The 57,671-nt window shown below is 56.2% G+C and carries 52 protein-coding genes, 1 pseudogene and 1 other annotated feature (2 of these 54 running past the window's edge); of the genes and pseudogenes, 13 read left to right on the top strand and 40 right to left on the bottom strand.

Features of this window, described 5'->3' with window-relative positions:
• Positions 1-983: the 3' end of an autotransporter family protein gene (locus C3406_RS16365; RefSeq protein WP_103826481.1), read on the top strand. It extends 1,912 nt beyond the left edge of the window; the window shows 983 of its 2,895 coding nt (coding positions 1,913-2,895); its start codon lies beyond the left edge, outside the window; its stop codon occupies positions 981-983.
• Positions 984-1,034: 51 nt separating this feature from the next.
• On the opposite strand, the gene C3406_RS16360 is transcribed toward C3406_RS16365, so the two are convergent.
• From C3406_RS16360 to C3406_RS16340, 5 genes are all read right to left on the bottom strand, one after another.
• Complete coding sequence (locus tag C3406_RS16360) at positions 1,035-1,268, bottom strand: YgdI/YgdR family lipoprotein (protein ID WP_103823213.1); 234 nt, start codon at positions 1,266-1,268, stop codon at positions 1,035-1,037.
• Between the two features lie 188 nt (positions 1,269-1,456).
• On the bottom strand, positions 1,457-4,681 hold the full coding sequence (gene carB / locus C3406_RS16355; protein WP_103823212.1) for a carbamoyl-phosphate synthase large subunit: 3,225 nt from the start codon (positions 4,679-4,681) through the stop codon (positions 1,457-1,459).
• An 18-nt stretch (positions 4,682-4,699) separates the two neighbouring features.
• The gene (gene carA, locus C3406_RS16350; protein WP_103823211.1) at positions 4,700-5,848 is read right to left on the bottom strand and encodes a glutamine-hydrolyzing carbamoyl-phosphate synthase small subunit; all 1,149 of its coding nucleotides are present in this window, start codon (positions 5,846-5,848) and stop codon (positions 4,700-4,702) included.
• 455 nt (positions 5,849-6,303) lie between these two features.
• The gene (gene dapB, locus C3406_RS16345; RefSeq protein WP_103823210.1) at positions 6,304-7,125 is read right to left on the bottom strand and encodes a 4-hydroxy-tetrahydrodipicolinate reductase; all 822 of its coding nucleotides are present in this window, start codon (positions 7,123-7,125) and stop codon (positions 6,304-6,306) included.
• Positions 7,126-7,405: 280 nt separating this feature from the next.
• Positions 7,406-8,047, bottom strand: coding sequence for an alanyl-tRNA editing protein (locus C3406_RS16340; RefSeq protein ID WP_103823209.1), 642 nt, complete (start codon positions 8,045-8,047; stop codon positions 7,406-7,408).
• A gap of 92 nt (positions 8,048-8,139) precedes the next feature.
• Between C3406_RS16340 and C3406_RS16335 the strand changes: the two genes are divergently transcribed.
• The gene (locus tag C3406_RS16335; RefSeq protein WP_103823208.1) at positions 8,140-9,042 is read left to right on the top strand and encodes a LysR family transcriptional regulator; all 903 of its coding nucleotides are present in this window, start codon (positions 8,140-8,142) and stop codon (positions 9,040-9,042) included.
• Positions 9,043-9,061: 19 nt separating this feature from the next.
• On the opposite strand, the gene ispH is transcribed toward C3406_RS16335, so the two are convergent.
• The 6 genes and pseudogenes from ispH to C3406_RS26520 all read right to left on the bottom strand — a co-directional run bounded on the left by ispH (position 9,062) and on the right by C3406_RS26520 (position 15,020).
• A complete protein-coding gene (gene ispH / locus C3406_RS16330) occupies positions 9,062-10,012 on the bottom strand; it encodes a 4-hydroxy-3-methylbut-2-enyl diphosphate reductase (protein ID WP_028015471.1) in 951 nt (316 codons plus the stop codon).
• A gap of 1 nt (position 10,013) precedes the next feature.
• Positions 10,014-10,463, bottom strand: coding sequence for an FKBP-type peptidyl-prolyl cis-trans isomerase (gene fkpB / locus C3406_RS16325; protein ID WP_103823207.1), 450 nt, complete (start codon positions 10,461-10,463; stop codon positions 10,014-10,016).
• Between the two features lie 93 nt (positions 10,464-10,556).
• Positions 10,557-11,057, bottom strand: coding sequence for a signal peptidase II (gene lspA / locus C3406_RS16320; RefSeq protein WP_039030431.1), 501 nt, complete (start codon positions 11,055-11,057; stop codon positions 10,557-10,559).
• Entirely contained in the window at positions 11,057-13,873 is a 2,817-nt protein-coding gene (gene ileS, locus C3406_RS16315; RefSeq protein WP_103823206.1) for an isoleucine--tRNA ligase, read from the bottom strand. Before ileS ends, lspA begins: the two co-directional genes overlap by 1 nt.
• Before the next feature lie 33 nt (positions 13,874-13,906).
• Positions 13,907-14,845, bottom strand: a complete 939-nt coding sequence (gene ribF, locus C3406_RS16310; RefSeq protein ID WP_103823205.1) for a bifunctional riboflavin kinase/FAD synthetase — start codon at positions 14,843-14,845, stop codon at positions 13,907-13,909.
• 7 nt (positions 14,846-14,852) lie between these two features.
• A pseudogene (locus C3406_RS26520) lies at positions 14,853-15,020 on the bottom strand (DUF2575 domain-containing protein).
• Between the two features lie 154 nt (positions 15,021-15,174).
• Between C3406_RS26520 and rpsT the strand changes: the two are divergent.
• Complete coding sequence (gene rpsT, locus C3406_RS16300; RefSeq protein WP_008502037.1) at positions 15,175-15,438, top strand: 30S ribosomal protein S20; 264 nt, start codon at positions 15,175-15,177, stop codon at positions 15,436-15,438.
• A gap of 59 nt (positions 15,439-15,497) precedes the next feature.
• Here rpsT and nhaR read toward each other — a convergent pair whose 3' ends face one another.
• The 4 genes from nhaR to dnaK all read right to left on the bottom strand — a co-directional run bounded on the left by nhaR (position 15,498) and on the right by dnaK (position 20,944).
• The gene (nhaR, locus tag C3406_RS16295; protein WP_103178211.1) at positions 15,498-16,397 is read right to left on the bottom strand and encodes a transcriptional activator NhaR; all 900 of its coding nucleotides are present in this window, start codon (positions 16,395-16,397) and stop codon (positions 15,498-15,500) included.
• Positions 16,398-16,456: 59 nt separating this feature from the next.
• Positions 16,457-17,632 (bottom strand): Na+/H+ antiporter NhaA, encoded by a 1,176-nt coding sequence (nhaA, locus tag C3406_RS16290; protein ID WP_103823203.1) that lies wholly within the window; start codon positions 17,630-17,632, stop codon positions 16,457-16,459.
• A 172-nt stretch (positions 17,633-17,804) separates the two neighbouring features.
• Positions 17,805-18,938 (bottom strand): molecular chaperone DnaJ, encoded by a 1,134-nt coding sequence (dnaJ, locus tag C3406_RS16285; RefSeq protein ID WP_103178209.1) that lies wholly within the window; start codon positions 18,936-18,938, stop codon positions 17,805-17,807.
• 86 nt (positions 18,939-19,024) lie between these two features.
• Positions 19,025-20,944 (bottom strand): molecular chaperone DnaK, encoded by a 1,920-nt coding sequence (dnaK, locus tag C3406_RS16280; RefSeq protein WP_103823202.1) that lies wholly within the window; start codon positions 20,942-20,944, stop codon positions 19,025-19,027.
• 296 nt (positions 20,945-21,240) lie between these two features.
• Between dnaK and satP the strand changes: the two genes are divergently transcribed.
• Entirely contained in the window at positions 21,241-21,810 is a 570-nt protein-coding gene (gene satP, locus C3406_RS16275; RefSeq protein WP_103823201.1) for an acetate uptake transporter, read from the top strand.
• A gap of 43 nt (positions 21,811-21,853) precedes the next feature.
• Here satP and C3406_RS16270 read toward each other — a convergent pair whose 3' ends face one another.
• The 3 genes from C3406_RS16270 to tal all read right to left on the bottom strand — a co-directional run bounded on the left by C3406_RS16270 (position 21,854) and on the right by tal (position 24,937).
• A complete protein-coding gene (locus tag C3406_RS16270; protein WP_103823200.1) occupies positions 21,854-23,161 on the bottom strand; it encodes an MFS transporter in 1,308 nt (435 codons plus the stop codon).
• A 123-nt stretch (positions 23,162-23,284) separates the two neighbouring features.
• The gene (mog, locus tag C3406_RS16265; protein WP_103823199.1) at positions 23,285-23,872 is read right to left on the bottom strand and encodes a molybdopterin adenylyltransferase; all 588 of its coding nucleotides are present in this window, start codon (positions 23,870-23,872) and stop codon (positions 23,285-23,287) included.
• A 111-nt stretch (positions 23,873-23,983) separates the two neighbouring features.
• Positions 23,984-24,937, bottom strand: coding sequence for a transaldolase (tal, locus tag C3406_RS16260; protein WP_103823198.1), 954 nt, complete (start codon positions 24,935-24,937; stop codon positions 23,984-23,986).
• Positions 24,938-25,198: 261 nt separating this feature from the next.
• On the opposite strand from tal, the gene C3406_RS16255 reads away from it, so the two are divergent.
• Together C3406_RS16255 and yaaA are read left to right on the top strand one after the other, a co-directional pair.
• Entirely contained in the window at positions 25,199-26,629 is a 1,431-nt protein-coding gene (locus C3406_RS16255) for an alanine/glycine:cation symporter family protein (RefSeq protein ID WP_103823197.1), read from the top strand.
• 66 nt (positions 26,630-26,695) lie between these two features.
• The gene (yaaA, locus tag C3406_RS16250; RefSeq protein WP_103823196.1) at positions 26,696-27,469 is read left to right on the top strand and encodes a peroxide stress protein YaaA; all 774 of its coding nucleotides are present in this window, start codon (positions 26,696-26,698) and stop codon (positions 27,467-27,469) included.
• A 30-nt stretch (positions 27,470-27,499) separates the two neighbouring features.
• Here the strand turns inward: yaaA and C3406_RS16245 are convergent, their stop codons facing one another.
• From C3406_RS16245 to yjjY, 7 genes are all read right to left on the bottom strand, one after another.
• On the bottom strand, positions 27,500-27,787 hold the full coding sequence (locus C3406_RS16245) for a DUF2502 domain-containing protein (protein WP_103823195.1): 288 nt from the start codon (positions 27,785-27,787) through the stop codon (positions 27,500-27,502).
• Positions 27,788-28,076: 289 nt separating this feature from the next.
• Positions 28,077-29,363 (bottom strand): threonine synthase, encoded by a 1,287-nt coding sequence (thrC, locus tag C3406_RS16235; RefSeq protein WP_103823193.1) that lies wholly within the window; start codon positions 29,361-29,363, stop codon positions 28,077-28,079.
• Positions 29,364-29,366: 3 nt separating this feature from the next.
• Positions 29,367-30,296, bottom strand: coding sequence for a homoserine kinase (gene thrB / locus C3406_RS16230; RefSeq protein ID WP_103823192.1), 930 nt, complete (start codon positions 30,294-30,296; stop codon positions 29,367-29,369).
• Position 30,297: 1 nt separating this feature from the next.
• Positions 30,298-32,760 (bottom strand): bifunctional aspartate kinase/homoserine dehydrogenase I, encoded by a 2,463-nt coding sequence (gene thrA, locus C3406_RS16225; protein ID WP_103823191.1) that lies wholly within the window; start codon positions 32,758-32,760, stop codon positions 30,298-30,300.
• A 25-nt stretch (positions 32,761-32,785) separates the two neighbouring features.
• Positions 32,786-32,904 (bottom strand) — a sequence feature (Thr leader region).
• Positions 32,843-32,911 (bottom strand): thr operon leader peptide, encoded by a 69-nt coding sequence (gene thrL, locus C3406_RS16220; RefSeq protein WP_103181027.1) that lies wholly within the window; start codon positions 32,909-32,911, stop codon positions 32,843-32,845. (Overlaps the previous feature by 62 nt.)
• A 212-nt stretch (positions 32,912-33,123) precedes the next feature.
• Positions 33,124-33,810, bottom strand: a complete 687-nt coding sequence (locus C3406_RS16215; RefSeq protein ID WP_103823190.1) for a tRNA/rRNA methyltransferase — start codon at positions 33,808-33,810, stop codon at positions 33,124-33,126.
• 399 nt (positions 33,811-34,209) lie between these two features.
• Positions 34,210-34,350 carry a YjjY family protein gene (yjjY, locus tag C3406_RS16210; protein WP_001541509.1) on the bottom strand — a complete coding sequence of 47 codons (141 nt, stop codon included), beginning with the start codon at positions 34,348-34,350 and terminating at the stop codon, positions 34,210-34,212.
• A 95-nt stretch (positions 34,351-34,445) separates the two neighbouring features.
• Here yjjY and arcA point away from each other — a divergent pair, with 95 nt between their 5' ends.
• Positions 34,446-35,162, top strand: a complete 717-nt coding sequence (gene arcA / locus C3406_RS16205) for a two-component system response regulator ArcA (protein ID WP_039030451.1) — start codon at positions 34,446-34,448, stop codon at positions 35,160-35,162.
• 45 nt (positions 35,163-35,207) lie between these two features.
• Here arcA and creD read toward each other — a convergent pair whose 3' ends face one another.
• Genes creD through creA form a run of 4 tightly spaced genes read right to left on the bottom strand, consistent with a single transcriptional unit; the run spans position 35,208 to position 39,214 of the window.
• Entirely contained in the window at positions 35,208-36,557 is a 1,350-nt protein-coding gene (gene creD / locus C3406_RS16200) for a cell envelope integrity protein CreD (RefSeq protein ID WP_103823189.1), read from the bottom strand.
• A gap of 58 nt (positions 36,558-36,615) precedes the next feature.
• Positions 36,616-38,040, bottom strand: coding sequence for a two-component system sensor histidine kinase CreC (gene creC / locus C3406_RS16195; protein WP_103823188.1), 1,425 nt, complete (start codon positions 38,038-38,040; stop codon positions 36,616-36,618).
• Complete coding sequence (gene creB / locus C3406_RS16190) at positions 38,040-38,729, bottom strand: two-component system response regulator CreB (RefSeq protein ID WP_103178191.1); 690 nt, start codon at positions 38,727-38,729, stop codon at positions 38,040-38,042. Before creB ends, creC begins: the two co-directional genes overlap by 1 nt.
• A gap of 14 nt (positions 38,730-38,743) precedes the next feature.
• Positions 38,744-39,214 (bottom strand): protein CreA, encoded by a 471-nt coding sequence (gene creA, locus C3406_RS16185; RefSeq protein WP_103823187.1) that lies wholly within the window; start codon positions 39,212-39,214, stop codon positions 38,744-38,746.
• Positions 39,215-39,426: 212 nt separating this feature from the next.
• Here creA and robA point away from each other — a divergent pair, with 212 nt between their 5' ends.
• Positions 39,427-40,296, top strand: coding sequence for an MDR efflux pump AcrAB transcriptional activator RobA (gene robA, locus C3406_RS16180; RefSeq protein ID WP_103823186.1), 870 nt, complete (start codon positions 39,427-39,429; stop codon positions 40,294-40,296).
• Here robA and gpmB read toward each other — a convergent pair.
• Positions 40,293-40,940 (bottom strand): 2,3-diphosphoglycerate-dependent phosphoglycerate mutase GpmB, encoded by a 648-nt coding sequence (gene gpmB, locus C3406_RS16175; RefSeq protein WP_103823185.1) that lies wholly within the window; start codon positions 40,938-40,940, stop codon positions 40,293-40,295. The genes robA and gpmB overlap by 4 nt on opposite strands.
• A gap of 49 nt (positions 40,941-40,989) precedes the next feature.
• Here gpmB and yjjX point away from each other — a divergent pair, with 49 nt between their 5' ends.
• On the top strand, positions 40,990-41,505 hold the full coding sequence (gene yjjX, locus C3406_RS16170; RefSeq protein ID WP_103823322.1) for an inosine/xanthosine triphosphatase: 516 nt from the start codon (positions 40,990-40,992) through the stop codon (positions 41,503-41,505).
• Between the two features lie 60 nt (positions 41,506-41,565).
• Here the strand turns inward: yjjX and trpR are convergent, their stop codons facing one another.
• Both trpR and sltY read right to left on the bottom strand, forming a co-directional pair.
• Entirely contained in the window at positions 41,566-41,892 is a 327-nt protein-coding gene (gene trpR, locus C3406_RS16165; RefSeq protein WP_103178187.1) for a trp operon repressor, read from the bottom strand.
• A 55-nt stretch (positions 41,893-41,947) separates the two neighbouring features.
• The gene (gene sltY, locus C3406_RS16160; protein ID WP_103823184.1) at positions 41,948-43,885 is read right to left on the bottom strand and encodes a murein transglycosylase; all 1,938 of its coding nucleotides are present in this window, start codon (positions 43,883-43,885) and stop codon (positions 41,948-41,950) included.
• Between the two features lie 220 nt (positions 43,886-44,105).
• Here sltY and ettA point away from each other — a divergent pair, with 220 nt between their 5' ends.
• Positions 44,106-45,773: an energy-dependent translational throttle protein EttA gene (gene ettA / locus C3406_RS16150; protein ID WP_103178185.1), complete on the top strand. Its 1,668-nt coding sequence runs from the start codon at positions 44,106-44,108 to the stop codon at positions 45,771-45,773.
• Between the two features lie 107 nt (positions 45,774-45,880).
• On the opposite strand, the gene nadR is transcribed toward ettA, so the two are convergent.
• Genes nadR through serB form a run of 3 tightly spaced genes read right to left on the bottom strand, consistent with a single transcriptional unit; the run spans position 45,881 to position 49,514 of the window.
• Positions 45,881-47,113, bottom strand: a complete 1,233-nt coding sequence (gene nadR, locus C3406_RS16145; protein ID WP_103178184.1) for a multifunctional transcriptional regulator/nicotinamide-nucleotide adenylyltransferase/ribosylnicotinamide kinase NadR — start codon at positions 47,111-47,113, stop codon at positions 45,881-45,883.
• 35 nt (positions 47,114-47,148) lie between these two features.
• Positions 47,149-48,534 (bottom strand): DNA repair protein RadA, encoded by a 1,386-nt coding sequence (gene radA / locus C3406_RS16140; protein WP_103823183.1) that lies wholly within the window; start codon positions 48,532-48,534, stop codon positions 47,149-47,151.
• Between the two features lie 11 nt (positions 48,535-48,545).
• Positions 48,546-49,514, bottom strand: a complete 969-nt coding sequence (serB, locus tag C3406_RS16135) for a phosphoserine phosphatase (protein ID WP_103823182.1) — start codon at positions 49,512-49,514, stop codon at positions 48,546-48,548.
• A 122-nt stretch (positions 49,515-49,636) separates the two neighbouring features.
• Here serB and C3406_RS16125 point away from each other — a divergent pair, with 122 nt between their 5' ends.
• Both C3406_RS16125 and lplA read left to right on the top strand, forming a co-directional pair.
• A complete protein-coding gene (locus C3406_RS16125; protein ID WP_103178181.1) occupies positions 49,637-50,284 on the top strand; it encodes a YtjB family periplasmic protein in 648 nt (215 codons plus the stop codon).
• Between the two features lie 35 nt (positions 50,285-50,319).
• Positions 50,320-51,336: a lipoate--protein ligase gene (gene lplA, locus C3406_RS16120; protein ID WP_103823181.1), complete on the top strand. Its 1,017-nt coding sequence runs from the start codon at positions 50,320-50,322 to the stop codon at positions 51,334-51,336.
• Positions 51,337-51,405: 69 nt separating this feature from the next.
• Here lplA and yjjJ read toward each other — a convergent pair whose 3' ends face one another.
• From yjjJ to deoC, 5 genes are all read right to left on the bottom strand, one after another.
• Entirely contained in the window at positions 51,406-52,734 is a 1,329-nt protein-coding gene (gene yjjJ / locus C3406_RS16115; protein ID WP_103823180.1) for a type II toxin-antitoxin system HipA family toxin YjjJ, read from the bottom strand.
• Positions 52,735-52,868: 134 nt separating this feature from the next.
• Positions 52,869-53,591 (bottom strand): purine-nucleoside phosphorylase, encoded by a 723-nt coding sequence (gene deoD, locus C3406_RS16110; protein ID WP_103823179.1) that lies wholly within the window; start codon positions 53,589-53,591, stop codon positions 52,869-52,871.
• 105 nt (positions 53,592-53,696) lie between these two features.
• Entirely contained in the window at positions 53,697-54,920 is a 1,224-nt protein-coding gene (gene deoB, locus C3406_RS16100; RefSeq protein ID WP_103823178.1) for a phosphopentomutase, read from the bottom strand.
• 50 nt (positions 54,921-54,970) lie between these two features.
• A complete protein-coding gene (gene deoA / locus C3406_RS16095; protein ID WP_103823177.1) occupies positions 54,971-56,293 on the bottom strand; it encodes a thymidine phosphorylase in 1,323 nt (440 codons plus the stop codon).
• Positions 56,294-56,417: 124 nt separating this feature from the next.
• Positions 56,418-57,197, bottom strand: a complete 780-nt coding sequence (gene deoC / locus C3406_RS16090) for a deoxyribose-phosphate aldolase (protein ID WP_168192000.1) — start codon at positions 57,195-57,197, stop codon at positions 56,418-56,420.
• 261 nt (positions 57,198-57,458) lie between these two features.
• Here deoC and C3406_RS16085 point away from each other — a divergent pair, with 261 nt between their 5' ends.
• Positions 57,459-57,671, top strand: the 5' end (the start) of a protein-coding gene (locus tag C3406_RS16085) for a YjjI family glycine radical enzyme (RefSeq protein WP_103823176.1). The gene runs 1,338 nt beyond the window's last position; only the first 213 of its 1,551 coding nucleotides appear in the window; it begins with the start codon at positions 57,459-57,461; the stop codon falls past the right edge of the window.

Here is a 57,671-nt window from a genome sequence, read left to right as displayed (position 1 = left end):
ATGGCGGCAACAACGATAATGGCGGGGATAATACGCCTGACGTTCCAGAGGTGATGGCACCGGAAGTCGGTGCTTACCTGGGTAACTATCTTGCCGCTCAGAATATGTTCCTGCATAAACGTGACGACCGCGATCAGCTGACCCTGCGCAATGGCGAGGATCTGAATACCTGGATGTATGTCAAAGGCCGTTATCACGATAACGATATCGCTGGCGGCAAAGTGAACTACGACACGACCGAACTCGTTATGCAGGTCGGTAGTGATTTTATCAGTAAGCAGATGGATCAAGGGGTGCTGCACGCCGGGATGATGTTCGGTGCAGGTCAGGCGAAAACCGACTCCACAGCACGCTACAACTCCCGTAGCGCGCAGGGTAAAGTCGATGGTGTGAACGTCGGGCTGTACGCTACCTGGCAGGAAGATCCGGCATTACGCACAGGCAACTATATCGATACCTGGACCGCGTTTAGCTGGTATCACAATACGGTGAATGGCGATAAGCGCAGCAGCGAATCCTATGACAGCAACGGTTTCGCTGCGTCGATCGAAATGGGCCATGCCTGGGTGGTTGCCTCTGAGAACGAAAGAACCTGGAAAATCGAGCCGCAAATCCAGGCTATCTATAGCTATCTGGATCAGGAAAATCATAAGGATGCCGATGGCGTACGGATCTCCACCCTTGATAATGACGGCGTACTTGGCCGCGTAGGGGTGAAAACCAGCTACTTTGACCAGAAAGATGTGCAGGCGTGGCAGCCTTACGTCGCGGTCAACTGGCTGAAAGGCGCCGGACAGAACGACATCGCCTTTAACGGCGAAGCGTTCAGCAACGATACGCCGGACGATCGGGCGCAGCTGGAGCTGGGCGTAACAGGCAAGCTGAATGAAACCACTCTGATTTCACTGCGTGCCAGCGGCGAATGGGGTGAAAACAGCTACGACGCCTATGGCGGTCATATCCTGTTAAATCACCGCTGGTAATCCTGTTACCGCAATAACCGATGCAGTGGCGCAGGCCACTGCATTTTTTTATCAGTTATCCAGCTCACCCATGGATTTCACCTGATCGCGGTTAATCTGTTCCGTCTGACCGGTTTCGGCATTATCAATAGACATCATTCCAGTATCGTCATCTACCTGCGGTTTTCCATCGGTGACGATAGTTTTACCGTCAGTAGTTTTCACCGCCTGGTTAGACGAACAACCTGCAACGGTGAATAGTGCTGCGGCAGTAAAAATTGAAGTCAGAAAAAGATTCTTTCGCATGGTGTTCTCCCTGCTTTTCAGTTGGATTTAATTATCGACCTGATAATTTTAGGCTAACTGACTGATGGGAGATGAGAAAGCAGAAGGTTCTGAAGAGGGAGGCAGCCATCGTAGGGCGGGTAAGCGAAGCGCCACCCGCCGTTTGCCCGGCGTCGCTTTCGCTTACCGGGCCTACGATAACAGGCTTGTTACTTGCTAATCTGCGCGTGCATCTCTTGCACAGAAATAACCTTCTCGGTGGCATCCGCGTTCAGCGCCATCGCTGTCGCAAAACCGCCGTTCAGGGTAGTGTCGTAATGCACTTTGTACTGCAGCGCGCTGCGGCGAATCAGCTTGGAGTCTTCAATCGCCTGACGCCCTTCGGTGGTGTTGATGATGTAGGTATATTCGCCATTCTTGATACGGTCCTGAATGTGCGGACGACCTTCATGCACCTTGTTCACCAGACGCGGATTGATACCCGCTTCACCCAGCACAATCGCGGTGCCGTGGGTCGCATCCAGCTCAAAGCCATACTTCAGCAGCTTCGCCGCCAGGTCCACCACGCGCTCTTTGTCGCCTTCGCGCACGGAGAGCAGCGCACGGCCCTGTTTCTTCATGGTGGAGTTACTGCCCAACTGCGCCTTGGCGAACGCTTCCGCGAAGGTACGGCCCACGCCCATGACTTCACCGGTAGAGCGCATCTCTGGCCCTAACAGCGGGTCAACGCCCGGGAACTTGTTGAACGGCAGCACCACCTCTTTCACCGAGTAGTACGGCGGGATGATCTCTTTGGTTACGCCCTGCTGCGCCAGCGTCTGGCCAGCCATCACGCGCGCCGCCACTTTCGCCAGCGGGATGCCGGTGGCTTTGGAGACGAACGGGACGGTACGTGCCGCACGTGGGTTGACTTCAATCAGGTAGACTTCGTTGTCTTTCACCGCAAACTGCACGTTCATCAGACCGCGCACCTGCAGCTCGAAGGCCAGTTTCTGCACCTGCTCGCGCATTACGTCCTGAATCTCTTTGCTCAGCGTATAGGCTGGCAGAGAACATGCGGAGTCGCCGGAGTGCACGCCCGCCTGCTCGATGTGCTCCATGATGCCGCCAATCAGCACCCTTTCGCCGTCGCAGATGGCATCCACGTCCACTTCGACCGCATCGTCCAGGAAGCGGTCCAGCAGAACTGGCGCATCGTTAGAGACGCTGACTGCCGTCTGGAAGTAACGGCGCAGGTCGGCTTCGTCGTAGACGATTTCCATTGCGCGGCCACCCAGCACGTAGGAGGGACGCACCACCAGCGGGTAGGTGATCTCTTTAGCCTTCTCAACCGCCTGCTCAATGGTGGTGACGGTGGCGTTAGCCGGCTGTTTCAGTTTCAGACGGTCTACGGCGTGCTGGAAACGTTCGCGGTCTTCTGCACGGTCAATCGCATCCGGGCTGGTGCCGATGACCGGTACACCTGCCGCTTCCAGCGCACGGGCCAGCTTCAGCGGAGTCTGGCCGCCGTACTGCACGATAACGCCTTTTGGCTTCTCGATACGCACGATTTCCAGCACATCTTCCAGCGTTACCGGCTCGAAGTAGAGGCGGTCGGAGGTGTCATAGTCGGTCGAGACGGTTTCCGGGTTACAGTTGACCATGATGGTCTCGTAACCGTCTTCGCGCAGCGCCAGGGAGGCATGTACGCAACAGTAGTCGAACTCGATGCCCTGACCGATACGGTTTGGACCGCCGCCCAGCACCATGATTTTGTCGCGGTCAACGGACGGGTTCGCTTCACATTCGTCTTCATAGGTGGAGTACATGTAGGCGGTGTCGGTCGCAAACTCTGCCGCACAGGTATCCACGCGCTTGTAGACCGGGTGCAGGTCGTACTGGTCACGCAGCTTGCGGATCTCCGCTTCGCGTACGCCCGCCAGTTTAGCCAGACGCGCGTCGGCAAAGCCTTTACGCTTCAGCATGCGCAGGAAGTCAGCGTCGAGGCCGTTGATACCCAGCTCTGCCACCTTCTCTTCCAGACGCACCAGCTCTTCAATCTGCACCAGGAACCAACGGTCGATGTTGGTCAGGTTGAAGACGCCATCGACGGACATGCCCGCACGGAAAGCGTCGGCGATATACCAGATACGCTCAGCGCCCGCGTCTTTCAGCTCGCGACGGATTTTGGTCAGCGCTTCCGGGTCATCCAGGCTCACTTTCGGGTCGAAACCGGTGGCGCCCACTTCCAGGCCGCGCAGCGCTTTCTGCAGGGACTCCTGCTGGGTGCGGCCAATGGCCATCACTTCGCCGACAGATTTCATCTGGGTGGTCAGACGGTCGTTCGCACCAGCAAATTTCTCGAAGTTGAAGCGAGGAATTTTGGTCACAACGTAGTCGATAGACGGTTCGAACGAGGCCGGAGTACGCCCGCCGGTGATGTCGTTCATCAGCTCGTCGAGGGTGTAACCCACCGCCAGTTTCGCCGCCACTTTAGCAATCGGGAAGCCGGTGGCTTTCGATGCCAGCGCAGAGGAGCGGGACACGCGCGGGTTCATCTCAATAACAATCAGACGACCGTTCTTCGGGTTAACCGAGAACTGCACGTTAGAGCCGCCGGTTTCGACGCCAATCTCACGCAGTACCGCCATCGAGGCGTTACGCATGATTTGGTACTCTTTGTCGGTCAGGGTCTGGGCGGGCGCCACGGTGATGGAGTCACCGGTGTGGATGCCCATGGCATCGAAGTTTTCGATGGAGCAGACGATGATGCAGTTGTCGTTTTTATCACGCACCACTTCCATCTCGTACTCTTTCCAGCCGATCAGTGATTCATCAATCAGCAGCTCGTTGGTTGGAGAAAGATCCAGACCACGGGCGCAAATCTCTTCGAACTCTTCACGGTTGTAAGCGATACCGCCGCCGGTGCCGCCCATGGTGAAGGAAGGACGGATGATGCACGGATAACCCACGTCAGCGGCAACCGCCAGCGCCTCTTCCATATTGTGTGCAATGCCGGAACGTGCGGTGTCGAGGCCGATTTTTTTCATTGCCACGTCGAAGCGACGACGGTCTTCTGCTTTATCAATCGCGTCGGCGGTGGCGCCAATCATGGTCACGCCGAACTCAGCCAGCACGCCCTGACGCTCCAGCTCCAGCGCACAGTTCAGCGCCGTCTGTCCGCCCATGGTTGGCAGTACCGCATCCGGACGCTCTTTTTCGATGATTTTGCGTACCACTTCCCAGTGAATCGGCTCGATGTAGGTCGCATCGGCCATTTCCGGGTCGGTCATGATGGTGGCCGGGTTGGAGTTCACCAGGATAACGCGATAACCCTCTTCACGCAGGGCTTTACACGCCTGGGCGCCAGAGTAATCAAATTCACAGGCCTGGCCGATAACGATCGGGCCAGCGCCAAGGATCAGGATGCTTTTTATGTCTGTACGTTTTGGCATGGTCTTCTCGGCTCCTGATTATTTAGCGGTCTTACGGTATTGCTCGATAAGTTCGATGAAGTGATCGAACAGCGGCGCGGCATCGTGCGGGCCTGGGCTTGCCTCCGGGTGTCCCTGGAAGCTGAACGCCGGTTTGTCGGTACGATGAATGCCCTGCAGAGTGCCATCGAACAGCGACTTGTGCGTGACGCGCAGGTTGGCAGGCATGGAGGCTTCATCGACGGCAAAACCGTGGTTCTGTGCGGTAATCATTACCGTGTTGTTGTCGATATCTTTCACCGGGTGGTTACCACCGTGGTGACCGAACTTCATCTTCACGGTTTTCGCACCGCTCGCCAGCGCCAGCAGCTGATGGCCGAGGCAGATGCCGAATACCGGAATGTCGGTTTCAAGGAAAGCTTTAATCGCGTCGATAGCGTAGTCGCACGGCGCCGGGTCACCCGGGCCGTTAGAGAGGAAGATCCCGTCCGGGTTCATCTTCAGTACTTCGTCTGCCGGGGTTTTGGCCGGCACAACGGTCAGGCGGCAGCCGCGATCCACCAGCATACGCAGGATGTTGCGCTTGGCGCCGTAGTCGTAGGCCACCACGTGGAACGGCAGCTCTTCCTCTTTTTTCGCTTCCGGCAGTTCGCCAGCCAGCGTCCAGCTCCCCTGCGTCCAGCTGTAGGACTCAGCGGTGGTCACTTCTTTTGCCAGATCCATACCGTTCAGACCCGGGAAGGCTTTGGCTTTTTCCTGCGCCAGAGCCGCATCCAGATTGTCGCCAGCGATGATGCAGCCGTTCTGGGCACCTTTTTCACGCAGCAGACGCGTCAGCTTACGGGTATCGATATCGGCAATCGCCACGATGTTATGGCGTTTCAGGTAAGAAGAGAGGTCTTCGGTATTGCGGTAGTTGCTGGCAATCAGCGGCAGGTCACGAATGATCAGACCTTGTGCATGTACCTGGGAGGACTCTTCATCAGCGGCGTTAGAGCCGACATTACCAATATGGGGATAAGTTAAAGTGACGATTTGGCGGGAATAGGAAGGATCAGTGAGGATTTCTTGATAACCGGTCATTGAAGTATTGAAAACGACTTCCCCAACCGCCGAACCTGTTGCCCCAATGGCCCGACCGATAAACTGGGTTCCGTCTTCCAGAACCAATAGCGCTGACTTAATCAAAACACCCTCCAGAGAATATTCACTCACTTTATTTGCATATTAATTCATAACCAAGGTTCAAATCAATGCAAATCTGCTGCCAGTGGATTTTCGGCAAACGGCGGCATTCTGGAGATTTAGCAGGGGAAAGTCAACTTAAAAAGTAGGTTTTGTCTGTCGTTTTTATGCCACTGGTGGGAAAGAGAGTTGTTAACGGGCAAAAAGATCAACTAAATCACCTGGGAAAACGCTTGCGAACCCATTTTATTGTTAGAACTGCCGTTGCGGTCCAAAAAAGTGGACCATTTGGTCAAAATTCACAAGAATGAAACAAAAATAGAGGGGAAAAAGAAGAGTTATAGAGGTTTGACTTAGAAATGACGCTAAAAATCTTAAAATTAAAGGGCAATAAAATATTGCCCTCTGCAATCAAGTAATTACGACTGCAATAACCACATCACGAAGGGTAACTATGATTATAAATTGTTAAGATCGAGCACATCACGCATGTCAAAAAGACCATCTTTTTTGCCTTTCAACCAAACAGCAGAACGAACAGCCCCATTTGCAAAAGTCATACGACTGGAAGCCTTATGGGTGATTTCAACGCGCTCACCAATATCGGCAAACATCGCGGTATGTTCGCCTACAATGTCACCGGCACGCACCGTGGCAAAACCAATGGTGCCCGGGACGCGTTCACCGGTATGGCCTTCACGGGTGTAGACGGCACACGCTTTCAGATCCTTATCCATCGCCTGGGCAATCGCCTCGCCCATCGCCAGGGCCGTACCTGACGGTGCGTCCACTTTGTAGCGGTGGTGAGCTTCAACGATCTCGATATCGGTATAGTCACCCATCACCTTCGCCGCTTTCTCCAGCAGCTTGAGCATCACGTTCACGCCCACGCTGAAGTTGGCCGCAAATACGACGGGGATGACTTTCGCCGCATCCTGAATCGCCTGTTTGCCCGCGTCGTCAAAACCGGTGGTGCCGATCACCATGCCCTTGCCGTGCTGGCGGCAAAACGCCAGGTGATGCAGCGTGCCTTCCGGGCGCGTAAAATCGATAAACACGTCAAAGTCATCTTTTACTGCATCAAGGCTGCTCTGCACGGTGACGCCCGTCTTAGCCACGCCTGCCAGCTCACCGGCATCCGCGCCTAATAAAGAAGAGCCTTCGCGCTCCAGCGCGGCGCCAAGCGCAACGCCGTCCATCTGCAGCGTAGCCTGAATTAACTGACGGCCCATACGGCCACCCGCGCCCGCAATTGCGACACGGACCTGTGCATCATGCATAGTTATTCTCTTACGTTAAAATGATGTAAATCGCTTCCAGAGTAACCAGCCAGCAAGATTGCCGCCATCTGAAAACGCCGATAATTAGAATTTAATGATAAAACGGGTCAGATATCAGTAAAAAATATAGGCGTCAGCGAAAACCGCACGATTCATGCACCGCCAGCGTAGGGGGCAGGAGGTTATCTCCGGCCCGGGCAGGACAACATGGCAAGCTTACAAGATTAACAGCCCTACCTCCTTTCAAGCCTTGCGCCCTGTCGGATTAATCACACTCCAGTTAAGCCTGCTCGTGAAGGGCATAAGTGACCACCAGCTGCCCTTTTTTTATTTTCATCCCCAGGATCTCCATTTCACCTATTTCCGCCAGTTGGCTAGCATGCGTTCCGCCACACGAATAAGCCGGAAGATCGCCAAAGCGAACCTTGCGTCTGCCCGCTTCCATTTCTGTATGACGGGGCAGATTATCCGCTTTCCAGCCGTTGATAAGGGCGATTAGCGCGCTGGCATCAGGCATTGCGCTCTTAAGGTCCCGGGCCGTAAAGGTAATTCGTCCTTCACCGGGCCAGTGGTGGGCTTTTACCGGTTCCCAACCGCATCGCTCACCGGCATAACCGATCAAATGGCCTGCGCTGTGCCAGCGGGAATGTCGCACCCGCGCACTTTTATCCACCTGAATGTCCACCTCGCCTGGCACAAGCGGCCGGGCCAGAATGTGAATGACCTGCTCTCCACGCAGGTTCACGCTCTCCACCGCGATCCCGGCGATGTAGCCCCGATCTGCTGGTTGTCCGCCGCCCTGCGGATGGAAAAGGGTTTGATCCAGCTCGACGGCGTAACGGCCATCCGCCTCTTCAGTGCAACGGATGACTTTCGCGCGGCCTTCCGTCGCTTCACTGGTGTAATAAAGTCGTTCTGTCATGGTTGTTCTCCTCTGTATCCTGACAGTATATTCATCACTTAAGCATCGATAATTGGCCTTTCAAACAATGCACTCTTGCCTGGTACGCACAAATGAAACCTGCACTGCTTCCCGATCTCGCAACCTTCGTGACCATCGTTGAACACGGCAATTTTTCAACCGTAGCCCGTATTACGGGCGCGACCCCCTCGGCGATCAGCCGTTGTGTTTCACGCCTGGAGAAGGAGATGGGGTGTAAGTTACTGAACCGTACCACGCGCAAGCTGGCACTTACCGAAACCGGAAAATCGGTTTATGAACATGCCCTGGATATGCTGGACGCGGCCCAACAGGCAATGGATTCCGGCAGCAGTCTGCAAACCATTGCGCAGGGAAAGCTCACGATAAGCGTACCGAAAGCCGTGGGACGCTTCGTGATCCATCCGCTGATGCCTGCATTCCTGGCGCGCTATCCGCAAATAGATGTCTGCCTGCGCCTGGAAGATCGCTACATGGATCTGATCGATGACGGTGTCGATCTGGCATTACGGATCACCGATACCCCTTCGCCAGGCCTGTACGGAAAACCGCTGATGCCGGTAACCCATATTATTTGCGCGACGCCAGAATACCTTCGTCGCGCAGGCACGCCTCAGCATCCGCACGACCTCCGGGGGCATAGCTGTATTTCGCTCGGTGAAACCCCGGCCGATTCACGCTGGAAATTTACCTCGCAGGGAAAAACGGAGATTGTCCAGACGCACGGCCGCTACGCGGCCAACCACACGGGCGTGCGGCTGGATGCGGTCAAACATCATGTAGGCATCGGGAGTTTACCGCTGTTTACGGCACGTGAGGCGCTTGAAAAAGGGGAAATTGTACAGGTTCTGCCGGAGTGGACGTTTATCAGCAGCTATTCGGGCGATTTATGGCTGCTCTGGACGCGTAACAAGCATATGCCAGCCAGAATGCGAGCCATGATCAACTATCTGAATGAAAAAATGCCAGTCATCTGATGACTGGCATTTTTAAATCTTATTCTACTTCGCGGGCGTCGATACGCAGCTCTTTCGGGACTTCGAAGACGATGTTCTCTTCGCGCCCTTCCAGCGGAACGGCTTCACCTCCACCCAACTCCTGAAGGCGGGCAATCACGTTCTGCACCAGAATATCCGGCGCGGAAGCCCCTGCGGTGACACCGACACAGGCTGCGTTTTTAACCCACGCTTCCTGGATGTCCGTCGCGTCGTCGATCAGGAACGCCGCCTTGCCCATTCGCTGTGCCAGTTCGGCCAGGCGGTTGGAGTTAGAGGAGTTTTTCGAGCCGACCACCAGCACTACGTCCGCCTGTTCTGCCAGAGCGCGCACCGCTTCCTGACGGTTAGTGGTTGCGTAGCAGATATCATCTTTACGCGGCCCGACGATTTTCGGGAAGCGCTGGCGCAAGGCGTCAATCACATCCGACGTATCATCAACCGAAAGCGTGGTCTGCGTCATAAACGACAGACGGGCTTCGTTTTTCACGTTCAGCGTCAGGACATCTTCCGGGGACTCAACCAGATACATCCCCCCTTCCGGGTTGCTGTACTGTCCCATGGTGCCTTCGACTTCCGGGTGACCGGCGTGACCAATCAGGATCGATTCCTCACCACGGCGGCTGGCGCGGGCCACTTCCATATGCACTTTCGTTACCAGCGGACAGGTAGCGTCGAAGACGGTCAGATCGCGGCTTTTGGCTTCGTTACGCACGGCCTGGGAAACGCCGTGCGCGGAGAAGATCAGAATAGCGCCGTCCGGCACTTCGCTGATTTGCTCGATGAAGATCGCCCCACGCTCGCGCAGGCTATCCACCACGTAGCGGTTGTGTACCACTTCATGACGCACGTAAATCGGCGCGCCGTAGATCTCCAGCGCGTTTTCAACAATGCTGATAGCGCGGTCTACACCGGCGCAGAAGCCGCGCGGGTTAGCCAACAGGATCTGCATTTCAGGCCTCCAGTGCCGGATCGATTTCCAGCACTTCTACATCAAAATGAACGGTACGCCCGGCAAGCGGATGGTTGAAGTCAACGGTAATCGAGTCGCCGTTGATTTCACGGATCACACCTGGCATTTCGCTGCCATCCATAGCGGTAAAGAGCATAATCGCCCCGATCTCAGGCTCTCCTGCATCCATAAATTCACGACGCGAGAAGTACTGGATCAGGTCCGGGGACGGCACGCCAAACGCCGCATCCGGCTCCAGTGAAAAGCTTTTTTTATCCCCCTCTTTCAGCCCCAGCAACTGTTGCTCAAGACCTTCAGACAGAGAGGTGTCACCCATACGGAACAGCGCCGGTTTGCCGTTATTGCGGGTAGACTCCGCCGTGGAGCCATCATCGAGTTTCAGCGTGAAATGAACCAGCATCGCGCTGTTGGACTGTACGGATTTAGACATGCAGAGTGCTCACTCATTTTGCCCGGTAGCGCTGCGCTTACCGGGCCTACTCATCGTAGGCCGGTGCAAGCGTAGCGCCGCCCGGCGGGTTTGTTACGCCTGCTCTTTCGCTGCGGGCTTCGGCAAGAAGCCTTCCAGCACAATCAGCGCCGCACCGATACAAATCGCCGTATCGGCCAGATTGAAGGTGGCGAAGTGCCAGTTGCCGACATAGAAGTCGATCATATCGACCACAAAGCCGTGCCACAGACGGTCGAACAGGTTACCCAGCGCGCCGCCAATGATCAGCGCGTAGGCGATGTTGTTCAGCTTTTGCGTGGCTTTTCCGCGGTACATCAGCACGGCCAGCACTACGCAGATACCGAGAGCGATACCTGCAAAGAACCAGCGCTGCCAACCGCCGCTATCCGCCAGGAAGCTAAACGCTGCGCCATAGTTACGCGCATAGTGCAGATTAAGCGACGGGAACAGCGGAACCGTATCCCCCAGAGCAAAGTTCTGGAGGATCAGGTACTTGCTGCCCAAATCAATAATCAGCACGACTACCACCAGCCACAGCCAGCGCAGCCCTGTTGAAGAGAGTGATTTACTCATCAGGCAAACTTACGTTTTTCGCCATCACCGGCGACGTTGCTGACACAGCGTCCGCAGATCTCTGCGTGTTCCGCCACCTTGCCGATATCGGTCGTGTAGTGCCAGCAGCGCGGGCACTTCTCGCCGTCGGCTTTCGCCAGCGCCACTTTCAGCCCTTTGAGCAGTTCGCTCTGCTGGGCATCAGCGCTCGCATCGGCATAATCCGCAACTTTTGCACCGGAGGTCAACAGGACAAATCGTAATTCATCGCCCAGCGCCGTCAGCTTCGCTGCCAGTCCTGGTTCAGCGTACAGGGTTACTGCCGCTTCCAGAGAGCCGCCCACTTTCTTGTCAGTACGCGCCTGCTCGATGACCTTGTTCACTTCGCCGCGCACTTTCAGCAGCTCGTCCCAGAAGGCATCGTTCATGGCTTCGGTTTCGCCCAGGCCAAACAGACCTTCATACCACTCGCCAGTGAAGACATACTTCTCACGGTCGCCTGGCAGGTAGCCCCAGATCTCATCTGCGGTGAAGGACATGATCGGCGCCATCCAGCGCACCAGCGCTTCGGCGATGTGGTACAGCGCTGTCTGGCAGCTACGACGCGCCACGCTGTCCGCTTTGGCGGTGTACTGACGGTCTTTGATGATGTCGAGGTAGAACGAGCCCATCTCGATGGAGCAGAAGCGCATCAGGCGCTGCACCACTTCGTGGAAGTCGTAGGAGTCGTACGCCTTAACGATATCTTCCTGCGCCGCCTGGGCACAGCCTACCGCCCAGCGATCCAGCACTACCATCTCTTCCGGTTTCACCATGTCTTTTGCCGGATCGAAACCATTGAGGTTCGCCAGCAGGAAGCGCGCAGTGTTACGGATACGACGATAGCTGTCGGCTGCACGCTTCAGGATCTCGTCGGACACCGCCATTTCGCCGGTGTAGTCGGTGGATGCCACCCAGAGACGCAGAATATCCGCGCCCAGCTTGTTCATCACGTCCTGCGGAGAAACGGTGTTACCGATAGATTTGGACATCTTGCGGCCCTGACCATCTACGGTGAAACCGTGGGTCAGTACCTGACGGTAAGGCGCTTTGCCCTTCATGGCGGTGGAGATCATCAGAGATGACATGAACCAGCCGCGGTGTTGGTCAGAACCTTCCAGATACATGTCGGCAGCGTGACCGGCAAACTCAGGACGCACGTCAACCACGGAGGCGTGGGTGGATCCGGAGTCGAACCAGACGTCCAGCGTATCCGGCACTTTCTCGTAGTTATCCGCATCTGCGCCCAGGATGTCGCGGGAATCAAGATCCCACCACGCCTGAATGCCGTCCACTTCAACGCGCTTAGCGACTTCTTCCATCAGCTCAAGCGTGCGTGGGTGCAGCTCCTGGGTCTCTTTATGCACGAACAGAGACATCGGTACGCCCCAGGTACGCTGACGGGAGATACACCAGTCAGGACGGTTCGCCACCATGGACTCGATACGCGCCTGGCCCCAGTCCGGGATCCACTGCACACCTTTGATCTCTTTCAGTGACTGCGCGCGCAGCCCTTTCTGATCCATGCTCACAAACCACTGCGGGGTCGCACGGAAGATGATTGGCGTTTTGTGGCGCCAGCAGCATGGATAGCTGTGCTGCATTTTTTCAACGTGCAGCAGCGAGCCGTTGTCGCGCAGCATGTTGACGATGATATCGTTGGCTTTAAAGACGTTAACACCGTCCAGCGTCGGGTATGTGCCAGGCAGGTAAGCACCATCCGGGCCAACCGGGTTAGCGATTTCCAGCCCGTACTGCAGGCTGATGTTGTAGTCGTCCGGGCCGTGGCCACCGGCGGTATGTACCGCACCGGTACCCGCTTCCAGAGTAACGTGCTCGCCCAGGATCGCCGGCACATCGAAATCGAGGAAGGGATGCTTAAAGCGCATCAGCTCCAGCTCAGCGCCCTTCACGGTGCCGAGTACCTGGTAATCAGTGATGTTCGCGCGCTTCAGCACACTCTCAACCAGATCTTTCGCCAGGATCAGCGCACGGCCTTCAACCTGTACCAGCGCGTATTCGAACTCCGCAGAGAGGGAGATCGCGCGGTTGGCAGGCAGGGTCCACGGGGTGGTGGTCCAGATGACCAGCGAGATTGGGCCGTTGACGCCCGGCAGACCAAATTTGCCCTGCAGCGCATCCTGATCGACGCCTTCAAAGGCTACGTCGATGGACGGGGAGGTCTTGTCGTAATACTCAACTTCTGCCTCTGCCAGCGCTGAGCGGCAGTCCACGCACCAGTGCACCGGCTTGGCGCCTTTGTGCAGGTGGCCGTTGCCGATGATTTTACCCAGCGCACGGATGATGTTGGCTTCGGTTTTGAAGTCCATGGTCAGGTACGGATGCGACCAGTCGCCCAGTACGCCCAGACGGATAAAGTCTTTACGCTGACCATCAACCTGGGTGGCGGCGTATTCACGGCATTTAGCACGGAATTCAGCAGCGGTGAATTTCTCACCCGGCTTGCCAAACTCCTGCTCCACTTTCAGCTCGATCGGCAGACCGTGGCAGTCCCAGCCTGGAACGTAAGGCGAGTCATAGCCCATTAAGCCTTTGGACTTAACGATAATGTCTTTCAGAATCTTGTTTACAGAGTGACCAATATGAATGCTGCCATTCGCATAGGGAGGGCCATCATGCAGAATGAAAGTTTTTTTACCTTTTTTGGCTGCACGGATGATGCCGTACAGGTCATCATCGGTCCAACGCGCCAGCATTCCCGGTTCGCGCTTGGCGAGATCGCCGCGCATCGGGAACCCTGTTTCCGGCAAATTCAGGGTTGATTTATAGTCACTCATCAGATTCTCGGTTCCGTATTTATATCTCAGGCATTAAGCCGGGTTCGATAGCCCAAATATTTCGCGGGCTGTTAATTCATCTCTCGCGATTTGCGCTTTCAGCTCATCAAGCGAGGCGAATCGCTGCTCATTGCGTATTTTTTTACGCAGGATTACATCTATATGGCGACCGTAGAGGTCCATTACAACGTCCAGCAAATGCACTTCGAGCTGCTGGCGCACGCCAGCAACTGTCGGACGGGTACCAATATTGGCAACACCCGGTAAAGGCTTATCACCCAGTCCCGTCACTTCTACCGCATAAACCCCTTTGACCGGGGAAACCTGACGGCGCAGCGGTACATTCGCCGTAGGGAAACCAATGGTGCGACCCAGTTCATCGCCATGCACGACCCGTCCGGAAATGGAGAACGGGCGGCCGAGCAGTTTTGCGGCGGTATCCAGATCGTCATCGGCTAGAGCCTGGCGAACCGCCGTGCTGCTGATGCGCACGCCGCCTTCGCAAAAGGTCTGGGTGCTGGTGACGTCAAAGCCATACTCCAGACCAGCCTTCTGTAATAGCAAGAAATCCCCCTGACGACCAGCGCCAAAGCGGAAATCATCACCCACCGCCAAAAACTGTACCCCGAGGCGATCGACCAGCAGGTCGCCAACAAAATTTTGTGCCGTCAGGGCGGCAAAGCGTCGGTCGAACCGGACGCACAGGACATAGTCCACGCCACACTGCGCCAGATAGCGTAATTTTTCACGCAGACGGGTCAGTCGCGCAGGCGCCTTTTCGCTGGCGAAGAGCTCCAGCGGCTGCGGTTCAAAAATCATTACGACGACCGGCAGACCCCGTGCCCGTCCCTCTTCACGCAATCCCTGCAACAGCACCTGATGCCCACGATGCACGCCGTCGAAATTACCAATAGTCAGCACACACCCGTGCGGGGCCTGACTGAGATTATGTATGCCGCGTATCAGCTTCATGACTGGCTCAAAACAGTGAAAATCGCCAGAGTATACCTTGTACAGCGGTTAAGGTTAACCGGCGATTGTTGCCGCAAAACAGAAAGCTGTAATGATTTCATCATGCTGACCTTTCAGAGCGAAAAAAACTGTCGGCAGATAACGTTTTTTGTGCCGAAAAGCTGTATTCAGACACGACAAGCTGGTAGAATCCTGCGCCATCACTACGTAACGTAGCGTCGCCACCTTAACGGCGCTTATTTGCACAAATCCATTGACAAAAGAAGGTATAGAGGGCATATTCCTCGGCCTTTGAATTGTCCACATAGATCATATTTGGGAGTTGGACCTTGGCTAATATCAAATCAGCTAAGAAACGTGCTATCCAGTCTGAAAAGGCTCGTAAGCACAATGCAAGCCGTCGCTCTATGATGCGTACTTTCATCAAGAAAGTATACGCAGCTATCGAAGCTGGCGACAAAGCTGCTGCGCAGAACGCATTTAACGAAATGCAACCAATCGTGGATCGTCAGGCTGCTAAAGGTCTGATCCACAAAAACAAAGCAGCGCGTCATAAGGCTAACCTGACCGCGCAGATCAACAAACTGGCTTAATCGCTATTTGTTGTTGCTTGTTTTAAAAGAACCCGCTTAACGCGGGTTTTTTTATGCCTTCAGAGTACCGGTGGCGTAAACAGCGCAGCGTAATCCTGATTACAGATACGCTGTACTGCCGGATGCTGGATCATCCTTTCGGCAAAAATGGCGTGATACTCTTCCATCACGTTGTCCACCCGGCCAATCTCGGTAATCTTCTCATCCGCATAGAGATCCTGCGCATAGAGCGTGGGGGCGACAAAAATGGCGTTATGCGCTTCGCCGAACGCTTTCATCAATGCAGCATCGTCAAACTCACCCAGAATTTCAACGTTAAGCCCCTGGGAGTTAAACCAGTTCAGCAGCTTGCGTCCCAGCATCGAACGACGCCCGGGAACCAGTAAACGTCGCTCTTCCAGACAGGCGGGGAACGGTTTTTCTGGCGGCGGATTGCTGCACCAGAAGCTGACGCCGCATTCACCAATCTTCACCGAAAAAAGGCCTTCCTGCTGCGTGGAGTCGATGGGGCAGTCAGAGATAATCATATCCAGCTTATGCTGGCTCAACTGCTCCAGCAGCATCTCGTGCGTCGATTCAAAACAGCGCAGGTGGATCTGCTCATCCTTTACGACTGCCGCATCCAGCACCCCGCTGACCAGCCGCTTTGATAGTGCATCCGCAATGCCCACATCAAAGAGCAGGTTCGACTCCTTACGGTAATTCACAATATCCAGCATCTCCTGGCTCAAGGTGAACATTTTGTCGGCGTAGCGAAACACCAATTCACCCAGTTCGCTTGGCTCAATACCGCGCCCCTTACGCTTGAAGAGCTTGCCCTGCAGGCGCTCCTCCAGCGCTTTGATCTGCCCGGTAATCGTCTGCGGCGTCAGGTAGAGCGCCTCTGCAGCGCCGACAACCGACCCCTCTTTATAGACATGCCAGAAGTAGTAAAGATGGTTGTAGTTAAGATGAGACATACGATCCTCGCTCCCTGATTGTGTTAACGGGAGGGCTGCCTGTCCCTCCCGGAGTCCCGTTACGCCGGATGCGCCTGCGATGGCAGTTTCGTCTTCAGCAACATATAACCTACAAACGCAGCCAACAGCGATCCGGTTAAGATAGCCAGCTTAGCCCAAATGATAAGCTCAGGGGCATTCGCGCCAAACGCCAGTGTTGAGATAAAGATCGACATTGTAAAGCCGATCCCGCACAGCACGCCAACGGCCATGATCTGCCGGCAGGTGGTTCCGTGCGGCAAGGTAGCAAGCTTCAGTTTCAGCGCCATCCAGCAGAAGAGGCCAATCCCCAGCGGCTTACCGATAAACAGCCCGGCGATGATCCCCAGCGGCAGCATCGACATCAATCCATCCAGCGTGACGCCCTCAAGGGAAACACCCGCGTTTGCGAAGGCGAAGAGCGGCAGGATCATAAAGGCGACCCACGGATGCAGCACGTGCTCAAGCTGCTTCGCCGGCGATTTACCCTCTTGCGCCTTCAGCGGCATGAAGAAACCGATAATCACGCCGGCCAGAGTGGCATGCACGCCCGATTTCAGTACAGCCGTCCACAGCACCATGCCCACCAGGAGATAGATACCAATGCGACGGACATTGCAGATATTGAGCAGCGCCAGCACCGCGATGGCCGCCGCCGCAACCGCCAGCGACAGCACCGACAGTTCGCTGGTATAGAACAGGGCAATAATGACGATTGCGCCCAGGTCATCAATGATCGCCAGCGCCATCAGGAAGATTTTTAACGCCATCGGCACGCGTTTACCTAACAGCGCCAGAACGCCCAACGCAAAGGCGATGTCCGTTGCTGCCGGGATCGCCCAGCCATCCCGGGCAATGGGATCCTGATAGTTAAAGGCCAGAAAGATGAGGGCCGGGACCACCATCCCGCCGATGGCGGCAATCACCGGAAACGCCGCGCGCTGACGGCTTGCCAGGGAGCCCTGGACCAGCTCACGCTTGACCTCCAGCCCCACCAGCAGGAAAAAGACCGCCATCAGTGCATCGTTGATCCACAGCAGCATGTTCTTGTTGATTTCCAGCACGCCGACGCGTAACTCAACGGGTGTTTCCAGAAAAGCGTGATACAGGCCGCGGGTTGAGCCCAGGTTTGCCAGCAGCATAGCGATGGCTGCGGCCAGCATGAGTATGATGCCCCCAGAGGCCTCATTGCGGAAAAAACGATTCAAAAGTTTCACTATTACCCTCTCTTTTTACGACAATCCTTCGTTAAAATCATCATACGCACGGATATTCATCGGTAAAAGCAGGTTAATGTTAACTATAGACTCAGTTTTTTCGAACTGATTATTTCAGGGATAAAAAAGCCCGGAATCGCTTCCGGGCTTCGGGGACAACGTTAGCTCAGCGTTAGCGAGTCAAATCGTCAAAAAATTTTTTCACGCCATCAAAGAAACTTTTGGAGCGCGGGCTGTTGTTTTCACCGGTTGGGCCACCAAAGCTATCCTGCAGTTCTCGCAGCAGTTGCTTCTGTTTTTCGTTCAGGCCAACCGGGGTTTCTACCACCACACGACAAAGCAGGTCGCCCTGCGCGCCGCCACGGACGGATTTCACGCCTTTGCCGCGCATACGGAACAGCTTGCCGGTCTGGGTTTCGCCAGGCACTTTCAGGTTTACACGGCCATCCAGCGTTGGCACTTCAATCTCACCGCCCATCGCCGCCATCGCAAAGTTGATCGGCACTTCGCAGTACAGGTTGTTACCTTCACGCTCAAATATCGCGTGCTGCTTCACCTGTACCTGAACGTACAGATCGCCTGCCGGTGCGCCATGCTCGCCTGCTTCGCCTTCGCCAGACAGACGAATACGATCGCCGGTATCCACGCCCGCCGGGATTTTAACGGAGAGGGTTTTGGTCTTCTCGACGCGACCGTGACCGTGACATTTGTTGCACGGATCCTTGATCAGCGTACCGCGACCCTGACAGTGCGGACAGCTCTGCTGCACCGCGAAGAAGCCCTGACGCATCTGCACCTGACCGGAGCCGTGACAGGTAGGACAGGTCTGTGGCTTGGTGCCCACCTTCGCGCCGCTGCCGTGGCAAACGTCACACTCTTCCAGCGTCGGGATGCGGATCTCTTTCGTCACGCCACGGACCGCCTCTTCCAGCGTCAGCTCCATGTTGTAACGCAGGTCTGCGCCACGGGCTGCACGCTGGCGACCGCGGCCGCCGCCGAAGATATCGCCGAACACGTCACCAAAGATATCGCTGAAATCTGCGCCGCCGCCGCCAAATCCGCCGCCGCCCATACCGCCCTGTTCAAACGCGGCATGACCGTACTGATCGTAAGCCGCACGTTTCTGCGCATCGGTCAGGACTTCGTAGGCTTCTTTGATCTCTTTAAATTTGGCTTCGGCCTCTTTGTCACCCTGGTTGCGGTCCGGGTGATATTTCATGGCCAGGCGCTTGTACGCCTTTTTGATTTCACGCTCTTCCGCTGTTTTGGAAACGCCTAAAATCTCGTAATAGTCTTGCTTTGCCATCTTGTTTTATCTGCCCCTAACATGCGTGCACGGGCGGAGAGGAAACCTCTTCGCCCGTGCCAGTGTATTACCCGTTCAAAGGGCGATTATTTTTTGTCTTTCACTTCTTCAAACTCTGCGTCGACAACATCGTCATCTTTCGCGTTGTTCGCAGAAGCGTCAGCGCCTGCGCCAGCCTGCTGCTGTGCGTGCTGCTGCTGTGCGATCTCCATCAGCTTCCCGGAAACCTGCGCCAGTGCCTGCATTTTCGCTTCGATATCAGCTTTATCTTCGCCCTTCAGGGAAGCTTCCAGCGCGCTCAGTGCAGACTCGATAGCGGTTTTATCGTCAGCTGGCAGTTTATCGCCCGCTTCTTCAACCTGCTTACGGGTGCTGTGCAGCAGATGGTCACCCTGGTTGCGGGTCTGAACCAGCTCTTCGAACTTACGGTCAGACTCGGCGTTCGCTTCTGCTTCGCGAACCATTTTCTGGATCTCTTCTTCGTTCAGACCAGAAGAGGCCTTGATGGTGATCTTCTGCTCTTTACCGCTGTTTTTGTCCTTCGCGGAAACGTGCAGGATACCGTCAGCATCGATGTCGAAGGTGACTTCGATCTGAGGCATACCGCGCGGCGCCGGGCTGATACCGTCGAGGTTAAACTGGCCCAGATCTTTGTTATCTGCGGCACGTTTACGCTCACCCTGCAGCACGTGGATGGTTACCGCAGACTGGTTGTCTTCAGCGGTAGAGAACACCTGGCTGTGCTTGGTCGGGATAGTGGTGTTTTTGGCGATCAGCGGAGTCATCACACCGCCCATGGTTTCGATACCCAGAGACAGCGGGGTAACGTCCAGCAGCAGTACGTCTTTAACATCACCGGTCAGTACGCCGCCCTGAACAGCAGCACCGATAGCAACGGCTTCGTCCGGGTTAACGTCTTTACGCGGCTCTTTACCAAAGAATTCAGCAACTTTCTTCTGAACCATTGGCATACGAGTCTGACCACCTACCAGGATAACGTCCTGGATTTCAGATACGGAAAGGCCCGCATCCTGCAGCGCAACTTTCAGCGGCTCGATGGAACGGTTAACCAGGTCTTCTACCAAGCTTTCCAGTTTCGCGCGAGTCACTTTGATATTCATGTGTTTTGGACCGGTGGCGTCTGCAGTGATGTACGGCAGGTTCACGTCGGTCTGCTGCGCAGAAGAGAGCTCGATTTTCGCTTTTTCTGCGGCTTCTTTCAGGCGCTGCATCGCCAGCGGATCGTTACGCAGGTCAATGCCCTGATCTTTCTTAAATTCGTCAACGAGGTAGTTGATCATACGGCTGTCGAAGTCTTCACCACCCAAGTGGGTATCACCGTTGGTTGCCAGAACTTCGAAGGTTTTTTCGCCGTCAACTTCGTCGATTTCGATAATAGAGATATCGAAAGTACCACCACCAAGGTCGTATACCGCGATGGTGCGGTTGCCAACTTCTTTATCCAGACCGTAAGCCAGTGCCGCTGCGGTTGGTTCGTTGATGATACGTTTGACTTCCAGACCCGCGATACGGCCTGCGTCTTTGGTCGCCTGACGCTGCGCATCGTTGAAGTAGGCTGGTACAGTGATAACCGCTTCAGTTACCGGCTCACCCAGGTAATCTTCCGCCGTTTTCTTCATTTTTTTCAGCACTTCAGCAGAGATCTGCGGCGGTGCCATTTTCTGACCTTTAACATCAATCCAGGCGTCGCCGTTTTCAGCGCCGATGATTTTGTACGGCATGATGGCTTCATCACGCTGAACTTCTTCGTCCTGGAAGCGACGGCCAATCAGGCGCTTAATCGCAAACAGCGTGTTTTGCGGGTTTGTCACTGCCTGACGTTTAGCCGGCTGACCAACCAGAGTTTCACCATCCTGGGTATAGGCAATGATAGAAGGCGTGGTGCGATCGCCCTCGGCATTCTCCAGCACACGTGCAGTAGTGCCGTCCATAATCGCTACACAAGAGTTGGTAGTACCCAGGTCGATACCAATAATTTTACCCATCTAAACGTCTCCACTATAAATTCGGTCAACATGTGGTTGTGTACCTGTAATAAGGGCAAAAGGTGCTTTTTCAACTGCCCAGATTTGAATTTTTTCAGGTCCACACACTGCGGTTGACTACAAGATGGGGTCGCAACGGCATCCATCAAGGGGGATGGATAAAAAATTTTTTAATTTCACCCTGATTAGATCATAGACGGCATCGATGGCGCCCATTATGATGCCGCGCCCCGCCAGGGAGTATTGGCGTGGGAACCACTATTTCACCATATTAATGATGATTTTTTTGAGGACTTATGGGCAACACTAAGTTGGCTAATCCGGCTCCGCTGGGCCTGATGGGTTTTGGCATGACCACCATTCTGCTGAACCTGCATAATATCGGGATGTTCCCGATGGATGGCGTTATCCTGGCGATGGGCATTTTTTATGGCGGTATCGCACAGATCTTCGCGGGCCTGCTGGAATATAAGAAAGGCAACACCTTCGGTTTAACCGCATTCACCTCTTACGGCTCTTTCTGGCTGACCCTGGTCGCCATTCTGCTGATGCCGAAAATGGGCCTGACCGATGCGGCTAATACACCGTTCCTGGGTGTCTACCTGGGCCTGTGGGGCGTCTTCACGCTGTTCATGTTCTTCGGCACGCTGGTAGGTAACCGCGCGCTGCAGTTCGTCTTCCTGAGCCTGACCGTGCTGTTCGCCCTGCTGGCAGTGGGTCACCTGGTGGATAACGGCGAAGCCATTATCCACGTGGCGGGCTGGGTTGGCCTGATCTGCGGTGCCAGTGCCATCTACCTGGCAATGGGTGAAGTCCTGAACGAGCAGTTCGGTCGCATCGTTCTGCCGATTGGTGAAAAACACTGATCCCCTTCGTGCCCGTTCCGCGGGCACGAAATCTCTCCGGCGTTTATCCGCGAACGGAGCTAGCCAGTTCCGGCACCTCTTTCTCTATCATCCCCTGCCGTAGCCAAATTCCCAGCGCCAGCCCCATCAACGAGAGCGCCAGCACATACCAGGCGGGTGCCATTGGCGACACGCCCATCAGCAGGGTTACGGCAACCGGCGTCAGGCCGCCGAAGATGGCGTACGAGACGTTATAGGAGAACGAAATACCGGTGAAGCGTACCTCTGGCGGGAAGGCGCGGACCATCACGTACGGCACAGCGCCCACCACACCCACGCAAAGCCCCACCGTGCCATACAGCAGGAACAGCTGTTCAGGATGGCTGCCAGCAAGATGGTAAAACGCCCAGCTCGACCCGGCCAGCAGCAGGCTGCCAATAATAAAGGTCAGGCTGGAGCCGATACGATCCACCGCCAGCCCGGCAATCAGGCAGCCGAAGCAGAGCATGATGGTGGCGATGCTGTTGGCCTGCAGCGTCACCGCCGGCGCAAAGCCGTACTGTTTTTGCAGCCAGACCGGCGACATCAAAATCACCACCACGATACCCGCCGAGAGCAGCCAGGTGAGCAGCATCGATACCACCACCGCCTTTCTGTGCCGCACCACCACCGCTTTCACCGGCAGCTCCTGCGCCAGCGCCTTACGCTGCTGCATCTCAAGGAATACCGGTGTCTCCTGCAGCCAGCGGCGCAGATACATGGCGACCAGGCCAAACGCGCCGCCCAGCAGGAATGGAATACGCCAGCCCCAGTCGTGTACCGCCTGTTGGGTCATGCTGGTATTCACTAGCGTCGCCACCACCGAGCCCAGCAGAATGCCGACGGTTAACCCTGCGGTCAGCGTGCCGCAGGCGATGCCGATCCGCCGGGCCGGAACATGTTCCGCCACAAATACCCATGCCCCTGGCACTTCACCGCCGATCGCCGCCCCCTGCAGGATGCGCATCAGTAACAGCAGGATCGGCGCGAGAATGCCCATGGAGGCATAGGTTGGCAACAGGCCAATCGCCAGGGTGGGTACCGCCATCAGTAGGATGCTAAGGGTGAACATCTTCTTGCGCCCGACCAGATCGCCGAAGTGGGCCATCACGATGCCGCCCAGCGGACGCGCCAGATAACCGGCAGCGAAAATGCCAAAGGTCTGAACCTGACGCAGCCATTCGGGAATGTCAGGCGGGAAGAACAGCTCACCGACGACAGCGGCAAAGAAGACGAAAATGATGAAGTCATAAAACTCCAGCGCGCCGCCGAGTGCGGCAAGCGTGAGGGTTTTATAATCCTGACGAGTGAGAGGCCGGTTGTAATGTGACATAGCGAACCATTCTGAGCTGAATTATTGGATTATATTTACAGCGATCGTAAAGAAAAAATTACTATACCGTAAATCAATCAGCACGCTACCATCGTTACAGCTTATGTCACATTATTGTTAATTTCAGGAGATTGTTTCACGCCTCGCGCTTTTCGGGCGAAAAGCTGCTACCACCTGCGGATCGGTTTCGACATAAGGCCCTTCAAGAAGCTGTACACAATACGGTACACTGGCAAAGATCCCCGTCACCACCACTTTGCCGTCAGCCTCTTTAACACCTTCCAGCGTCTCTTTAATGGACTTCGGCTGGCCTGGTAAATTGAGGATCAGCGCCTGCTTGCGGATCACCCCGACCTGGCGTGACAGGATTGCCGTTGGCACAAAGTGTAGACTGATCTGGCGCATCTGTTCGCCAAAGCCCGGCATTTCGCGGTCGGCAATGGCAAGCGTTGCGTCCGGGGTCACATCGCGTCGTGCCGGACCGGTACCGCCGGTTGTCAGCACCAGGTGGCAGCTCATTTCATCCACCAGTTCACACAGGGTTTGCTCAATGACGGCCTGCTCGTCAGGGATCAGACGGGTTTGTACTTCAAACGGCGTAGTCAGGGCAGACGCCAGCCAGGCTTCCAGCGCGGGGATGCCTTTATCTTCATAGACACCGCTGGAGGCGCGATCTGAGACGGAAACTAAGCCAATGCGTAAGGTATTCATATCCATTCCATTCAAACAATACAGATTGAGGGGAATGATACACGCAGGAAGGCGATTCAGACAGGGTATGAGAGAGGTAGCGTGACCGGGAGCCCGGTCACGCTGGAATGATTACAGCAGGTCGCCGATCATTTTTTCCAGTTTTTCCTGGTCGATGGCAAACTTACGGATACCGTCCGCCAGTTTGTCTACCGCCATTGGATCCTGGTTGTGCTGCCACAGGAACTCAGATTCAGTGATGCGCTCTGGACGGGCTTTCACTTCACCGCTGAAGCTCAGCTTACGCTCGATGGTACCTTCGCTTTCTGCCAGCTCTTTCAGCAGCGCAGGTGCGATGGTCAGGCGGTCACAGCCAGCCAGTTCCAGGATCTCACCCACGTTACGGAAGCTTGCGCCCATCACCACGGTTTCATAACCGTGCTGTTTGTAGTACTCGTAAATCTCGGTAACGGAAACCACACCCGGATCTTCCGCTGCCGCGTACTCTTTCTTATCGGTGTTGGCTTTGTACCAGTCCAGAATACGGCCCACGAATGGCGAGATCAGGTAGACGCCCGCTTCTGCGCACGCACGCGCCTGCGCGAAGGAGAACAGCAGGGTCAGGTTACAGTTGATGCCCTCTTTTTCCAGCTGCTCAGCAGCGCGGATGCCCTGCCAGGTGGAAGCCAGTTTGATCAGGATACGGTCGTTGCTGATACCCGCATCGTTGTACAGTTTGATCAGGCGTTTGGCTTTCGCGATGGAGGCTTCGGTGTCGTAAGACAGACGCGCATCCACTTCAGTGGAGATACGGCCCGGAACCAGTTTCAGGATCTCCAGACCGATGTTCACAGCCAGTTTGTCGGTAGCATCCACTACCTGCTGTGCGCGATCGCTGCTCTGGCTTTTCGCCCAGGCAACAGCATCGTCGATCAGTTTACGGTATTCAGGGATCTGTGCAGCGTTAAGGATCAGAGAAGGGTTCGTTGTGGCATCCTGCGGCTGGTACAACTTCATTGCCGCGATATCTCCGGTGTCAGCGACAACAGTCGTGAACTGACGAAGGGAGGTTAATTTATCCGTCATGATAGTGTTTCTCTTTAACTTGCCCTGGATAATTCGCGTTACCAGCAAGATGCCAGAAACGGAAAAATGACAGGTTTACTTGTTAGGGGGATGTAACCGGTCTGCCCTGATGATAACACGACGGAAGGTCAGCGCAACCGCAGACAATGCGCTGAAGGATACTGTGATAAACTCAGCAAAATAACAGATTACCCATTCACTGTTTGTTCAATCGTTCGAAGCGATTACCTATGCACTTTGGCATCAACACGAGGGACGTTAGTGCCTGATTATCTGTCGTTTATTAATGAAATCCTGTGGGGTTCGGTGATGATATACCTGCTTTTTGCGGCAGGTCTTTGGTTCACTGTTCGCAGCGGGTTTATTCAATTTAGCGCCCTTCCTCAACTGCGCATTAATCTGAAAAATAGCCTGAGCCCGCAGCCGGGAGGCTTAACCTCATTCCAGGCGCTCTGCACCAGTCTGGCGGCCCGGCTCGGCAGCGGTAACCTGGCCGGGGTTGCGCTGGCCATCTCCGCTGGCGGCCCGGGGGCGATATTCTGGATGTGGATGACCGCCATTATCGGTATGGCGACCTCCTTCGCAGAGTGCTCGCTGGCACAGCTATATAAGGAAGCGGATAAACAGGGGCAATTTCGCGGTGGCCCAGCCTGGTACATGGCCCGGGGTCTCGGCATGCGCTGGATGGGCGTGCTCTTTTCACTCTTTTTGCTCGTCGCTTACGGTCTTATTTTTAACACTGTCCAGGCCCACTCGGTGGCCCATGCGCTGCGCTTCGCCTTTGACTGCCCGGAAATCATCACCGGCGGCATGCTGGCCGCGTTCACGCTGCTGGTGATCGTCACCGGCATCAAAGGCGTCGCCCGGCTGATGCAGTGGATGGTGCCGGCGATGGCGCTGCTGTGGCTCATGACCAGCCTGATCATCTGCGCCTGGCATGCCGAACAGTTACCTGCCGTCTTCAGCCTGATCGTCAAAAGCGCCTTTGGCTGGCGCGAAGCAGCCGCCGGGGCGCTGGGCTACACTCTGAGTCAGGCCCTGACGGCGGGTTTCCAGCGCGGCATGTTTTCCAACGAAGCGGGCATGGGCTCAACCCCGAATGCCGCAGCCGCCGCCGCCTCCTGCCCCCCTCACCCGGCCTCTCAGGGGCTGGTGCAGATGATCGGCGTCTTCGTCGATACCATCATTATCTGCACCGCCAGCGCCATGATCGTGCTGCTGGCAGGGCCGATGGATCTGCCAGCAGATACCGCAGGCATACAGCTGCTGCAACAGGCGCTGATAAACCTGACCGGGGGCTGGGGAGCCGGATTCGTAGGGTTTATCCTTATCCTGTTCGCGTTCAGCTCCATCGTGGTGAATTACATCTATGCCGAAAATAATCTGATCTTTCTGCATCCCGATGCCCGGCGATCGCGCTGGGTATTACGGGGCGGCGTTGTGCTGATGGTGCTGCTCGGATCGCTGTTAAGCCTGCCGATGGTCTGGCAGCTGGCGGATATCATCATGGCCCTGATGGCCATCGCCAACCTGACGGCTATCCTGCTGCTCTCCCCGGTGGTGACCCTGATTGCCCGGGACTATCTGCGTCAGCGCAAGCTGGGCGTCCAGCCGGTCTTTGATGCCTCGCGTTATCCCGAGATTGAAGAACAGCTCGCCCCTGGCGCCTGGGATGATTTGCAGCGTCAATAACAGCCATCGATCACCCAGAGCGTTTTTTTTGCTAAAGTCGCACTCATTCTTCTGCAAGGACTGGATATGCTGATTCTGATTTCACCTGCCAAAACGCTCGACTACCAGAGCCCACTTGCCACCGAGCGCTATACCCAGCCGGAACTGCTGGATCACTCGCAACAGCTGATCCACGAGGCGCGGAAACTTTCGGCTCCGCAAATTGCGACCCTGATGAGCATCAGCGACAAGCTGGCGGATCTGAATGCCACCCGTTTCCACGACTGGCAGCCCGATTTCACCCCATCCAACGCGCGTCAGGCGATTCTGGCCTTTAAAGGCGATGTTTATACCGGTCTGCAGGCAGAAACCTTTAGCGAAGCGGATTTTGATTTTGCCCAGCAGCATTTGCGCATGCTCTCCGGCCTGTACGGGGTATTGCGCCCGCTGGATCTGATGCAGCCTTACCGCCTGGAGATGGGGATCCGCCTGGAAAACGCGAGAGGGAAGGACCTCTATCAGTTCTGGGGCGAGACCATCACCGACACGCTGAACGCGGCGCTGAAGGCGCAGGGCGACAATGTCCTGATCAACCTGGCATCCGATGAATACTACAAATCGGTCAAACCGAAAAAGCTGAACGCGGAGATCGTCAAGCCTGTCTTCCTGGACGAGAAGAATGGCAAATTCAAAGTGATCAGCTTCTACGCCAAAAAAGCGCGCGGGCTGATGAGCCGCTACATCATTGAAAACCGTCTGACCCAGCCAGAGCAACTGAAAGCATTCGACAGCGAAGGTTATTTCTTTGATGAAGAAGCATCAGGGAAAGGTGAGCTGGTGTTTAAGCGCCACGAGCAGTAAAGCAAAACCCCGCCGGTTGGCGGGGTAATTTTAATGGTGCTTCCGGTCCGGTCCCGGACGGTGATCGTCATGACGATCGTGATGGCGATTATCGTGATGCTCGCCATGCGGATGCCAGCGATTGTCCCGCCACTCGTAGTGAGATTTCCACCAGTCATGGTCACGCCAGTGGCCGCCATCCCAGTAGTGTCCTTGCTTGTCCCGATCGCCAATTTGCAGTTTGACCGCCGGTACCAGGGTGATTTCAGAGGCCTGAGCCGCCATCGGAGCCACCAGCATCAGAGAAAGCGCGATCAGCACAGGTTTCAGTTTCGACATAGGTTACTCCTTATTGATCTTGCCCGTTGTGGGCCGATGTAAGGAGATTACGTGAGGGAGAGGTAGGATGTTATTCTCTGCAATCCTATTCTGTAAGTATCCGCATTTATTGGGAATTTCTACTTTTTCCCTGCTATTTCTCTCCTTAATTTCTCCATAAAAAAGCCGGGTAACGCAGAGGTCCCCGGCTGGATTGTGCGGCCTGATGCCCAGCGGCGCTGTGCCTGCCGGGCCTACAATTCGAGCTCGTGTAGGCCGGGTAAGCGAAGCGCCACCCGGCAACAAACAATCACCCGCGCGTCATCATCAACTGGCGCAGCGCCGCAAAATCGGCCGGCAGATTGTGCGACAGCAGCGGCAGATCGGCACGTTCGGCCAGCTCTTTCGGCAGCGGCAGGGAATCACCCAGGATCGCGTCCACGCTCTCTTTGAACTTCGCCGGGTGCGCGGTGCCGAGGAACAGGCCGTACTCGCCCGGGTTCAGCTGATCGCGCAGGGCGCGATACGCCACCGCGGCATGCGGTTCAGAGACGTAGCCCAGCTGCTTCAGCTCACGCATGGTCTCTTTGGTGGTTTCGTCAGTCACCGCAGCGTAACCCAGCTCATTCAGACGCCAGATTTTACGGCGGAACAGCTCCTCCACACGCGGCCAGTTGTTAGGCTGTGACACATCCATCGCGTTAGACAGGGTGGCCTGCGTCGCGTTTGGCGTCCACTTGCCCTCTTTCAGGAAACGAGGAACGGTGTCGTTGGCGTTGGTGGCCGCGATAAAGCGTTTCACCGGCAGGCCCAGAGACTTCGCCAGCAGGCCAGCTGTCAGGTCGCCAAAGTTGCCGCTCGGCACCGAGATCACCAGCTGATTACGCGCTTCCTGCGGCAGCTGGGCCACCGCTTCGAAGTAATAGCAGATCTGCGCCAGCAGGCGGCTGATGTTGATGGAGTTGGCGGAGTTCAGACCCAGCGCCACTTTCAGTTCTTCATCATCGAAGGCCTGCTTAACCAGCGCCTGACAGGCATCGAAATCCCCGTCGATAGCGACGGTTTCAATGTTGCCGCCGAGCGTACAGAAGAGTTTTTCCTGCAGCGGGCTGATTTTCCCCTGCGGGTAGAGGATCACGACGCGGACGTTTTTCAGGCCGTAGAAGGCATGCGCTACCGCCGCCCCGGTATCGCCGGAGGTGGCGGTCAGGATGGTAACCGGCTTATCGCCGCTGATGTGAGTCAGCATCTGCGCCATAAAGCGGCCGCCGAAATCTTTAAACGCCAGCGTCGGACCGTGGAACAGCTCAAGGCAACCGACGTCCGGCTCGACCTGGCTTACCGGTGCCGGGAAGGCAAAGGCCGCGCGAACGCGCTCTTCCAGCAGCTCCTTCGGGATTTCGTCGCCAATAAACGCGGAAAGAATTTTGGTGCTGCGGGTGACGAAATCCTCCTTCAGCATCTCGTCAATTTCGGTCAGACCGAATTCCGGCAGATCGTGCGGGAAGAACAGCCCCTGGTTTTTGCCCAGCCCCTGCGTTACGGCCTGTGCAAAACTTACCTGCTCGTTATGATCTTTAAGATTGTAGAGTTTCATCGTTTATCCCAGTACTCGTGCGCCCGCCGTATCCAGACGGCAAATATGAACAAAGCCTTCCTGATTTTGCAGGTAATTTTTCTCCAGCCAACCTGCCACCCGCTCAGCCGTATCCGGTTTGTCGCACAGCGCAAACAGGGTCGGTCCGGAACCGGAGATGCCGCAGGCCAGTGCGCCAATTTCCAGCGCGGCGCTGCGTGCCTCGTCAAAGCCAGGCAGCAGTTTAGTGCGGTACGGCTCGGCAATAACATCTTTCATCAGTTTTGCTGCAAGCCCTGGCTGACGGGTATAGCAGGCATGAATAAAGCCCGCCAGATGACGGCCATGAGCGATGCAGTCCTGACGGCGATACTGCGCCGGCAGAATAGCGCGCGCTTCCGCGGTCGACACTTTGATGCCCGGATAGGCCAGCACCCACAGCCACTCATCAAAGCCTGGCACCTGCTGGCTGATGATGCCGTTCTCTTCGATCATCAACTGCATGCCGCCCAGGAAACAGGGGGCAACATTATCATAATGAATGCTGCCGGAGATGCGCCCTTCCAGCTCGCCCATCAGGGCCAGCAGGCGGGTGTTATTCAGCGGCTTGCCGCAATGTTCGTTCATCGCTACCAGCGCGGCGACGACGGAACAGGCGCTGGAGCCCAGCCCGGAGCCAATCGGCATGCTTTTTTCCAGCGTCATAGCAACCGGGACGTTTTTACCGATCTCCTGACAAAAACGCTCCCAGCACTGATAGACAATATTTTCCCGCGGCTCGCTCGGCAGCTTGCTGGCGAAACGCCCGACGTTGTTCAGACTGTAGCTGTCCGCCGATTCTACCGTAACCGTATCACCCAGCAATGCGCCATTCACTGGCGTCACCGCCGCACCCAGCACATCAAACCCGACGCTCATATTGGCGCTGGAAGCCGGGGCATAAACTTTGACCATGTTAAACTCCTAACTTCCATGACAGGGTACGCAGCAGATCGGCAAACACGCCCGCCGCCGTCACATCATTCCCCGCGCCATAGCCGCGAAGGACCAACGGCAGTGGCTGATAATAGTGGCTGTAAAACGCGAGGGCGTTTTCGCCGTTTTTCACTTTGAACAGCGGATCGTTACCGTCGACCGCCGCCACTTTGACACGGCAGACGCCATCTTCTTCAATGTTGCCAACATAGCGCAATACCTTGCCTTCATCACGGGCTTTTGCGACCCGGGAGGCGAAAGCGTCATCCAGCTGCGGCAGATTCGCCATAAAGGTGGCGACATCGCCAGCGTGGTCAAAACTCTCCGGCAGAACCGGTTCGATCACGATATCTGACAGCTCCAGCTCACGTCCCGTTTCGCGGGCGAGGATCAGCAGCTTGCGCGCCACATCCATGCCGGAGAGATCGTCGCGGGGATCGGGCTCGGTGTAGCCCAGCTCACGCGCCATTTTGGTCGCTTCCGACAAGCTCATACCTTCATCCAGCTTGCCAAAGATAAAGGAGAGCGAACCCGACAGAATGCCGGAGAAACGCTGCAGTTCATCCCCGGCATTGAGCAGGTTTTGCAGGTTTTCGATAACCGGCAGCCCGGCGCCGACGTTGGTGTCGTACAGGAACTTACGGCGGGATTTTGCCGCCGCGTGGCGCATCTGATGGTAGTAATCCATCGACGAGGTGTTGGCCTTTTTATTTGGCGTCACCACGTGGAAACCTTCGCGCAGGAAGTCGGCATACTGATCGGCCACCGCCTGGTGGGAGGTACAGTCGACAATCACCGGGTTCAGCAGATGATACTCTTTGACCAGGCGGATCAGGCGGCCCAGATTAAACGGCTCTTTCGCCTCCGCCAGCTCTGCCTGCCAGTTCTCGAGGTTCAGCCCATGAACGTTGGTCAGCAGCGCTTTGGAGTTCGCAATGCCGCAGACGCGCAGATCGATATGCTTTTTCTTCAGCCACTCCTGCTGGCGCTTCAGCTGCGCCAGTAACGCACCGCCGACACCGCCGACGCCAATCAGGAACACCTCGATCACCTGATCGGTGTTAAACAGCATCTGGTGGGTGACGCGCACGCCGGTGGTCGCATCATCATTATTCACCACTACGGAGATGGAGCGCTCTGAGGAGCCCTGGGCGATGGCAACAATATTGATGTTCGCCCGCGCCAGCGCTGCAAAGAACTTCGCGGAGATGCCGCGCAAGGTGCGCATACCGTCGCCCACCACCGAGATAACGGCCAGGCGTTCCTGTATGGAGAGCGGCTCCAGCAACTCCTCTTTCAGCTCCAGGTAAAATTCCTCTTCCAGCGCCCGGCGCGCGCGCAGGCAGTCGGCCTGGTGTACGCAGAAGCTGATGCTGTATTCCGAGGAGGACTGGGTGATCAGCACGACAGAGATACCGTTGCGGGACATGGCCGCAAACACGCGGGCCGCCATGCCAACCATCCCTTTCATGCCTGGCCCGGAGACGCTGAACATCGCCATATTATTGAGGTTGGAGATGCCTTTTACCGGCAGGCCATCTTCATTGCTGCTGGCGCCAATCAGCGTGCCTGGCGCCTGTGGATTACCGGTGTTTTTAATCAGGCAGGGGATCTGGAACTGGGCAATCGGCGAAATCGTACGCGGGTGAAGCACTTTGGCGCCGAAGTAGGAGAGCTCCATCGCCTCCTGATAAGACATCGACTTCAGCAGGCGGGCATCGGGCACCTGCCGGGGGTCGCAGGTATACACGCCGTCGACGTCAGTCCAGATCTCACAACAGTCGGCCCGCAGGCAGGCGGCCAGCACGGCGGCGGAGTAGTCGGAACCGTTACGGCCCAGCACCACCAGCTCCCCTTTTTCATTCCCGGCGGTGAAGCCCGCCATCAGGATCATGTGGTCGGCAGGAATTTTGCCTGCCGCAATGCGACGGGTAGATTCGGCAATATCTACGGTTGATTCGAGGTAATGGCCAACAGCGAGCAGTTTTTCGACGGGATCGATCACCGTGACGTTATGGCCGCGGGCTTCCAGCAGGCCCGCCATAATGGCGATAGAGAGTTTTTCACCGCGGCAGATCAGCGCCGCGTTAATGCTGTCCGGGCACTGCCCCAACAGGCTGATACCATGCAGAACGTGTTTAATCTGAGCGAACTCTTGCTCAACGAAGGCTTTCAGTTGGGCGTGGGGAAAGCCAGGCTGTGCATCCGCCAGGCCCTGCAGCAGGCTGGCAAAGATCTGCTCAGCGTCGCTGATGTTCACCAGTGCATCCTGACCCCCGATGGTTTTTTCAATCATCGCCACCAGGTGATTGGTAATTTTAGCCGGGGCAGAGAGAACCGTCGCCACCTGCCCCTGCCTGGCATTGCTCTCCAGGATGTCGGCAACACGCAGAAATCGTTCTGCATTTGCCACTGATGTACCGCCGAACTTCAACACTCGCATGCTTGTTACCTCGTGATCTTTAGCCGAAAAAAAAGCCCGCACTGTTCAGGTGCGGGCTTTTTTCTTTTCTTTCCTGTACGCGTCAGCCCGCACCGTTACCTGTGGTAATGATGATGGTGGTGGTAATGGTGGTGATGCTGATGCGTTTCATGGATGTTGTGTACTCTGTCATTATTATCTGTCTGTGCTGTCTGACTCTATTGGTTAAAGCATACGTGCCGGTAAGTCAACGAATTTCTAATTTGATCACATTTTCCGGCCCTTTCACGTATCTCTGCCTGAGTTTTTATTTCCGTCCGAATCGGACCGTGCACAGCACATTTTTTGGAGCATTCAACCATAACAAAAAAGTATGACAGCGTTTTACTCTGCCAGTTTTTTTTCGATATCGTGCAGTAATCTGTGCAACATTGCCGTGTCTCGCTGACCTAACAGACCTAACCGCTGCTGTAGCCACTCCGCCATCTTCTGATCGTCGGCGACATTCAGCGAGGTCAGCAGGCGTTCGGTACGCGTACGCAAAGCAGAAAGCTGGTTTTCATCCACCTCAGCCGGAGGTGAAGCAGGATTTTGCATCAAGGATGCTAATTGATAGCAATACACCATCACGGCCTGACCTAAATTTAGCGACGGATAATCCGCCACCATCGGCACGCCGGTCAGCACGTCCGCAAGTGCCAGTTCCTCGTTCGTCAGGCCGGAATCTTCCCGGCCAAAAACCAGCGCCATGTTGGGCAGCCACTGGCTTTTTTCTGCCAGTAACGGCACCAGTTCAGCGGGCGTGGCGTAGTAATGAAACTTAGATCGGCTGCGGGCGGTGGTAGCGACGGTAAAAGAGATATCGTGCAGCGCGTCGGCCAGAGTTTCGTAAGTAGTTAAATTATCAAGGATATCTCCCGACCCATGGGCAACCCAACGTGCCGCAGGTTCGTTGTGCGCATCGCTGGCGACAATACGTAAATCGGTAAACCCCATGGTCTTCATTGCCCGTGCGGCGGCGCCGATATTTTCTGCTCTTGCTGGGGATACCAGTACGATAGACAAATGCATTTATGCTCTCTTTTTAGGCAGTTAGCCGATAAAAATGTGATACGCATCATCATATTACGCATCACGAATTTACAAATTCGCAACAGAAATCACCGAAATAGCGTTTCACTACAAATTAAAAATACTAAACTATTTCATGAATGAACTTTAAGGGATAATGTTAATGAATAACGCTTATCCCTATGTTTAATAATGATAATGATTTCTCAGGTTCAATGTTGACATTGGATTCACCTTGTTTATTAATTAACGGTCGCAACTAGTTGGTTTGTTGAAAATTTGTGACAAAGGCTAGCGATCCGCTACGATGATTTCATCAAACTGTTAACGTGCTACAATTGAACTTGATATATGTCAACGAAGCGTAGTTTTATTGGGTGTCTGGTGTCACTTAGCCTGTTATGTTGCTGTTAAAATGGTTAGGATGACAGCCGTTTTTGACACTGTCGGGTCCAGAGGGAAAGTACCCACGACCAAGCTAATGATGTTGTTGACGTTGATGGAAAGTGCATCAAGAACGCAATTACGTACTTTAGTCACGTTACGCCGGTCATGTTAATTTGTGGCATGTATCAGGCAGGTCAGGGACTTTTGTACTTCCTGTTTCGATTTAGTTGGCAATTTAGGTAGCAAACATGCAGACCCCGCACATTCTTATCGTTGAAGACGAGTTGGTAACACGCAACACGTTAAAGAGCATTTTCGAAGCAGAAGGCTACGATGTCTTTGAAGCGACCGATGGCGCAGAGATGCATCAGATCCTTTCTGAAAATGATATCAACCTGGTTATCATGGACATCAACCTGCCGGGTAAAAACGGCCTTCTGCTGGCACGTGAACTGCGTGAACAGGCGAACGTTGCGTTAATGTTCCTGACTGGCCGCGATAACGAAGTTGATAAAATTCTTGGCCTGGAAATCGGCGCGGATGACTATATCACCAAACCGTTTAACCCACGCGAGTTAACCATTCGTGCACGCAACCTGCTGTCCCGCACCATGAACCTGGGCACGGTCAGCGAAGAGCGTCGTAGCGTAGAGAGCTACAAATTCAACGGCTGGGAACTTGATATTAATAGCCGTTCTCTGGTGAGCCCGCAGGGCGACCAGTACAAACTGCCGCGCAGCGAATTCCGCGCCATGCTGCACTTCTGCGAAAACCCGGGCAAGATCCAGTCCCGTGCAGAACTGCTGAAAAAAATGACCGGCCGTGAGCTGAAGCCGCACGACCGTACCGTTGACGTGACTATCCGCCGTATTCGTAAACACTTCGAATCCACGCCGGATACACCAGAAATCATCGCCACCATTCATGGTGAAGGCTATCGTTTCTGCGGCGACCTGCAGGAATAATTCTGCACATAAGTCATAAAAAAACGGCGCCAGGGCGCCGTTTTTTTATTTCCATAACCGCATCGTATCTTTATCCGTTGACCCGGATGGCGCCGTGCGCTTCGGCTGGGAGAGCGAGTACCAGTCAAAGTGGCGCGTGAGATACATTACCGCGAACAGGGCCAGCGCCAGCACCGCAGAGCCCAGCAGCAACGCACTCTCTTCTGAACGCAGCAGGAACCACATCACCACGTCCAGCCCCAGCAGCGCCAGCACAAACAGGCCACTGCGTTTCCAGCTTTTCAGCACTGCCTGCAGATAGACGCCGTTCATTAGCGCCCCCACCAGGCTGGCAATAATCCATGCGGGAGTAAAGCCCACATGCTCAGACAACGCCAGCAGCACCAGATAGAACAGCACCAGCGCCAGTCCCACCAGCAGGTACTGCATCGGGTGCAGCCGCAATCCGGTTAAAGTTTCAAAGACGAAGAAGGCCATAAACGTCAAAGCAATCAGTAAAATGGCGTACTTAATCGCGCGGTCGGTCAGCTGATACTGATCCGCGGGGGTGGCCACCGTGACGCTAAACGCCGGGATCGCACTCCATTCAGGGACCTCGTTGTCGTTGAACCAGCCCGCAAGATTGTTCGCAAACCAGCTACTTTTCCAGTTTGCCTGGAAACCAGACGCGCTAATCTCGTGCTTAACCGGCAGGTAATTGCCCATAAAGCTCGGGTGCGGCCAGTTACTGTTAAGGGTCATTTCGCTGTTACGTCCCACCGGAACCACGGCAAAGCTGCCGGTACCAGCCAGATTGAGCGACATCTCCAGCGAGACGGTTTTTGCCGCCAGCGCGTTGTCGGTCAGTGGGATGTGAATGCCGGATAACGCCCCGTACACCCCGGCGCCAGGCTCGATGCTTAACGTCTCACCATTGATTTTTGAGATGCTCACTGCCCCTATTCCGCGCGCATCCCCGACACCGACCACGATAAACGGCTTGCCGAGCGTCATCGTCCCACCCTGCAACTCCGCCAGTTTTTCCGTCGTAAACTGCGCCTTAATGTTGAGATCGGTATTCCAGATTTGCCCGTCATAGATGCCGATATTGCGCGTCTGCACGTGCTGATTGCCCTCGACCTGTAGCGTCTCCGGCAGGATAAAGTGCATATAACGCTTCTTATACTCCACCTTTTTCGCCTCTTCCTGTTTGTAATAGACCTCCGTTACCGGAATGGCGATCAGCGGGCCCACCAGCTGCTGCGGGCCGCTGGTACTCTGGCGAAGGGTGTTTTCGACCTCGTTGCGATAGCTCTCGCGCTCCGAAATCAGGTTGCCCACCAACATCAGTGGGACGAGTAACAGCAGAATGCACCCCAACAGGGTGCTAACTTTCCAGAACAGGGGGGATTTCATATCAGGTCTCCTTTGTGATGAGGAGAGCCTAACCAGGCTATGTGGGGTCAGTTTGAAGTTATGTGAAGGGACGGTGAAGTATCAGGGTGGCCGTCACGCCGCCGTCAGTCCGGTTGCGCAGATCGATGCTCCCCTGATGCAGACGCGCCACCTCCAGCACAAAGGCCAGCCCGAGCCCGCTGCTTTTCAATCCGTTCTCGCGCGGGAGGGAGTAGAAGCGCTCAAAGATTCGCGCCTGCGCATAATCCGGGATACCGCTTCCGTTATCCGTCACGGTGATGGTGACCTGCCTGAACGCCTGCGTAGCGGCAAGCTGGATCGCCCCACCCGGCGGGGTAAAGTCGATAGCGTTATCCAGTAAATTGCCCAGCGCCTGCTCAAGCAGATCGGCATCGCCCTCCACGCAGCACCCGCTCCTTTGCCAGTTCAGGGTGATGTTTCGGGAGGCCAGCGTCGCCGTGCGCGCATCGGCAAGGCGTGTAAACAGCTCATCAATGCTGACACTGACCGGAACGATCTCGACCCTGTTTTCCAGTCTGGCCTGAGCGAGAAGTTTTTCAACCAGCGACTGCATGCGCGCGTTTTGCGCCAGGATATTATCAATAAACCGCGCCGCCACCTGCGGCGGGGGCTGCTCTGCCAGGATCTCCGCCGCACCGCGGATCGCGGCCAGCGGGCTCTTCAGTTCGTGAGTGAGCGCATGCACATAATTTTCGATATCATTTTTTCCCTCCAGACGAACACGCATGTTCTCCAGCGCCTGCGCCAGTTTGCGCAGTTCACTGCTGCCCGGATCGGGCAACGGCAGCGGGGTATCATTGGTCACCGAGTCGGCATAGCGCGACAGGGTGTTAATCGAGCGGTTGATCCACCATGCCACCGCCAGACCAATGAGCAACGCAATCCCCAGCAGCGCCCCGCCGGCCCACAGGATCCGTCGCTCGCTGCGCTGGATCACCGGCGCCATCGCGCTGTTGGGCTTGCCAACCGACAATACGCCGATAATCTTGCCCCGATCGACCACCGGCGCGGCAACGTACATGACTGTGCTCTCCGGATTCTGCGGATCGCTCGGCGTACTGCGGGCGCCATACTCCCCGCGCAGCGTCAGCCAGACGTCGTTCCAGCGCGCGTAATCCTTCCCCACGGCCAGGCCGGCGGAATCAAATACCACCCGGCCGCGGGCATCGGTCATGTAGACGTGATACTCGTTACGCACCTTATGAATGCCGCCAATATTGGCGCGAAACGGGCGCTGGTGGAGGCGGGAAAAGGCCTGCGCCAGCTTGCCCTCCTGCGGGTTGCCTGCCAGCAGATCGTCTCGTCCCACTTCCGCCAGCAGCGTCGCAGTGTCAATCAGCGTGCCTTCGGTTGCCCTGCGCACGCCGGGCTTGATCTCCTGAACAAAGATCGACAGCACAAACCACGCCGCAATGGCCACAATCAGGAAGTATCCCAGCAACAGCCGCATGCCTATGCGCATTAATATAATCCCAGGCTATAACCCATGCCGCGGTGGGTGCTGATAGGGGAAAGCTGGTCATTCACTGCCCGCAGCTTGGCGCGCAGGGTTTTAATATGGGTATCCACGGTGCGATCGAAGCTGTCGCCCTCCTCTCCCCAGACTTTATCCATCAGTTGCTGGCGGGAATAGACACGGCCCGGCGCGTTCAGCAGCGTTTTAAGCAGCAGGAACTCGTAGCGTGTCAGGGGTAATGGCTCACCAAACCAGCTGATTCTGGCGGCAGGTTCATTCAGTTCAAACTCGCCGATACGGACAATCTCTGAAGGCGCAGCGGACTTTTGCATGCGCCGTAAAATGGTCCGCACCCGGGCGCATACCTCCCGGGGCGAGAAGGGTTTGGCGACGTAATCATCGGCGCCGATCTCCAGACCGAGCAGCTTGTCCACTTCATCGCTGCGGGCCGTAAGGAACAGCACCGGTAGCGAAGGATGCCGGGCCAGCAGCTGACGGCAGAGCTCAAAACCGCTGATATCCGGCAGCCCCACGTCCAGGATGGCGAGCGCCGGGCTTTGTCGGCGCGCTTCCTCCAGCACCGGCAGGCCACGTTCAAAGGCCTTTACCGCAAATCCCTCCTGCTGGAGCATGTAGATCAGCGTATCGGCGATGCTGATTTCGTCTTCAACCAGCCAGACCACAGGTTGCTGCATGGCGTGTCCCTGAGTTAATGCCACGGCATAATGGGCACCGCGCTGAGCGCGTTTTTCGGTGAGCCTTCAACGACCTTGTCCGAGTAGGCCAGATAAGCCAGCGCGTTACGTTTCGCATCATAGAAACGCACCACCTGCAGTTTTTTGAACACCAGCGAGGTGCGTTTCTGAAACACCACGTCGCCCTGCGCCTTACCGTTTTTGATCTTCTCGCTCAGCTCAACCGGCCCCACCTGCTGACAGGAGATTGCCGCGTCGGAGGTATCTTCCGCCAGCCCAAGGCCCCCTTTTATCCCGCCCGTTTTTGCCCGGCTGATATAGCAGGTCACGTTTTTTACATCGGGATCGTCAAAGGCTTCGACAACAATTTTATGGTCCGGCCCGAAAACTTTGAACACGGTATCGACAGAGCCAATCTCCTCTGCCTGCACGGCGCGCCCCATTAATAACAGCAGCGTCGTGACGATCAATGTCTTGTATTTCATATTGTTACCATATTTGAAAATTGAACTGCGTAATTATTCAACAATCATATAAAAAAAGCAGCAAGATCACAGCATTAGAAAATATTCTCCTGGATCACCAGGAAAACCGCATTTAAGCGCAAAAAAAACACTGAATGCTAAAACATCAAAAAATGCTATTATCCGCTAACCTGTTAGCAGGGTACCTGCTGTATTAAGGATGAGGATAGTATATGGATCAGGCTGGAATTATTCGCGATCTTCTTACCTGGCTGGAAGGCCATCTGGATCAGCCTTTGTCACTCGATAATGTGGCGGCAAAAGCGGGATATTCTAAGTGGCACTTACAGCGGATGTTTAAGGATGTCACCGGTCATGCCATTGGTGCTTATATCCGCGCACGTCGCCTGTCCAAGTCCGCCGTGGCGCTTCGCCTGACTGCGCGTCCGATTCTGGATATCGCTTTACAGTACCGCTTTGATTCACAGCAGACCTTTACCCGCGCGTTCAAAAAACAGTTCTCGTTGACCCCTGCGCTCTACCGCCGCTCGCCGGACTGGAGTTCGTTCGGGATGTGTCCGCCGCTGCGCCTCGGCGAATTCACCCTGCCTCAGCATGAGTTCGTCACTCTGCCAGAGACGCACCTGGTCGGTACGACGCAAAGCTACTCCTGCTCGCTGGAGCAGATCTCCGAATTTCGTCATCAGATGCGCGTTCAGTTCTGGCGTGATTTCCTCAGCCATGCGCCGGCCATTCCGCCGCTGCTGTATGGCCTGAACGAGACGCGTCCAAGCCTGGAAAAAGATGACGAGCAGGAAGTGTTCTACACCACGGCATTAACGCCGGAAATGGCCAATGGCTATATTCAGGGGTCGAAACCGGTGGTGCTGGAAGGCGGTGAATATGTGATGTTCACCTATGAAGGGCTGGGTACCGGCGTGCAGGACTTTATCATGACGGTCTATGGCACCTGTATGCCGATGCTGAACCTGAACCGCAGAAAGGGGCAGGATATTGAGCGTTACTATCCGTCAACGGATGTTAAACCGGACGAACGCCCAATCGATCTGCGCTGCGAATACCTGATTCCTATCCGCCGTTAACGCTGCAGCTCATCTAACGCAGGGGCATCGAGATGCGAGATATCCCCTGCCATCTCCACAATCCATCCTGATGCCAGCCACGGACTTTGCTGATAGTCGATGCGGGAAAGCGAGCAGTTACGCAGACGCAGGCGACGTTCAGCCCAGGCTGGAAGCCCAAGGATGGTGCTGACCAGACAACCCAACGCCATTCCGTGACTCACCAGCAATGGCCGACTGCCCTCGGGAAGGTCCAGGCAGGCTGCCAGTGCCGCATGCATACGCTCGCTCAGTTCCAGCATCGATTCGCCTTGTGGAATACGGCCATCTTCGCTGCCGTTAACCAGCGTACGACGCCAGGACTCTTCTTCTTCCGTCAGGGTATCGATAAGACGTTGTTCCAGCACCCCCATATCCAGCTCACGCAGGCGGGCATCCACGGTGACATCGCAGCCGCAGGCCTGCGCGATAATCTCCGCTGTGCGTCGCGTGCGACCTAAATCGCTGGCGATGATATGGGTAATGCCCAGCGTTCTGGCGCGTTCGCCAACCTGCCGGGCCTGTTCCTCACCCTTGGCAGTAAGTGGACTGTCTGACTGGCCTTGAATACGTCGCTCGGCGTTCCACTGCGTTTCACCGTGGCGAACAAGGTATACCTGTAACATGCTTTTTTTCCGTTATACTGCGATGATATTTTTAGAGTTAGGCTTAATTATGCACCAGGTTGTCTCTGCTACCACTAATCCTGCCAAAATTCAGGCAATTCTAAGGGCATTTGACGAGATCTTCGGCGAAGGATCCTGCCACATTACATCCGTCAGCGTCGAGAGCGGCGTCCCGGAACAACCATTCGGCAGCGAGGAAACGCGCGCTGGCGCACGGAACCGCGTAGCCAATGCGAAGGCCGCCTGTCCAGATGCGGACTTTTGGGTGGCGATTGAAGCGGGCATTGACGAAGGCGCAACCTTTAGCTGGGTGGTTATCGAGAGCCGGGATCAGCGCGGCGAAGCCCGTTCCGCTACCCTGCCCCTTCCGGAGATCATCCTGGATAAAGTGCGCGAAGGGGAAGCGCTTGGGCCGGTGATGTCGAAATACACCGGCATTGATGAGATTGGGCGCAAAGAGGGGGCGATTGGGGTCTTTACCGCCGGGGCGCTGACGCGCTCAAGCGTTTATCATCAGGCGGTGATCCTGGCGTTGAGCCCGTTTCATAACGCGATATACAGGTAATTACGCCTTATCCGGCCTACGGTACACACGTCTTGTGTAGGCCTGATAAGCGCATCGCCATCAGGCGTTTTTCAGCAGCACCTGCTCCAGCCACTGGCGCAATTCAACCGGCGCCGATTTCAGGCTGTTCGATCCGCGGGTGATGGTGGCGATCCCCGCCCCCAGCTCGCTTTTCAGTTCGCGCTGGCTCATCTCACCGCGCAGTAACTCTTCGATAATCCGCACCCGCGTGCCCAGCGCCTCGCGCTCGTCGGGGGTGAGCATCAGCTGCAGCAGCGGCAGATGCAGATCCTGTTCATAAGACTGACGAAGCAGCTCCACAAAACGAAGCCACTCCTGATGACGTTGCTCGGCCATCGCCGATGAATAAGGGGAATGCTGGGTCATGTTATGCCGCCTTTCGTACTCTTAAACGAGTACAAGCATAACATAACCCCACCGATCAGTAACGTCGCTGCCACTCACTGTCGCTCATCAGGGTATCTTTCTCTCCCATGAAGTAGCGATAGTAAGCATCATACGCCAGGACGTTTTTCACATAGCCGCGGGTTTCCGAGAACGGAATGCTCTCGACAAACGCCACCGCGTCAATGCGTCCGGCGCTGTTGCCAAGCCAGGTGCGCACGCGTCCCGGACCGGCGTTATAGGCCGCCGAGGCAAAGATGCGGTTATCGCCGAACTGATCGTAGACGCTCTGCAGATAGGTGGTGCCAATATTGATATTGGTCTCCGGATCCAGCAGCTGCGACGGGCTGCTATAGCCCGGTAGATTAAACTTCTTCACCGTATGGGCGGCGGTGGCAGGCATCACCTGCATCAGACCGCTGGCCCCCACCGGCGAGCGCACTTTCGGGTTCCAGGCGCTCTCCTGGCGGGCAATCGCCATCGCATAGCTCTGCGGGATAGTTTTGCCGCGGGTATAGCGTTCGAACAGATCGTTATAGGCCAGCGGGAAACGCTCCTCGAGATGATCCCACAGCTTGCCAGCGATCGTCGCCTGCACGCTGAGATCCCACCAGTGATTATCAAAGGCATAGCGCGCCAGTTGCGCTTTTTCCTCTACCGTGCGGCTGGTAACCAGGTTCGCCCATTCGCTGCGGGCGGTGTTGTCCAGATTCCAGTACATCAGCTCGCGCACCCGCGCCATCTCCGGCCCATTTACCAGGGCCGCGTTGACGCCGGATGGCGCTTTATCAATCTTTAAGATGTACTCCTCGCCGAGCCTCTGGGCCGCGACCATCGGATAGAAACCGCGCTGCTGCATCAGGCTGTGCAGAATCGATTTCGCCTCCTCCTCACGCCCCCGCTCCAGCAGAAGATCCGCCTGCCAGTAGCGCCACTCGTCCTTCTCTTTCGCCTCCATCGGCAGACGCGCAAGCCAGGTGTTCAGGCCGCGGCGATCGCCATTCCCCAACGCCATGCGCACACGGCGTTCCACCAGCGAGGTGGACTGGGAACGCATGATGGCGTCATCGCGCCAGCGCGCCTGTTCATCGGTGACATCGCTGCCCATCAGTCGCCACGCAACAATATCGCGCAGCTCCTGGGTCTGATCCTCATTGAGCTGCTGCGCCTGGGCAAGGGATGGGATCATCAGCCGGGCGTTTTCCACGTCGTCACGCGCCACGCTGGTGAACGCCACTGCCGCCATCTGGCGGGTAAAATCGGTAGCACCCGTGGTGCGGGCAAAGTCCATCACCGTCTTCGGATCGTTCGCCAGCTGGATCAGCGCGCTGGAAATGGTCTGATACTCCGGTGGCATCTGTCCGGCGAGCGCGGTCACCAGACGGGTGTTGCCCGCTTTCATCGCCAGACGGATGCGCTCCAGATACGCTAAAGGATCCTGCTTGCCGGAGGCGCGCCAGGCGCCGAACAGCGAGTCGCAGGCGTTCGGCTGGCTTTTCCCGGTGAGCCATAGCTCTTTGGCGCCGTTCCAGGCCTCTTCCTGCTGGCCTGTCGCCCATTTTGCATAATAGTAGTTACACTGCGCTTCGGTAGTGCCCGGCTTCTCCGGGCTAAAGGCCAGCAGGCCGCGCCAGTCTTCACGACGCGCCAGCTCGTTGACAAAGCGCGACTGCAGGGTCCGCGCCGGAGGCAGCGTCGGGTTGGCCTGAATAAAGTTTTTGACGGTGATCGTCGGCTGGTTCATCAGGTCGTCGGTGAGCTGGCGGTATTCCAGATAGGGGTACAGCGGGTAATCTTTCAGCGTCGGCATCAAGGCCTGCACCGTCTCCATCTGTCGCTGATCCCATGCCTGTTTGATCTGGGCATAGCGGTTACGTTGTTCATCCAGTGAATCGGCTCGCGCTGCGCTGCTGATGGTCAGCACGCAGACGCTGGCAGCCAACAGTCGCCAGCCCACTTGTTTGGCTTTTACCACACGCTCATCCTCTGTTAATCGTCATAAAATGCAGCATCGTGCCGCGCAAAAATGTAATTAACTTATGCTAACCAGGCATCCCGCAACGCGCCACGTTACCGACACATTTTTACCTTTCTTGCGCGTTTTAACACTCCTGCCGTCGATGGCTGGGATTAGGCGGGGAAAAAGGCTACACTTCGCCACTATTCTCATCACGATAAAAGAGGCGAAGTCCAACGTGGCTCAATTCGTTTATACCATGCATCGTGTCGGCAAAGTGGTACCGCCGAAACGTCATATTCTTAAAAATATCTCGCTGAGCTTCTTCCCGGGCGCAAAAATTGGTGTGCTGGGTCTCAACGGTGCCGGTAAGTCCACCTTGCTGCGCATCATGGCGGGCATCGATACAGAGATCGAAGGTGAAGCCCGTCCGCAGCCTGGCCTCAAAATCGGTTACCTGCCGCAGGAACCGCAGCTGAACCCGGAGCACACCGTTCGCGAATCTGTTGAAGAAGCCGTTTCCGAAGTGGTTAACGCGCTGAAAGGTCTGGACGAGGTGTACGCGAAGTACGCAGAGCCGGATGCAGACTTCGATAAGCTCGCGGCCCAGCAGGGTAAATATGAAGAGATCATCCAGGCACACGACGGCCATAACCTGAACGTGCAGCTGGAGCGTGCGGCCGATGCCCTGCGCCTGCCAGACTGGGATGCAAAAATCGCCAACCTCTCCGGTGGTGAGCGCCGCCGCGTCGCACTGTGCCGTCTGCTGCTGGAAAAGCCAGACATGCTGCTGCTCGACGAACCAACCAACCACCTGGATGCGGAATCTGTGGCGTGGCTGGAACGCTTCCTGCATGACTTCGAAGGGACCGTTGTGGCGATCACCCACGACCGTTACTTCCTCGATAACGTTGCCGGCTGGATCCTGGAGCTGGACCGCGGGGAAGGTATTCCGTGGGAAGGTAACTATTCCTCCTGGCTGGAGCAGAAAGATCAGCGTCTGGCGCAGGAAGCCTCTCAGGAAGCGGCCCGTCGCAAATCCATTGAGAAAGAGCTGGAGTGGGTTCGTCAGGGCACTAAAGGCCGTCAGTCTAAGGGCAAAGCCCGTCTGGCGCGCTTCGAAGAGCTGAACAACACCGAATACCAGAAACGTAACGAAACCAACGAACTGTTTATTCCACCTGGAGCCCGTTTGGGTGACAAAGTGGTTGAAGTCAGCAACCTGCGTAAATCCTACGGCGACCGCGTGCTGATCGACGATCTGAGCTTCTCGGTACCGAAAGGCGCGATCGTGGGCATCATCGGCCCGAACGGCGCGGGTAAATCGACCCTGTTCCGCATGATGTCCGGTCAGGAACAGCCTGACAGCGGCACCATCACCCTCGGCGAAACCGTGAAGCTGGCCTCCGTGGATCAGTTCCGCGACGCAATGGATAACAGCAAAACCGTCTGGGAAGAAGTTTCCGGCGGCCTGGATATCATGCGTATCGGCAACACCGAAATGCCAAGCCGTGCCTATGTGGGCCGCTTTAACTTTAAAGGGGTTGATCAGGGTAAACGCGTGGGCGAGCTGTCCGGCGGTGAGCGTGGTCGTCTGCATCTGGCCAAACTGCTGCAGGTTGGCGGTAACATGCTGCTGCTCGATGAACCGACCAACGACCTCGACATCGAAACCCTGCGCGCGCTGGAAAACGCCCTGCTGGAGTTCCCGGGCTGCGCCATGGTGATCTCCCACGACCGTTGGTTCCTCGACCGTATCGCGACCCACATTCTGGATTACCAGGATGAAGGTAAAGTGGAGTTCTTCGAAGGTAACTTCACCGAATACGAAGAGTACAAGAAACGCACGCTGGGCGCTGACGCGCTGGAGCCAAAGCGTATCAAGTACAAGCGTATCGCCAAGTAAATGCAAAACGGCAACCCACGGGTTGCCGTTTTTATGTGTGCCGGGTGGCGGCTTCGCCTTACCCGGCCTACAAAAACGTAGGCCGGGCAAGCAGAGCGGCAGAGGGCTTATCCCTTCTCGCCCATCATCTCTTTCACCAGCTCCACGCAGCGCAGGAATCGGTTGTCATAGTCCGCCTCTTCCACATGCACAAAGTCGATATTGTTCGCTTCAAGCATCTCCACCAGCATGGTCTGGAACTCTCTCCTGTCCACCGAACTGCCCAGGCTGCGCATCCCGTCCGCCACCCAGGGGGTGTTGTTCTCCAGCAGGATCACTAAGTCGAAGCGGTACTCGTCGATCAGCGCCTGCACAAACGGGTGCTCGCGCCCTTCATATTTTTTACAGAACGCCTGGGTGGTGACGAAATCGGTATCGACAAACGCCACTTTATTGGCGTATTTCACTGCAAAATCAATGTACTGGGCATGCCCCAACGCAATCTTGTCGTAGTCGGAATATTGCAGCGCCATCTCGTCGCCGCCGAGGTGCGAGAAGACATAATCCCGGCCATACTCCCAGGCGCTGGTGGTGTTGAAGATGTTCGCCAGCTTGTTGACCAGCGTGGACTTACCGCTGGACTCACCGCCGAGGATCGCCACGGTGCGCACGAAGAACGGCTTCACTTCCGTCGGGATGTACTCCCAGTAGCGGAACGGATTTTCGCGGATCTGGGCGCCACTGATATTCATAAAGGTGCGTTTAGGGTCGATCAGCACCGTTTCGGTGCCCAGATGTTCGGGATATTGCGAAGCGTCAGACTCTTCAGAGGTGTAGATCCAGTTTGGCTGGATCCCTTTCTCTTCCATAAAGGCTTTTATGCCGTTGCTCCAGACATCCCAGCCGTGGGGATAGGGCTCCATCCCCTCTTCGTTAAAGGCATGAATGCGGATATTTTTCTGGTACTTGAAGGTCTGTAACAGCCAGCGCAGGCGGTCCGGGACGGTGGGCTGCTGGGACATGGCGCTCGCTTCGAACAGCTCGCGGTCGCGCTTGTCGTCGTAGCCCATGATGATGTGCAGCTCGTCCACCTGGCTACAGGCGCGCTGGATGAGGTAGATATGCCCGGTATGCAGCGGATAAAACTTGCCGAACACCACGCCGATGTTCTTCTGCATACGTGGAAACTCAAGCCCCAGAAAGCGGTGCAGCGCTTCCAGCTTCTGCGCGCTGGGGCTTTTGATTTTGGCATTCAGCAGCTGGCTTAAATAGCCCTTGGTCATACCGCTGGCTTCCGCCACCTGCTGCAAGGTGCAGCCTTTCTGGCGGATCGCGGTCTTGATATAGTCAAATGACGACATAAATTACGGTGCCTCCTGCAACATCGAATAGATAATTATAAGTCGTCAAAGACATTTAACGCATCAGCAAGTTTTTTAACCCCAAAGACCTTCATCCCTTCCGGCACTTTTTTCGGCACGTTGGCGGCGGGCACAATCGCCCGGCGGAAGCCATGTTTTGCCGCCTCGGAAATGCGCTCCTGACCACTCGGTACCGGGCGGATTTCGCCAGCCAGACCGACCTCGCCAAAGACCACCAGATCCTGCGGCAACGGGCGGTCACGCAGGCTGGAGACCATCGCCAGCAGCAGTGCCAGGTCGGCGCTGGTTTCGGTGACCTTCACGCCGCCGACCACGTTCACAAACACATCCTGATCCGCCATCTGCAGGCCGCCGTGACGGTGCAGCACCGCCAGCAAAATCGCCAGACGGTTTTGCTCCAGCCCCACCGCCACGCGACGGGGATTGCCCATCATCGAGTGATCGACCAGAGCCTGGATCTCCACCAGCAGCGGGCGCGTCCCTTCCCAGACCACCATCACCGAACTGCCGGAGGTCACTTCGTCGCCGCGGCTCAGGAAGATGGCGGACGGGTTGCTCACTTCACGAAGCCCCTGCTCGGTCATGGCAAAGACGCCCAGCTCATTCACCGCGCCAAAGCGGTTCTTATGGCTGCGCAGGGTACGGAAACGGGTATCGGCATCACCATCCAGCATCACGGAGCAGTCGATACAGTGCTCCAGCACTTTCGGACCGGCCAGCGCGCCATCTTTGGTAACGTGGCCGACCATGATGATCGCCACGCCGCGCGTTTTCGCAAAGCGCGTCAGATAGGCGGCGGTTTCGCGCACCTGGGCGACGCTGCCCGGCGACGACTGGATATCGGCCATGTGCATCACCTGAATGGAGTCGATCACCATCAGCTTCGGCTGCTCTTCTTCAGCAATCATGCAGATCTGCTCGATGCTGGTTTCGGAGAGCATATTCAGCTCGCTGGTAGGCAGCCCTAGCCGGTGGGCACGCATCGCCACCTGCTGCAGCGACTCTTCCCCGGTGACGTAGAGTGTTTTCATCTGCGCCGCCAGCTTGCAGAGGGTTTGCAGCAGCAGGGTCGATTTCCCGGCACCCGGGTTCCCGCCAATCAGAATGGCACTGCCCGGCACCACGCCGCCGCCCAGCACCCGGTCAAACTCTTTAAAACCGGTTGAGAAGCGCGGCAGGGCTTCAAGGCTGATGTCGGAGAGCTTCTGGACTTTCGATACGCCTGCGTTGCCCGCATAACCGCTCAGGCGCTCGTTACGGGCAACGGTGGGTGAAGCGGCAACTCCGCGCACTTCGGTGATGGTGTTCCAGGCATGACAGGCGCTGCACTGCCCCTGCCAGCGCGGATAATCCGCACCACATTCATTACAGACAAATGCGCGTTTTGGAGCTTTCGCCACGTTTTACCTCTTTATTTCTGGTTTACGCTGCCAGAGAGAATGCAGAACACCCCCATCAGGTCAGCATGACGGATAGTGACTTCCGTCTTTTCGTTCACGGTCGGTTTGGCATGGTAGGCGATGCCAAGCCCGGCCACTTTAATCATCGGCAGATCGTTCGCCCCGTCGCCAATGGCCACCGTCTGGGCAACCGGGATCTCATATTTTTCCGCCAGACGCGTCAGGGTGTTGGCCTTGAACTGGGCATCAACGATATCGCCAACCACGTTTCCGGTCAGTTTGCCGTCGCGGATCTCCAGCTCGTTGGCGACCACAGCATCCAGACGCAGTTTGTCGCGCAGGTACTCAGCAAAGAAGGTAAACCCGCCGGAGGCGATGGCCACTTTCCAGCCCAGGGTTTCCAGCTTCAGCACCAGCTGCACCAGCCCCGGCATCAGGGGGAGCTTTTCCCGGACCTGCATCAGGATATTTGCATCTGCATCTTTCAGGGTCGCCACGCGCTGTTTCAGGCTGGCGGTGAAGTCCAGTTCGCCACGCATGGCGCGTTCGGTCACTTCGGCCACCATCTCGCCGGTACCCGCCAGTTTAGCAATTTCGTCGATGCACTCGATCTGGATGGCGGTTGAATCCATGTCCATCACTAGCAAGCCCGGCGTTTTCAGGTGTGGGATTTTACCCAATGGCGCGACATCGAGACCCGCATCATGCGCCAGACGGGTAGCACGCTGGGTCAGGGAACCGGCCAGACGAATCACCTGATAATCTTCCACACACCAGGCCGCCACGATCACCATTGCCGCGCCCAGCTTGCGCTGATACGTCGTTAACTGCTGTTTATCCAGGCCGCGTCCATACAGCAGCCAGCCGCTACGACCAGCATGGTAATCCAGTGGCATTACCTCATCACCACTTAATGAGAGCGGCAATCCTGGCCAGAGAGAGACATCATTGGGCAGGTCGCACCAGGTAATGTTTGGCATTAAAGCTCCTGTAAAATCGTTCGCGCCGGGAATCATCCAGGGGAGGGAAAATAACGCATGAGGCTACCTTGTAACCATCACTTCTGGCAACATTAACCCCGAAAATTTTCAGCAGGTGGAATATGGCTCGTGCAAAACTGAAATTCCGGCTTCATCGTGCCGTGATTGTCCTCTCCTGTCTCGCCCTGTTAGTGGCGCTGATGCAGGGCGCATCGTGGTTCAGCCAGAATCATCAACGGCAGCGTAATCCGCAGCTTGAAGAGCTGGCGCACACCCTTGCGCGTCAGGTGTCGCTCAACATCGCCCCGCTGATGCGCACCGAAACGCCGGATGAAAAGCGCATCACCCAGGTGCTGCATCTCCTGACGGAAGAGAGCCGCATCCTGGATGCCAGCGTTTACGATGAAGAAGGGGCCCTGATTGCCCGCTCCGGCGAGCATGTCGACGTGCGCGACAGGCTGGCGCTGGATGGTAAAAAAGCGGGCGGCTACTTTAACCAGCAGCTGGTGGAGCCGATTCAGGGTAAAAACGGCCCGCTCGGCTATCTGCGTTTGACGCTCGACACCCATACCCTGGCCACCGAGGCCAAGCAGGTGGATAACACCACCAATATTCTGCGCCTGATGCTGCTGTTGTCGCTGGCGATCGGCGTGGTGCTGACCCGCACGCTGCTGCAGGGCAAACGCACCCGCTGGCAGCAGTCGCCGTTCCTGCTCACCGCCAGTAAATCGGTGCCTGAAGAGGAAGAGAGCGAAAAGAAAAGCGAGTGATTGAGTCGATAACCGTTTCAGGAGAGGAAATCTGCATGTCTACATTGCGTTTGCTTATCTCAGATTCATATGATCCCTGGTTTAACCTTGCGGTAGAAGAGTGCATCTTCCGCCAGATGCCCGCCACGCAGCGCGTGTTGTTCCTGTGGCGCAACGCCGACACGGTGGTCATTGGCCGGGCGCAAAACCCGTGGAAAGAGTGCAACACGCGACGCATGGAAGAGGACAATGTGCGTCTGGCCCGTCGCAGCAGCGGCGGTGGCGCGGTATTCCACGACCTCGGCAATACCTGCTTTACCTTTATGGCCGGAAAGCCAGAATACGACAAAACCATCTCCACCAACATCGTGTTGAACGCGCTGCAGGCGCTGGGGGCCACGGCGGAAGCCTCCGGGCGCAACGACCTGGTGGTAAAAACAGATGAAGGTGACCGGAAAGTCTCCGGCTCGGCCTATCGCGAAACGATGGACCGGGGTTTCCATCACGGCACCCTGTTATTAAATGCCGATCTCAGCCGCCTGGCGAACTACCTCAATCCCGACCAGAAAAAGTTGCAGGCCAAGGGCATCACCTCCGTGCGCGGGCGGGTTGCCAATCTGGTGGATCTGCTGCCGGGCATCACCCATGAGCGGATCTGCGACGCTATCCGCGAGGCGTTTTTTGCCCATTACGGCGAGCGGGTTGAAGCCGAACTCATTTCACCTGACAAGACGCCGGATCTGCCAAACTTTGCCGAAACCTTTGCCCGCCAGAGCAGCTGGGAGTGGAACTTCGGTCAGGCGCCTGCCTTCTCGCACCTGCTGGATGAGCGCTTTACGTGGGGCGGCGTGGAGCTGCACTTCGACGTCGAGAAGGGCCATATCTCGCGTACCCAGATCTTTACCGACAGCCTGAACCCGGCGCCGCTAGAGGCGCTGGCGGCGCGTCTGCAGGGCTGTTTGTACCGTGCGGATAGGCTGCAACAAGAGTGCGATGCCCTGATCGGCGATTTCCCGGAACAGGAAAAAGAGTTGCGGGAACTGTCGGCATGGATTGCGCGGGCGGTACGGTAACAAAAAGCCCGCTTGCGCGGGCCTGTAACCGTAGGCCGGGTAAGGCGAAGCCACCACCCGGCAGAACATTCACGCCATTCTCTGGACCATTACCGCAATATCGCTTAACCGCGTTTTCATTCCCGCGGCGATTGTGCGGAAATTTTCACTTATCCGTTTTTCATCCATCACCTGCTGCCAGAATTGTGCCGCCAGTGGCAGGGCAAATTCCCATGCCTGGCGCGATATTGTGCTATCGAAACGCAACTCGCACGCCTCTTCCCGCATCATACCTGCACTGGAAGGCGCAAACGCCATGGGCAACATGTCATAAACCGGGGCAAGGGATAACGGGAACGCGGAATAGTAAAAAGAGAGGTTCCCCGCGTGCATATCGCTGTTAGCGATAAGGCGCCCAAACGCCCATATTTTTTCGACCTGTCCCGCAGCGGTTGCCTCTACGATGCCAGCCTGCACGAGCTTCTCAACCGTGTGCGACCATGCTCCGCTCGCGGTGACAAATTCACTTTGTACCGCCTCAAGGGAGACGATGGCGCGTCTGCCCGTTACGCCTTCGCAGTCAAAGCGTTTAGCCTCAAGAAAAACCTGGCCGCTTTCCCCTTGTAGCGCGATGGCATCGCTTGCCGCGAGCCCTGCCCGGGTAAGTGTGCTGTGCGCGATAGCCTCGGCAAACAGCAGATCGCCCCATCGTACAGAGACTGCGCTACTTTGTGACGCAGTAAACTTGACCAGCACATGCGCGTCACCTGTTGCCGTTTGGGCAAAGCAGGAGAACTTGGGTTGTTCCCCACCCGCAGAAGAACCTACGATCTCCCCTGCCAACGCCTCCTGAGATAGCTGCGCATAGACCCGGTTTTTTTGAACGTCGGTAATGGGCTGCGGAGGGGTTGCACAGAGCCAACGTTGGTAGTTCTCCTCACCCACCAGCCAACCGCCGGAATGCTCACCAGAAAACTGGCTAAGGGCATAAAGCACATCGCTTTCCTGCCAGAGACGAATATCTTCCGGCAGCGAGAATTGCTGTGCCAGGCGGCGACCCCACGCCCGTCCTAAAAAACCTTGCGGGCGAAGGTCGGTCAGGTACCAGGGAAGACTATCAAACCATTGCCATTGCCCATCAGCCTGAAGCACAAGGCAGCTTCCCTGCGGCCAGGTGGGGTAAATCTCCCCGCCTTTAATGGCCCGGCCCTGAGCATTCACTTGCCAGAAAGGAAATACGCTGATACCCCGCACAGGTCGCAGCAGGGCGTAGCGCGTGGCGCGCGCTTTCCCAAACTGGATCACCTGTTGCTGGGTAGCCACCAGACGCGAAAATGTCGCCTGGCTGATGCCCAGATGCTGGCGAAGCTCAGGCGCTCTGCATGGGCCCTGTAGCAGCAAATCACTTATCGTCGTCATCAGTGAATGGTTTTATGAATAGATACTTGAATAAACTTCATAGCATATTTAGATGAAATGTAAAGAAAAATGGGGAAGCAGGATGTAAAAGGTGAATAGATAAAAAAGGGGGCAGAACGCCCCCGAAGGAAATCTTACTCTTTATCGCCCAGCAGAACGGATTCCAGCGCGATCTTGATCATGTCGTTGAAGGTGGTCTGACGCTCAGCGGCAGTGGTCTGCTCGTGAGTACGGATGTGGTCAGACACGGTGCAGATGGTCAGGGCTTTCGCACCGAACTCAGCCGCCACACCGTAGATACCCGCCGCTTCCATCTCCACGCCCAGGATGCCATATTTTTCCATCACGTCGAACATCTCGCCGCCGTCTGGCGCGTAGAAGAGGTCCGCAGAGAAGATGTTACCCACGCGCGCGTCCACGCCCAGCGCTTTGGCGGCGTCAACGGCGTTGCGCACCATGTCAAAGTCGGCGATGGCCGCGAAGTCATGATCTTTGAAACGCATGCGGTTAACTTTGGAGTCGGTGCAGGCGCCCATGCCGATCACGATGTCACGCAGCTTAACGTCCATACGCACGGCGCCGCAGGAGCCGACGCGGATGATTTTCTTCACGCCAAAATCGGTGATCAGTTCTTTGGTGTAGATGGAGCAGGATGGGATACCCATGCCGTGACCCATGACGGAAATTTTGCGACCTTTGTAGGTACCGGTGAAGCCCAGCATGCCGCGAACGTTGTTCACTTCACGCACCTCTTCGAGGAAGGTTTCGGCGATGTGCTTCGCGCGCAGCGGGTCGCCCGGCATCAATACGACGTCAGCGAAATCACCCATCTCTGCATTAATGTGAGGAGTTGCCATCTTCAGTTCCCTTATTAGTATGTTGTTTTGCCGGGCGACGGCTGCGCCTTACCCGGCCTACAAAAAACGTAGGCCCGGCAAGCCACGCGCCGCCGGGCAGCGTCATCAGAACATGGCTTTGCCATATTCCATGTCAGACGTACCAAAGTATTTCGCAATCGTCTGGCCGATATCCGCGAAAGTTTCGCGATGGCCCAGAGAGCCTGGTTTCACTTTTGGGCCGTACACCAGCACCGGAATGTGCTCGCGGGTGTGGTCGGTACCGGTCCAGGTTGGGTCGCAGCCGTGGTCGGCGGTCAGGATCAGAATGTCATCTTCACCCACCAGCTCCATCAGCTCCGGCAGACGGCGGTCGAACAGCTCCAGACCGGCAGCATAGCCAGCCACGTCGCGACGGTGGCCCCAGGAGGAGTCGAAGTCCACGAAGTTGGTAAAGACGATGGTGTTATCACCCGCCTCTTTCATCTCTTTGACGGTAGCGTCAAACAGCGCGTCCAGACCAGTGGCTTTCACTTTTTTGGTGATGCCGCAGTTAGCGTAGATATCGGCGATCTTACCGACAGAGACCACCTGGCCCCCTTTCTCATCAACCAGTTTCTGCAGTACGGTCGGCGCTGGCGGTTCAACGGCCAGGTCGTGACGGTTACCGGTACGCTGGAAGTTGCCAGGCTTGTCACCCACAAACGGACGCGCGATCACGCGGCCAATGTTGTAGCCGCCTTCGGTCAGCTCTTCTCGAGCGATTTCGCACAGCTCGTACAGGCGATCCAGACCAAAGGTCTCTTCGTGGCAGGCAATCTGGAACACGGAGTCAGCGGAGGTGTAGAAAATCGGCTTCCCGGTTTTCATGTGCTCTTCGCCGAGCTGATCCAGAATGACGGTACCGGAAGAGTGGCAGTTGCCGAGGTAACCCGGCAGGTTCGCACGCTCAACCAGTTTATCCAGCAGCTCCTGAGGGAAGCTGTTTTCGTGATCGGAGAAATAGCCCCAGTCAAACAGAACCGGCACACCGGCGATTTCCCAGTGACCTGACGGGGTGTCTTTCCCGGAAGAGAGCTCGTGCGCCCAGGCGTACGCGCCCACCACTTCCGCGTTAGCGTCCATACCGGCGGCAATTTTGCCGGTAGAACCTTCGTGGGCCTTAACCAGACCCAGACGGGTCAGGTTTGGCAGATTCAGCGGGCCCTGACGCCCGTTGTTCGCTTCGCCTTTTGCACAGGCTTCTGCGATGTGACCCATGGTGTCTGCACCTGTGTCACCAAAGCGACCAGCATCTTCTGTAGCGCCGATGCCGAAAGAGTCCAGCACCATAATAAATGCACGTTTCATATGTTCTCCGTACTCAGTGCTTATAAAAAAGCGATCAGATCAGTATACCGCTATTCGGTAATACGACGATAGACCGAAGGCGAGCTTTCTGGGGCATTATCTGCCAGGGTAATGGCCGCTTTCACCGCTTTCGCCGCCTCCTGCCAGCTGTTTTCATCTTTCGCGTGGATCACCGCCAGCGGACGTTGACCGTCAACGCTGTCACCCAGACGGGCCATATCGGTAAAGCCGACGCTGCAATCAATGCTGTCCGAGGCCTGACGACGACCGCCGCCCATCGAGACCACCGCCATACCCAGCGCACGGGTATCCATCGCCGAGACAAAGCCTTCGGTATCCGCGTAGACCGCTTTGCTGAGCATCGCAGTAGGCAGGTATTTGGCGTAGTTTTCCACGAAGTCGGTCGGGCCTTTCTGGGCGGCAACCATGCGGCCAAAGATCTCCGCCGCTTTGCCGTTGTCCAGCACCGCCTGCAACTTCGCGCGGGCTTCGGCGTCATCTTTCGCCAGGTTACCGGAGAGCAGCATCTCGACGCAGAGCGCCATGGTGACGTCAAACAGACGCGGGTTACGGTACTCACCGGTCAGGAACTGCACCGCTTCGCGGACTTCGACCGCGTTACCCGCGCTGGAGGCCAGCACCTGGTTCATATCGGTAAGCAGCGCGGTGGTGCGCACCCCTGCACCGTTAGCCACGCCAACAATCGCTTCGGCAAGCTGGGCAGAGAGTTCATAAGTCGGCATAAAGGCGCCGCTGCCCACTTTGACGTCCATCACCAGCGCATCCAGCCCTTCGGCCAGCTTCTTGGCGAGGATCGAGGCGGTGATTAGCGGGATGGAGTCGACGGTCGCGGTAATGTCACGCGTGGCGTAAAAACGCTTATCCGCCGGAGCAAGAGAGCTGGTCTGGCCGATAATCGCCACACCCACATCTTTAATAATGTCGCGGAAGCGGTTGTCATCCGGGAAGATATCGAAGCCCGGGATGGCTTCCAGTTTGTCGAGCGTGCCGCCGGTATGACCGAGGCCGCGCCCGGAAATCATAGGAATGTAGCCGCCGCAGGCAGCGACCATTGGCCCCAGCATCAGCGAGGTGACGTCACCCACGCCGCCGGTGGAGTGTTTATCCACGATTGGGCCATTGAGGTTAAGGCTCTTCCAGTCCAGAACGGTTCCTGAATCCCGCATCGCCATGGTCAGCGATACGCGCTCCGGCATCGCCATATCGTGGAAGAAAATGGTCATCGCCAGGGCGGCAATCTGCCCTTCAGAGATGGTATTGTCGCGAATGCCGTTGATAAAAAAGCGGATCTCTTCGTCGCTTAACGCATGACCATCACGTTTTTTACGAATAATTTCTTGTGCGAGAAACAAAATAACCCCCTGAGGAAGTGAGTCGAAGGCTAACCGTAGGCCGGGTAAGCGTAGCGCCACCCGGCGAAGCGGAATAACGCCGGAGGGCGGCTACGCCTTATCCGGCTTACAACGAGTAGTGCTATTAGTAGCTGCTTGCGCTCTTACCGTCGCCGTGACCCAGCGCTTTCAGCAAGCTCGCCAGCAGGCTGGATGCGCCAAAACGGTAGTGACGAGCATCGGCCCAGTCGGCACCGAACAGCTCATCGGCGATCGCCAGGAACTGCTGCGCATCTTCTGCGGTACGCACGCCGCCCGCCGGTTTGAAGCCCACGGTTTTTTCCACGCCCATATCGCGGATCACTTCCATCATGATGCGTGCGCTTTCCGGGGTGGCGTTGACCGGCACTTTACCGGTGGAGGTTTTAATAAAGTCTGCCCCGGCTTTGATGGAGATTTCAGACGCTTTGCGAATCAGCGCCTCTTCTTTCAGTTCGCCAGTTTCGATGATCACTTTCAGCAGTACGTTTGCCGCGGCGCAGGCTTCTTTACAGGCTTTCACCAGATCGAAACCGACCTGCTCGTTACCCGCGATCAGCGCGCGGTACGGGAAGACCACGTCCACTTCGTCAGCGCCGTAGGCAATGGCGGCGCGGGTTTCTGCCAGCGCGATCTCGATGTCGTCGTTGCCGTGCGGGAAGTTCGTCACGGTGGCGATACGCACCTCCGGCGTACCCTGCTCTTTCAGGGTTTTACGCGCGATGGGAATGAAACGTGGGTAGATACAGACAGCCGCGGTGGTGCCCACCGGGGTTTTCGCCTGATGACACAGCGCGATCACTTTTTCGTTGGTGTCGTCATCATTCAGGGTGGTCAGATCCATCAGTTTCAGTGCGCGCAGGCTGCTGGCGGTTAAATCGGTCATAACATTCTCCGGGCGTATAGCCGTAAAATTTCACCTTGCGGGTCTGTAAGTATTCTAACATTCACCCGCATTCTCACTTCGACATTCATCACAGTTAATGAAAAATGCATACAAATTTGCATTACTGTAATGCGATCAACTTCAAATAATTAAGCTGCAACTGCGGATTAAAGCGTCAGGCACCCGCGCAAGATCAAAGGCAGCCGGTGGGACTCTTTTTACACTCTTCCTCTGTCCATGCAGAACAATAAGGAAGCGACAATGTCCCTCTCCACACCCGCCGCCCTGCAACAACGTTGCCAGAAAATTGTGACAAGCCCGATGTTAAGCCCCGAACAAAAACGCCATTTTCTGGCGCTGGAGGCGGAAAACAACCTGCCTTATCCCGCGCTGGATAACGATGCGCGCCTGGCGCTGGCCGGGGGATTTATCTGCGATATGTTTGAAGGCCATGCGCCTTACAAACCGCGCTAC

The organism is Leclercia sp. LSNIH8, from assembly GCF_002920195.1.
In the GTDB taxonomy this organism is placed as follows: Bacteria; Pseudomonadota; Gammaproteobacteria; order Enterobacterales; family Enterobacteriaceae; genus Enterobacter.
This window is presented reverse-complemented; position numbering and strand designations above follow the sequence as displayed.

What these genes read in the sequence shown, in the direction of transcription:
- C3406_RS16360 (WP_103823213.1), bottom strand. Translation starts at nt 1,268, where the DNA reads ATGCGAAAGAATCTTTTTCTGACTTCAATTTTTACTGCCGCAGCACTA.
- carB (WP_103823212.1), bottom strand. Translation starts at nt 4,681, where the DNA reads ATGCCAAAACGTACAGACATAAAAAGCATCCTGATCCTTGGCGCTGGC.
- dapB (WP_103823210.1), bottom strand. Translation starts at nt 7,125, where the DNA reads ATGCATGATGCACAGGTCCGTGTCGCAATTGCGGGCGCGGGTGGCCGT.
- C3406_RS16340 (WP_103823209.1), bottom strand. Translation starts at nt 8,047, where the DNA reads ATGACAGAACGACTTTATTACACCAGTGAAGCGACGGAAGGCCGCGCG.
- C3406_RS16335 (WP_103823208.1), top strand. Translation starts at nt 8,140, where the DNA reads ATGAAACCTGCACTGCTTCCCGATCTCGCAACCTTCGTGACCATCGTT.
- ispH (WP_028015471.1), bottom strand. Translation starts at nt 10,012, where the DNA reads ATGCAGATCCTGTTGGCTAACCCGCGCGGCTTCTGCGCCGGTGTAGAC.
- fkpB (WP_103823207.1), bottom strand. Translation starts at nt 10,463, where the DNA reads ATGTCTAAATCCGTACAGTCCAACAGCGCGATGCTGGTTCATTTCACG.
- lspA (WP_039030431.1), bottom strand. Translation starts at nt 11,057, where the DNA reads ATGAGTAAATCACTCTCTTCAACAGGGCTGCGCTGGCTGTGGCTGGTG.
- ileS (WP_103823206.1), bottom strand. Translation starts at nt 13,873, where the DNA reads ATGAGTGACTATAAATCAACCCTGAATTTGCCGGAAACAGGGTTCCCG.
- ribF (WP_103823205.1), bottom strand. Translation starts at nt 14,845, where the DNA reads ATGAAGCTGATACGCGGCATACATAATCTCAGTCAGGCCCCGCACGGG.
- nhaR (WP_103178211.1), bottom strand. Translation starts at nt 16,397, where the DNA reads ATGTCTCATCTTAACTACAACCATCTTTACTACTTCTGGCATGTCTAT.
- dnaJ (WP_103178209.1), bottom strand. Translation starts at nt 18,938, where the DNA reads ATGGCAAAGCAAGACTATTACGAGATTTTAGGCGTTTCCAAAACAGCG.
- dnaK (WP_103823202.1), bottom strand. Translation starts at nt 20,944, where the DNA reads ATGGGTAAAATTATTGGTATCGACCTGGGTACTACCAACTCTTGTGTA.
- satP (WP_103823201.1), top strand. Translation starts at nt 21,241, where the DNA reads ATGGGCAACACTAAGTTGGCTAATCCGGCTCCGCTGGGCCTGATGGGT.
- C3406_RS16270 (WP_103823200.1), bottom strand. Translation starts at nt 23,161, where the DNA reads ATGTCACATTACAACCGGCCTCTCACTCGTCAGGATTATAAAACCCTC.
- mog (WP_103823199.1), bottom strand. Translation starts at nt 23,872, where the DNA reads ATGAATACCTTACGCATTGGCTTAGTTTCCGTCTCAGATCGCGCCTCC.
- tal (WP_103823198.1), bottom strand. Translation starts at nt 24,937, where the DNA reads ATGACGGATAAATTAACCTCCCTTCGTCAGTTCACGACTGTTGTCGCT.
- yaaA (WP_103823196.1), top strand. Translation starts at nt 26,696, where the DNA reads ATGCTGATTCTGATTTCACCTGCCAAAACGCTCGACTACCAGAGCCCA.
- C3406_RS16245 (WP_103823195.1), bottom strand. Translation starts at nt 27,787, where the DNA reads ATGTCGAAACTGAAACCTGTGCTGATCGCGCTTTCTCTGATGCTGGTG.
- thrC (WP_103823193.1), bottom strand. Translation starts at nt 29,363, where the DNA reads ATGAAACTCTACAATCTTAAAGATCATAACGAGCAGGTAAGTTTTGCA.
- thrB (WP_103823192.1), bottom strand. Translation starts at nt 30,296, where the DNA reads ATGGTCAAAGTTTATGCCCCGGCTTCCAGCGCCAATATGAGCGTCGGG.
- thrA (WP_103823191.1), bottom strand. Translation starts at nt 32,760, where the DNA reads ATGCGAGTGTTGAAGTTCGGCGGTACATCAGTGGCAAATGCAGAACGA.
- C3406_RS16215 (WP_103823190.1), bottom strand. Translation starts at nt 33,810, where the DNA reads ATGCATTTGTCTATCGTACTGGTATCCCCAGCAAGAGCAGAAAATATC.
- arcA (WP_039030451.1), top strand. Translation starts at nt 34,446, where the DNA reads ATGCAGACCCCGCACATTCTTATCGTTGAAGACGAGTTGGTAACACGC.
- creD (WP_103823189.1), bottom strand. Translation starts at nt 36,557, where the DNA reads ATGAAATCCCCCCTGTTCTGGAAAGTTAGCACCCTGTTGGGGTGCATT.
- creC (WP_103823188.1), bottom strand. Translation starts at nt 38,040, where the DNA reads ATGCGCATAGGCATGCGGCTGTTGCTGGGATACTTCCTGATTGTGGCC.
- creB (WP_103178191.1), bottom strand. Translation starts at nt 38,729, where the DNA reads ATGCAGCAACCTGTGGTCTGGCTGGTTGAAGACGAAATCAGCATCGCC.
- creA (WP_103823187.1), bottom strand. Translation starts at nt 39,214, where the DNA reads ATGAAATACAAGACATTGATCGTCACGACGCTGCTGTTATTAATGGGG.
- robA (WP_103823186.1), top strand. Translation starts at nt 39,427, where the DNA reads ATGGATCAGGCTGGAATTATTCGCGATCTTCTTACCTGGCTGGAAGGC.
- gpmB (WP_103823185.1), bottom strand. Translation starts at nt 40,940, where the DNA reads ATGTTACAGGTATACCTTGTTCGCCACGGTGAAACGCAGTGGAACGCC.
- yjjX (WP_103823322.1), top strand. Translation starts at nt 40,990, where the DNA reads ATGCACCAGGTTGTCTCTGCTACCACTAATCCTGCCAAAATTCAGGCA.
- trpR (WP_103178187.1), bottom strand. Translation starts at nt 41,892, where the DNA reads ATGACCCAGCATTCCCCTTATTCATCGGCGATGGCCGAGCAACGTCAT.
- nadR (WP_103178184.1), bottom strand. Translation starts at nt 47,113, where the DNA reads ATGTCGTCATTTGACTATATCAAGACCGCGATCCGCCAGAAAGGCTGC.
- serB (WP_103823182.1), bottom strand. Translation starts at nt 49,514, where the DNA reads ATGCCAAACATTACCTGGTGCGACCTGCCCAATGATGTCTCTCTCTGG.
- C3406_RS16125 (WP_103178181.1), top strand. Translation starts at nt 49,637, where the DNA reads ATGGCTCGTGCAAAACTGAAATTCCGGCTTCATCGTGCCGTGATTGTC.
- lplA (WP_103823181.1), top strand. Translation starts at nt 50,320, where the DNA reads ATGTCTACATTGCGTTTGCTTATCTCAGATTCATATGATCCCTGGTTT.
- yjjJ (WP_103823180.1), bottom strand. Translation starts at nt 52,734, where the DNA reads ATGACGACGATAAGTGATTTGCTGCTACAGGGCCCATGCAGAGCGCCT.
- deoD (WP_103823179.1), bottom strand. Translation starts at nt 53,591, where the DNA reads ATGGCAACTCCTCACATTAATGCAGAGATGGGTGATTTCGCTGACGTC.
- deoB (WP_103823178.1), bottom strand. Translation starts at nt 54,920, where the DNA reads ATGAAACGTGCATTTATTATGGTGCTGGACTCTTTCGGCATCGGCGCT.
- deoC (WP_168192000.1), bottom strand. Translation starts at nt 57,197, where the DNA reads ATGACCGATTTAACCGCCAGCAGCCTGCGCGCACTGAAACTGATGGAT.